This window comes from Bradyrhizobium sp. SZCCHNR1017, from assembly GCF_032381375.1.
In the GTDB taxonomy this organism is placed as follows: Bacteria; Pseudomonadota; Alphaproteobacteria; order Rhizobiales; family Xanthobacteraceae; genus Bradyrhizobium.
Map to the genome: position 1 here is coordinate 160,319 of NZ_JAUHIR010000008.1, position 57,671 is coordinate 217,989.

Consider the following 57,671-nt stretch of genomic DNA (forward strand, 5'->3'; position numbering starts at 1 on the left):
ACATGCACGAAATTGAGTTTCGGCGGATTCGCAGCATCTTTCAGGTGATAGATTTTCGTGTGCTCTTCGACCGCGTCGACGCCGGGCTTCGGATCGCCGTTGACCAAGAACGAGCGCCACGGAACCCAGACGCTGAACGTCGCCGGCTTCACGACAAAGTAGCCGGTCGGCACCTCGCCGTTGTAGCCGGGCGGCAAGATCAGGTACTTGCCGCCCTGACCCTTGTCCGGACCGACGAGTCCAACATCAGTGACAAAATTATACCACATGTCGTTGATGAGGCCGAGCACATTGGGTGGCACTTCGAGCACCAGAGGCCCGTCACGCAGGTCGAGCCAAAACCAAGTGTACGGCGTGTTGTTGTTCGGCGTGAGAAAAAGCGACTTCGAGTCCATCCTATCCTCGAAGATCGGCACCGTCAGATTGAATGGACCCAGCTCCGCCATTCCCTTTCGATTTGCCAATTGGTTCACTGGAGCTAAGGCCAACAGGTAAGCTTGGACGGCGTGTTGAAAGTCCAGATTGTCGTAGAGCCTTTCAACGGTCGCATCGTCGGGAAAGCCGTCGAAGAAGTTCAGCGTCCCAAGGCGGGTCTCCACCTTGTCCGGGATTGCAACGCCCGGCGGTATCGGCGTTTGCATCTTGTATTGCTGAGCGTTGAGCGGAATTGCCGAGAGCGCCACAAGAGACAACGCAGAAACTACTGATGCCGCTAGTTTCATGATACGGCCCTTCCTGTCAGATGTTGAATTCATAAAGCATCTCTTCGTAAGTCCCATGATTATCGGGACTTCGTGCAGGGCTACAAATCTCGCAGCTCGCAGAATGACCAATCAACGTCTGCCAGCGCGATTGACCGGGCCACCGCGATTTACCGTCCCAGCACCCACCACCGCCTGTCGTGCAACGGGTCGCGGCCTCAGAACTACGCCCGGCCGTACGACGCAATTGGCTGGATAGCCAACGTATGTGCAGTACACCACAGCGCTGGCTTTCTCAGTGCTCGCGGCTACGAACCCGGTTATCAGCAGCGTAGTCGCTATTGCGATTGAGAGCTTCATTTTCGCCTCCTCCGCCAAAGACGAATAGTTTCATTAGAATCGATCTTCGCGTTGATCCAGATCAACAGGCCAACTCAGAATAATTTGGATGAGAATGTTGCAGATGCCGTTTGCGAGAAGCCGAATCGTCCTTGGCAAACCGCCGTAATGCGGCCGGCTCAATTTTCGGCTGTCTCGCGGCATACGAAGGAGCGAAGCGCCATGGTCCTCGTGATGGTACTCTACATCGTCATGGTCTGGCTCCTGTTCTCGAAGCTGAAGCTTGTGAAATGGGGATGGGGGGCCGGCACCATCACCGTTGTCATCGGCGCTTTCATCTTGATGGTCTTCCTTGGCCTGTTCAACTCGCTCACGCCCGCCGGCCGCTTTGTCGTGATCTCTAGGGTGGTCGAGGTCACACCCAACGTCTCGGGCCAGGTCGTAAGCATCCCCGTCCAAGTCAACGCCCCGGTGAAGGCCGGCGCCATCTTGTTCCAGATCGATCCGGCACCTTACAAATACAAGGTCAACCAATTGGAGGCCTCGCTCGCTCAGGCGCAGCAGCAAGTCAAACAACTCAAGGCCAGCTATGATCAAGCCAAGGCGAACGCCGATGCCTTGAAGCAACAGCTCGTCTACCAGACCCAAAGGTTGGCCGACATTCGGAAGCTCGTCGCAACCGGCTCTCAGGCTGAGTTTCGTCTGCAGGACACGCAGGTGCAGTACGACACCGTGCAATACCAATTGCTCGCAGCGGAAGCCGCAGTAGAGAACGCCCGGCTCGCAATGGAATCCGAGATCGGAGGCGAGAATACCAACGTTGCACAACTCCAGGCTCAGCTCGAAAACGCCCGGTGGGAGCTGGATCAGACCACCATTCGGGCAACGGGCGACGGCTACGTCAGCAGCCTGGCACTGGCGGTTGGCGCTCGGGCATTGCAGACGCGTTCCGAGATGTCATTCATCCTCACCAACGACATCACCATTCTCGCGACGTTCAAGCCGAACGCCTTCCAAACAGTGAAGCCCGGAGCAACCGTAAAGCTGGTCTTCGACGATAATCCCGGCGAGATATTCGGGGCGCGAATACTCGAAATCCCTCGCGGCATCGGTCAGGGCCAGATCGCGGTTTCCGGCCAATTAGCACGCGTCGGTTCGATCGGTGGCGCTCAGGGCTACCCGGCGACGATCTCGTTGCCGGATAATTTTGACAAGACGCGGCTGCGCCTCGGGATGCCCGGCAGCGCATGGGCCATCGCCGCAAACGCCGGCCCAATCGGAATGATCACGTCGATTCTCGTCTGGATAAGTTCGTACCTCGCATACTTGTGAGACTCTGCGTAGCTCAAATACACCGACGGCTCCGGCGAGGAATCAAGTCTCCGGTCTAATGACCGCTTTGGAGCAGACATCTAGCTGTCTGAGCAGTCTTGGGTGCCACAGGAGTTGCGAATTTTCGCCAAGGGTCACACCTTGGCACGCATTTCAGCCAAGTGGGCGGTGTATGTTGATCCTGGTCAATATTGGAAACGCTGGGAGCGCGATCCTATTGTTACTCAAAAACAAGGGAGGCTTTCATGCGATGTTCGACAGCAGTTCTTTTAGCCCTCGTTGCCGCCGCGCCCATCTCGGCGTCGCTCTCGCCAGCGCGCGCAGCTTCGGAGTGTCCAGCTTCCGGAAGCTTATCGGACTGGGGTATCAATTCGACCGGCTACTTCAACGTCGCTTCTGGTGGAAGCTGCCTGTTTCCAATTCGGATAGCGGGCGTGATGAAAAGCTCGAGCATTTCACAGAAGCCGGCTCACGGCACCCTGAAGAAGCTAAATATTTCGACATTCCAGTACACGGCGAAAGCAGGCTACAAGGGCCCCGACAGCTTCGCCGTGACGGCAACTGGCAAGGGACCGACTGCCTCCGGAACGTCGGTGATCACCATGAACGCGACGGTTCAATAGGACTTCCTTTTTCGCCGATAGACAAAGGCCCACTTCCAACCGGAGTGGGCCGCTTTTGTTTAGCCGAGCACGCGCGAACGGAAACCGCCGAGCACGGCGGGCTGACTGAAATCATCGGTAGTCTGCTGGTAGGCGTAGCCGACGAAGCCGACAAAGACCTGCTTCGACAGGAATTGCGATACGCCCCAGTCGAAATGGAAGTCGATGCCGCTCTGGTACTGCGTAGCGGTAGCCTCGCAGACGTGCTGCCACACCTGCCGTCCATCAAATCCCCATAGAGCCTGCCGCACCAGTCCTGCCCACCAAGCGCGGTTTCCTCCCTTGGAGGCTTTCGGACGCCGGCCGCCCGAATATGCCGCGCCATCAATCATGCGGCCGGCATCCGAAACCCTTCACAAAAGCAGACATAGGCGGAGGGCGACGGCACCACGTTCGTCCGTCAGCCCCCGGGGCCGTCCTTCATGATATAGCCCATCAGGTCGTCGACGTTGTGCTCCAGATCCCGGATGATGTTCTTGACGACGTCTCCGATCGAGATCACGCCCACGACCTTGCCCGCGTCCAGCACCGGCAGATGGCGAAAACCACGCTGAGACATCATGGCCATGCAACTGTCCAGCCGGTGGTCCGGCTTGACCGTCACCGGGTTGCCCGTCATCACCTGGCCCACCGGCGTCTGCTTGGCGTCGAGCCCGGGCAGCAGCACTTTGATGGCGCAGTCCCCCTGCGTCACGATGCCGACCAGCGCGCCGTCGTCGATGACGAGCACCGACCGGACCCGGTTGTCGCGCATCTGGCGCAAGGCTTCGACGACCATGTCGTCGGAACGAACATGGATCACGGCGCCACTCTTCTGCGCCAGCGCGCTTCTTACTGTGCTCATCGATGTCCCCTCCTGGACCCCATCCTGCCCCGCCTTGATGGTCCACATGGCAGGATAGTCGAAATATCCGGCTGCGTCAGCGCCGCGCCGATGCCGTGCGCCTGGCCGTGAACCGAACGATGATCGGGGTCACAGGCGGCCCATCGATTCCTGGGATTGCAGACGTCAGGTCGTCCCCGAGAGCGGAACCATCGGGTGCCGGCAAGAATGTTGCTCGGCAAAACGCAAGTCGATCGACTGATCGCGGTCAGGTAGAGAGCTCTGGGTCAAGAGGCGGCGTACTGGAATTTCTCCCCCACGTCCGCGTCGTCCCTGGCAGCGGACATTCGCATTCATTTTGGCCGGCCGCGCGCCGCCTGCCTCCTGTCGTGACGCCCGCCCGCTCATCCAGGCTCCAAGGGCCGTCCGGGCGTCGCGACAGCAGACCGAGCACTGCCCAACGGCAGCCCTCGGCGGCCACGTCGGCTCGGAAACTCTTCACGAAGCAATTTGAAGGCTTTGACGTGAATGAACATGCGCCCTTAACGAAAACGGGCAAAAATAGGTCGCTGATCTTCACCTACCTGACCACAGTACCGTTTCGAGCTGACGTGAAATCTCGATAGCCGCGTCGCGAGTCGGTCACCGCCGAAGCGAAATCCGAAATGCCTTCACAGAAGAGCAGGCCGGGGTTTGCAACTGCCGCGTGAAGAATTGGCAAGGAAACGTTAAGGAAAATTCGGGGATTTCTGATGATTGCGCCGGAAGAAGAGAGATTGCTGAAGACGTACCTGGTCGAGATGTTCGGCCAGATCAGCAGCATGCGGCGCGAACTCGCCGCTCTTCAAGGCGACGGCAAGGGCAGTTTCGCGACGATGACCGACACCCTCGACGCGATCGTCGAGAATACGGAGACGGCCGGGAACGCGATCCTCGAAAGCATGGAGGCGATCGGCGCCAGCGTCGCGAAGTTGCAGAAAGTCAAAGACCCGACTGCCGCAGTGGTCTGCGACGAGATCGTCGACAGCACAAACAAGGTGTTCGAGGCGTGCGCGTTTCAGGACCTCACAGGGCAGCGGATCACGCGCGTGGTCAAGTCGCTGCAGTTCATGGAGGACCACATCAACAAGCTCGTCCGCATCTGGGGAAAAGAGGAGCTGGCGCGGCTGGCCACCGAGCTTGCTGCCCCAAGCGCCCCGGACTTGATGGAGGGCCCGAAGCGGCCGGGCGTGGCGATTTCCCAGGACGACATCGACAAACTGTTCGCGTGAACGACGGCCAGGTGTGATGCCCGCTCCGCGTCATTGCGAGGAGCAGAGCGACGAAGCAATCCAGGGACGCGCTAAGGACTCTGGATTGCGTCGCTGCGCTCGCAATGACGGAGCAAACTCACGCGCAGCGCCGTTACGGCCGCAGCGTCTCCATGAACCGCACCGGCTCGCCGGTCGCTGGCGTCAGCAGCTCGCCCTGCCACATCACGCGCTGGCCGCGGACGAACGTGCCGACCGGCCAGCCGGTGACGCGTAGGCCATCATAGGGCGTCCAGCCGGCTTTCGAAGCGACCCATTCGTTGGTGATGGTCTCGCTGCGCTTGAGGTCCACGATGGTGAGGTCGGCGTCGTAGCCGGCGGCGATGCGGCCCTTGCGGGCGATGTTGTAGATGCGGGCGGGACCGGCGCTGGTGAGGTCGACGAAACGTTGCAGCGACAGCCGGCCGGCATTGACGTGGTCGAGCATGATCGGCACCAGCGTCTGCACGCCGGTCATGCCGGAGGGCGAGGCCGGATAGGTCTTGGACTTCTCCTCCGCGGTGTGCGGCGCGTGGTCGGAGCCTAAGATGTCGACGATGCCCTGGTGGACGCCCCACCAGATGACGTCGCGATGATCGGCCGATCGCACCGGCGGATTCATCTGCGCGTAGGTGCCGAGCCGCTCGTAGCACTCCGGCGCCGCCAAGGTGAGATGATGCGGCGTGGCCTCGACGGTGGCGACGTCCTTGTGGTCGCGCAGATACACGATCTCCTCCTTGGTGGAGATGTGCAGCACGTGGATGCGCTTGCCGGTCTCGTGCGCGAGGGTCACGAGACGTTGCGTGGCGCGCAGCGCCGCCTCCTCGTCGCGCCACACCGGGTGTGAGCGCGGATCGTTCTCGACGCGCAGGTCCTTGCGCTCGTTGAGGCGGTACTCGTCCTCGGCGTGGAACGCGGCACGGCGGCGGATCACCTGGAAGATGCGGCGCAGGCTGTCGTCGTCCTCGACCAGCAGCGAGCCGGTGGACGAGCCGACGAACACCTTGACGCCGGCGCAGCCCTCGGCGCGCTCCAACACCGGGAGCTGCTCGACATTCTCGCGGGTGCCGCCGATGAAGAAGGCGAAATCGCAATGCATGCGATGGCGGCCGGCAGCGACCTTGGCTGTGAACGCCTCCTCGGTCACCGTCAGCGGATTGGTGTTGGGCATCTCGAACACGGCGGTGACGCCGCCCATCACGGCGCTGCGCGAGCCGGTTTCAAGGTCCTCCTTGTGAGTGAGACCAGGCTCGCGGAAATGCACCTGGGTGTCGATCACGCCGGGCAGCACGTGCAGTCCCTTGCAGTCGATGATCTCGGCGGCCGAGGCGGCGCCGAGATCGCCGATCTCGACAATGCGTCCGCCTGACATGCCGATGTCGCGGACGCCCTCGCCGTCCTGATTGACCACGGTGCCGGATTTCAGAATGACGTCGAAGCGCGCGCTCATGAAGCCCTCATAGGATTTCATTCTCCTGACCGCCCCAAGACAGATCGATCATGCTGCGCGCCTGCCCATTTGCTGGCCTCCGGTGGCACGCGAGTCTCGATCTTTAGAATGAAGCCACCGCGCGGCGGCGTTTCAGCCTTGTGGTTTATGCCAGGGCGGCTTACGTTTCAGTGCGGCCTGTCGCAAGAGGTTTTTCGGATGAAGGCGACGTTTCTCGACGACCGGGGCGTGGTCCAGGTCAGCGGCGACGATGCACGCAAGTTCCTCAACGGTCTCTTCACCACCGACGTCACCAAGCTCACGCCTGGCGAGGCCCGGTTCGGCGCGCTGCTGACGCCGCAAGGCAAGATCATCGTCGATTTCCTGGTGGCGCAGGTGCCGGCGACGGACGCCGGCGAGCGCTTCCTGCTCGACTGTCCGCGCGCGCTGGCGCAGGCGCTCACCGACAAGCTCAACCTCTACAAGCTCAGGGCCAAGGTCGCGGTCAGCAACCGCTCCGGAGAGCTCGGCGTGATCGCGGTCTGGGATGGTGCCATCGGCGCCACGCCGGAGCCGAGCTTCGTCGATCCGCGTCATGAGCGCCTCGGCGCGCGCGTCATTGCGCCGCAGGAGGCGCTCGCGGAGATCGCCGCACGGCTCGGCGCCGAGATCGTCGATTCCGACGCCTATGAGGCGCATCGTATCGACTGCGGCGTGCCGCGCGGCGGGCTCGACTTCATGTATGGCGACGCCTTCCCGCACGAGACCAACATGGACCGGCTGCACGGCGTCGACGTCGGCAAGGGCTGCTATGTCGGCCAGGAGGTCGTGAGCCGCATGCATCATCGCGGCACCACGCGCACGCGCGCGGCGAAGGTGCTACTCGACGGGCCGAGTCCCGAGCCGGGCACGCCGATTCTGGCCGGCGACAAGTCGGTCGGCACCATGGGCTCGGCCGCCGCGCAGAAGGGCATGGCGCTGCTGCGCATCGACCGCGCCGCCGAGGCGTTGGAGGCGGGAACGCCGCTCACCGCCGGCGGCCTCGTTCTGCGCATCGCTGATCCCGACGCGCTGCAGGGCGCGCCGAAGCAGACGGTCGCCTGAGCCGGTCTCATGGGTCGCACTGCTGTCGTCCATCCCGATGGCCTGACGCGCTGCCCCTGGCCGGGCAGCGATCCGCTCTATGTCGCCTATCACGACACCGAGTGGGGCGTGCCGGAATATGACGACCGCGCGCTGTTCGAGAAGCTGATCCTCGACGGCTTCCAGGCCGGGCTGTCGTGGATCACGATCCTGCGCAAGCGTGACAATTTCCGCCGCGCCTTCGATGATTTCCAGCCGGAGAAGATTGCGCGCTATTCCGACAAGAAGATCCACGCGCTGATGAACGATGCCGGCATCGTGCGCAACCGCGCCAAGATCGAAGGGACGATTCTCAGCGCGAAATCCTGGCTCGACATCCAGGACAAGGGTCCCGGCTTCTCCAAGCTGCTGTGGGACTTCATGGACGGCGCGCCCAAGGTCAACCAGTTCAAGACCACCGCGAGCGTGCCGGCCTCGACGCCGCTGTCGATCAAGATCTCGAAAGAGCTGGCCGCGCGCGGCTTCAAGTTCGTCGGTCCCACGATCGTCTATGCCTTCATGCAGGCGACCGGCATGGTCAACGACCATCTCGTCACCTGCTTCTGCCACGAGACCTGCAGCGGCAAGCGCCGCGCCCCGCGCCTCAAGCCTCCCAAATGACGACTGACAAGGCCCCGAGCGGGCACGACCGCGTCTGGCAGCGCATGCTGTCCGGCCGGCGGCTCAACCTCATCGATCCCTCGCCGCTCGATGTCGAGATCGCCGACATCGCCCACGGGCTCGCGCGTGTCGCGCGCTGGAATGGCCAGACCACCGGCGCGCACATCTTCTCGGTCGCGCAGCACACGCTGCTGGTCGAGACGGTGATGCGCGCGCGCAAGCCCAACATCGATGCGAAGCTGCGGCTCGCCGCGCTGCTGCACGATGCACCGGAATACGTCATCGGCGACATGATCTCGCCGTTCAAGGCGGTGCTCGGCGACGGCTACAAATCAGTCGAGAAGCGGCTGCTCGGGGCGATCCACATCCGCTTCGGGCTGCCGGCGGAGATTGCTCCGGAGATCGAGCGCCAGATCAAGGCGGCCGACCGCGGCGCCGCTTTTCTGGAGGCGACCCGGCTGGCCGGCTTCTCGGAAAGCGAGGCGAAGAAGCTGTTCGGTCGCGACCCCGGCCTGCCGGACGCCACCGTGACGGATTATCTGACGCCCTGGAGCGCGGCCAAGGCCGAGAAGCAGTTCCTGACCCGCTTCAACGCGGTGCTGGGGGCGTGCTGAGATGCCGCTGACGCCGGACGAGCGCCGCAACGAACGGCTGAAGCTGGCCGCCAACTGGGTCAACACGCTGGCGACGGCCATCGTCACTGCCGGGACGTTCGTGCCGCTTGCCCAGTTCGTCTATGGGGTGCTGCCGCCCAGCACCCCCGCGGGCCTGATCTACGGGTCGGGGGTCGTTTGCATTATCACCGGAGTGCTCATACATTTGCTCGGTCAGTGGATCCTGGGAGGTCTTCGATGACCACGCACCAGTTCGTTGCCCTGAGCTTTCCGCTCCTGACCGCCTTGGCCGTCGCCATCGTGGCCCTGTTCGTGCGCCGTCCCTGGTCCGAGAAACCGGTCGAGATCGCCCCCCAGAACCGTGAGCGGGTGCTCGATCATCTCGAGCGGCTCAACGCGGAGATCGAGGGCAAGGCCCATCTGGTCCGCCAGGAGTTGCGGCAGCTCAAGAACACGCGCTGAGGGCCGTCGGCGCACACATGCGCCAGCCCGACGGCAGACATCCAAAACGCGCTTTTGCCCTTGTGCCCCCATTCGTATAATCGGGCGTTCAAAGGCTCGCCATGATCCACGTCTGCTCACTCGCCGCCCTGCCCGAGACCGTGCGCCTGACCGGCGCCAGCCACGTGCTGACCATCATGGCCAATGTCGAGCAGGTGCGGCGACCGGAGACGATCCGCCCCGAGAACCATCTGCGGGTCTCGGTCGACGACATCACCGAGCAGCTTCCTGGCTTCATGGCGCCGAGCGAGGATCACGTCGCCCAGGTGCTGGAGTTCGTGCGCGGCTGGGATCGTGCGGCGCCGCTGGTGATCCACTGCTATGCCGGCATCAGCCGCTCCACCGCGAGCGCCTTCGCCGCGGCCTGCGCGCTCAACCCCAATCGGGACGAGCTCGATATCGCCTGGGCGATCCGCCAGGCCTCGCCGATCGCCTCGCCGAACCGGCTGATCGTCAGCCTGGCCGACAGGGCACTGGGCCGCCAGGGGCGCATGGTGCGCGCGCTGGACGCGATCGGGCCCGGCGCCATGATGGTCGACAGCGCGCCGTTCCGGATCGATCTGGACTGAGTTGCAACGCTGCGTAGCCGCGTACCGGTACGCTTTGAACTTATGTTCCACGGTTTGACACAGAGGGAACGACGGCCATCGTGCGGCCCGCCGGAGCGGCTGGCCGATTCGCTGGGGTCCGCAAGGGCTCGCAGCTTCCCTCCACCCGTGACGCCTCCCGGCGGCATCGATTTCAGGATTCCCGCGTGATGTTCGATTGGCCCCTGGATTGGATCGCCCTGCTGGTGGCGTTCGCGGCGCTCGCCTTCGCGCGCCGGACCTCCGACCGATTGGCCGAGGTGCAGGCACGGCTGGCCAAGCTCGAGGCGACACGCCCGATCGCGGTCGCGCCGGTGGTCGCGCCGCCGCTCAGCCCGCTTCAGGAGCCCGCTGAAGCCCCGCCAATGCCGCCCCCATTGCCGGAGGTGACCGAGGCTACCCTGCAGCCGGCGGCGATGGCGAGCGATGCAGCGGCCGAACAGCCGCCGCTCGCGTCGCCGCCACCCGTGCCGCAGCCCGCGGCCGGCTTCGAGGAGCGCATCGGCACCCGCTGGGTGGTGTGGATCGGCGGGCTGACCCTGGCGCTCGGCGGCTTCTTCATGGTGCGCTACTCGATCGAGGCCGGCCTCGTCGGCCCCGAGGTGCGCGTCGCGCTCGGCGCGCTGTTCGCCGCCGCGCTGCTCGCGGCCGGCGAATGGACACGGCGCAAGGAGAGCATCTCGCAAATCGCGGCGCTGCCGATCGCCAACATTCCGGCGATGCTCACCGCGGCCGGCACGGCGGTCGCCTTCGCCACCATCTACGCGGCCTACGCGCTGTACGACTTCCTGCCGCCCGCGATCGCCTTCGTGCTGCTCGGCATCGTCGCGCTGGGCACGCTGGCGGCGGCGCTGCTGCACGGCCCGGCGCTCGCCGGGCTCGGCATCGTCGCGGCGTTCACGACGCCGGTGCTGGTGTCGACCGGCGAGCCGAACTACTGGGCGCTGTACATCTACCTCGCCATCGTCACCGCCGCCGCGTTCGCGCTGGCACGCGTGCGGCTGTGGCGCTGGCTCGCGATGACCACGATCGGGCTGTCGTTCCTGTGGACCTTGCCCGGACTCGACGCGGGCGTCGAGACGGTGGCGCCGCATGTCTTCCACGTCGCGGTTGGTTTCGCGCTCGCCGCGCTGATCGTGGTCTGCGGCTTCATGTTCGGACCCGCCGCCGAGAACGACGAGGTCGAGCCGATCTCATCCGTCGGCCTGGCGGTTTATCTGCTCGGCGCCATGCTGGTCGTGCTGGCGAGCTTCCATGACGGCCTGGCGCTGATCGGTTTCACGGTGCTGGTCGCGGCGACGCTGGCGGTCGCCTGGCGCGCGCCGAGCGCCGTCGGCGCGGTGGCCGCCGCCGCTGCGACCGTGTTCCTCGTGTTCGCCGAATGGGCGCTGCGCGACAATCCGGACCTGCTGGTGCTGCCCGGCGGCGCGCTGCCCGGGATGGGGCCGAACCCGCTCGGCGCGTCGGTCACGTCGCATCTGGTGACGGCCGCGATCTTCGCGCTGGGCTTCGGCGGCGCCGGCTTCCTGGCGCAGGGCCGCGCGCACAACGCCGTCGTGCCGGTGGTGTGGTCGGCGGCCGGCGTGTTCACGCCGCTGGCGCTGCTGGTCGCGCTCTATGCGCGCATCGCCCATCTCGACCGCTCGATCCCGTTCGCGATCCTCGCCGTCGTGCTCGCCGCCGGCTTTGCCGTCGCCACCGAGGCGCTGACGCGGCGCGAGGAACGTCCCGGCCTCAGTGCCTCGATCGCGCTGTTCGCGACCGGCACGCTGGCCGCGCTGGCGCTGGCGCTGACCTTCGCGCTTGAGAAGGGCTGGCTGACGATCGCGCTGGCGCTGATGTCGCTCGGCACCGCCTGGATCTTCGAGAGCCGGCCGATCCCGTTCCTGCGCACGCTCGCGGCCGTCTTTGCCGGGCTCGTGGTGCTGCGCATCGGCCATGATCCGCGCATCGTCGGCGCCGATGTCGGCACCACGCCGATCGTCAACTGGCTGCTGTGGGGCTATGGCGTGCCGGCGGCGTCGTTCTGGGGCGCGAGCTATCTGATGCGCCGCCATGGCGACGACGCGCCGCTGCGCGCGGTGGAGGCCGCCGCGATCCTGTTCACGACCCAGCTCGCCTTCCTGGAGATCCGCCACGCCGTCAATGACGGCGACATGCTGGCGGTGCCGTCGCTCGCCGAAGTGGGACTCGACGTCTGCGTGGCCCTGGCGCTGGCGATCGGGCTGGAGCGGCTACGGGAGCGCAGCGGCAGCATCGTGCACAACATCAGCGCCGTGATCCTCACCGGATTCGCCGGCGGCGCCACCGTGCTCGGCCTGCTGCTGTTCGAAAACCCGATGATCTCGGACGCCGCGATCAAGGGCGGCCTGCTCAACATCCTGATCCTGGCCTATGCGTTCCCGGCGGTACTGATGCTGCTGTTGTCCTACGCGGTCGCAGGCCGCCGTCCGCCGGCCTACGGCAATATGCTGGCCGCGGGCGCACTGATCCTCGCGCTGTCCTATGTCAGCCTCGAGATCCGCCGTATCTATCACGGCCCCGATCTGACGGCAGGACCGACCAGCGCCGCCGAGCAGTACACCTATTCGATCGCCTGGCTCGCCTTCGGCGTGATGCTGCTCGGGATCGGAATCATCGTGCAGTCGCAGCGCGCGCGCCTGGCATCCGCCATCGTGATCGCGCTGACGATCCTGAAGGCCTTCCTGGTCGACATGTCGGCGCTGACCGGCGTGTGGCGCGCCCTGTCTTTCATCGGCCTCGGGCTGGTGTTGGTCGCGATCGGCTGGCTGTACCAGAAGGTGCTGTTCCGACGGCAGCAGCAGGCGCCGCCGGCTCAGCCGGCGGCGTAGCGCCATGTCGGATTAGGCTGCGCGCACCGACTCCAGGAACGACGCCACTTCACGCTTCAGCCGGTCGCTGTCCGAGGCCAGCGATTGCGCCGCGGCCAGCACGTGCGTGGAAGCCGTACCAGTCTCGGTCGCGCCGCGCTGCACGTCGACGACGTTCACGGAAACCTGCTGCGTGCCCTCCGATGCCTGCTGGACGTTGCGCGAGATCTCCTGCGTGGCGGCGCCCTGCTCCTCCACGGCCGCCGCGATCGCCGATGAGATTTCCGACAGCCGCTCGATGGTCGTGGAGATCGCCCGGATGGCGCCGACCGATTCCTGCGTCGCGGCCTGGATGCCGGACACCTGCTGGCCGATCTCGTCGGTCGCCTTGGCGGTCTGCTCGGCCAGCGCCTTCACCTCGGACGCGACGACCGCGAAGCCGCGGCCAGCCTCGCCGGCGCGCGCGGCCTCGATGGTCGCATTCAGCGCCAGCAGGTTGGTCTGGCCGGCGATCGTGTTGATCAGCTCGACCACGTCGCCGATCCGCGCCGCGGCCTTGCTCAGCTCGCTCACGCGATCATTGGTCATGCGCGCCTGGTCGACGGCCTCGGTGGCCATGCGGGCGGATTCCTGCACCTGGCGGCTGATCTCGGTGATCGACGACGATAGCTCCTCCGTCGCGGAAGCGACCGACTGTACGTTGGTCGAAGCCTCCTCCGAAGCAGCCGCAACCGCGGTCGAGATCTCCTGCGAGCGCGTCGCGGTGGATGACAGCGCGCCGGCGGAATGCTCGAGCTCGGTCGAGGCCGACGACACCGTCTGCACGATCTCGCCGATCGTCGCCTCGAACTGGCGGGTGATATTGTCGACGCGCCGGCCGCGTTCGATCTTGACCTCGGCATCGTGTGCCGCAAGCTCGTCGGCCTCCTTCTTGGCGATCAGCGCCTCCTTGAACACCTGCAGCGTATCGGCCATGGCGCCGATCTCGGTCGGCTCGCCGCGATGCGTCACCTCCGCGCCGAGATCGCCCTTGGCGAGCTCCTGCATCGGCTTGATGATCGACGCAATGCCGGACGAGACGTTCTGCACGAGATAGAAACCGACGGCGACGCCGGCAATGACGGCCGCGACAATGATCGACACCACCAGCCAGATCGCACGCGTGAAGCTCTCGGCTGCCTGCCGCGTCGCGTTGTCGGCACCCTTGTTGTTGAACTCGATGTCCTGGATGAAATACTTGTCGGCGTCGCGCGCGATCGCCGCGGCCGATTTTTCCAGCATTTCGGTGGCTTCGCGCGGGATCTTTCCGACGCTCTTGTTGGATTCGTCCATCACCTGCTTGACCGCGACGACGTACTTCTCCCAGGACTGCACCCAGTTGTTGTAGATCGCCCGTTCCTCGGCCGAGGTGATCATCGGCTCGTAGGTCTTGCGGTCCTTGTTGATCGTCTCAAGGATTCCGTTGACGCGCTTCTCCGCGCCCTGCTTGGCCTCGGCCGTCTCCGACATCACATGCGCGCGCAAGGCGATGCGCAGCAGATTGATGTCGGCGCGCAGCTCGCCGATCGCGCGCACGCTCGGCAGCCAATTGGTGGCGATGTCGACCGTGTTGGCATTGATCGACTGCATGCTGGTGACGGCGAGCACGCCGAGCCCGCACATGGTGACGAGCATGAAGGCGATGACCGATATGATCTTCGTACGGATGGACATCTTTGACACGGAGGACCCCAGCTGACTGCGTGGTTCGGCCGCGTCCTGCCAGCGCCAAAGACGGCCCGAACATCCAGGTCTGCGCTGCGCTGCGCGGTCGAGGTCAGAGGATCAGAGGGCTCCGAAAATTCCGAACCCGCCTATCGTCTCTGCCGACCTCATTGGGCGCGAAACAGGCTTATCAGAGGTTAATGCTGGAACCGTAAGATTACTGACAATGCCCATAAAATGATGGCGCGCAGGGATGACACGGTACCGTGAAACCGGCCACCGCCACACCTGGTCTCCCGATACCGCTGAAGGATCGCGTCGAAGCAAGACCTTTGGAGCGCGCACGGGGCAAAGGACGATTGCCGCCACAACCTGCGCCGGCAGGCGGCAGCACCGGAAGACGCTGATCACCGCGCGGATGAATCCGGAGATGAGGTGGGCCGGGCCAGGACCGACGTTCGGCAGCATCACAAGCGACTGAGCACGAGAAGCGTGACGGAGATCGGCGGCGCCGGGGCACGACGCGGAGCCTAGGCCGAACTCCATCAATCCCGACTGACGTGCCCGAGGCGGACGCAGACTTCATCAAAAGGCGCCTGCGCGCAGAAGATTGCCGCCACGGCAAACCGGACTCGAATCCGACGGCCAGCGGCGCAATCACCCCGGACAGCTCGACCTCAGCCGACCGCTTCGGACACCAGGCGAATCCGGAACACCGGCTGCTTGGCTTCGTCGAGCAGCTCCATCTGCCACTCGGCCCCCTGCTGCAACGACCTCGAGATCCCGCCGATCAGGTCGGAGCAGACAGCCGTCAGCTCGTTCCAGGCGGTTTCCCGGTTGGCGAATTCATACGGCTGATCAGCCGCGCCAGAATAGCGGCCCTGGCTGATCCGGAAGAAATAAAGCGACATAACGACCCTTTCTCGTGGGCCACCCCCCTGGTTGCAAACTGCACACGAGTCGCTACCGAGGCATGAATTTGAGATTCCGTACGATTACGGCGCAATGACCACTAACGTGCGGTCAGCTTAAAATATTACTCTATGATAATAGGGAACCGGTTTTTCAATGATCGGTGAACTAACAACTAATCGGTCGAGCGACGCAGCTCCGGCGCCGCATCCGACTTCGCGTTATCGGATTTGGTAATTTCAGTCTTCGCGTTTTCGGCCTTCATGTTCTCCGTCTTGGAACTTTCCGCCCTGGCGGCCTTCGCAGCATCTGCCTTCAAGGGGTCCACCTTGCTGCGTTCCACCCGCGGGGTCTCGACCCGTGCCGCTACTTCGGTGTGGGAGCCGTCAGCCGCGGGTCCAGCAGCGCGTGCGGCGCGCGGCCGCGCCACGGCGCGCGCCATCAGCATGGTGGCTCCGCCCTGGTGCTGGAAGTCGCAATAGGCGAAGGCGCCGAGCCCGGAGACCGAACCGCGGAAGCTGCGATCGTCCTTCTTGTCGAGGTTGAAGCACGGTTCGAACGGCATGCCCTTGATGGCAGCGCAGACATTCTGGCCGCGAATCTGCAGGGTATTGCCCGGCAGGCGGATGTGACGCACCGGCCCCGAGCCGGAGAACTGCACCGCACCGGCCGCGCCCATGTCGTCGAGAATGCGGCCCGCGCCACGGGTGCCGTCGACGCAGGTGAAGGCGAACACCTTTCCGGCGACGAATTTGCGGGCCTCGTCGGCTGTCATCGAACCCGCCATCGCAGGAGCAATCACGGCACCGGCAGTCACGGTCCCCAGCAATATACGCGCGAGCATGCATCAAACTCCCACTTAACCCCACGCAGCGGGTAAGGCGGTATCTTTACCCCATGCTTACCATACCAACCATGGCAACAATGGAGCAGCATGGTTTGAAAAGTCTGAACGTCCTCAGGATATTCTTACCACCGTACGGCCGCGGACCTGGCCGGCGAGGATCTGCGGCCCCAGCGACGCCACCTGGTCCAAGGCGATTTCGTGAGTGATTTCAGCTAGTTTTGCGCGATCCAGATCGGTCGCGAGGCGCTGCCAAGCCGCCTTGCGCGCCGGCAGCGGGCACATCACCGAATCGACTCCGAGGAGGCACACGCCGCGCAAAATGAACGGCGCCACCGACGTTGGCAAATCCATGCCCGCAGCGAGGCCGCAGGCGGCGATGGCGCCGCCATATTTGGTCATCGCCAGCAGGTTGGCGAGCGTATTGGAGCCGACGCTGTCGATGCCGCCCGCCCAGCGCTCCTTCGCCAGCGGCTTGGCCGGTCCGGACAGCTCGTTGCGGTCGATGATCTCGGCGGCACCGAGCGACTTGAGATAGTCAGCCTCGGCCAAGCGGCCGGTCGAGGCGATCACATGGTAGCCGAGCTTGGCGAGCACAGCCGTCGCCACCGAGCCGACGCCGCCGGCCGCGCCCGTCACCACCACCGGCCCGCTCGCCGGCGTCAGCCCGTGCTTCTCCAGGGCGAGCACCGCAAGCATCGCGGTGAAGCCGGCGGTGCCGATCGCCATCGCGTCCCGGGCCGACAGGCCCTGCGGCAGGCCGACCAGCCAGTCGCCCTTGACCCGCGCCCTCTCGGCATAGGCGCCGAGATGGGTCTCGCCCATGCCCCAGCCGGTGCAGATCACGGCATCTCCCGGCTTCCAGTCGGGATGGCTGGACTGCTCGACCGTGCCGGCGAAATCGATCCCGGCGATCATCGGGAAGCGGCGCACCACCGGCGCCTTGCCGGTCAGCGCCAGCCCATCCTTGTAATTCAGCGCCGACCACTCGACCTTCACGGTGACGTCGCCGTCCATCAGCTCGGCTTCATCGAACTGCGTCAGCGTCGCGGTCGTTCCCTTGTCCGCCTTGTCGATCCGGATCGCCTTGAACGTTCCCACAGCCGCACTCCCTGCGCTTTCTTCGTCTCGCGCCATGTTTAGCCGATCGGATCGGCCGCGCAACTCACGTCGCGGGAACGGCGCGCGCCACCGGCTTCTCGACGATCGGCAGGTTGATCAGCGCCGACAACACGCCGAACACGATCGACAGCCACCAGATCGGCGTGTACGAGCCGTAGCGCTCGAACACGAGGCCACCGAGCCAGACGCCGAGGAAGCCGCCCACCTGGTGGCTGACGAAGGCGAAGCCATAGAGCGTGGCGAGCCAGCGGGTGCCGAACATGATCGCGACCAGCGACGAGGTCGGCGGCACCGTGGAGAGCCAGGCGAGCCCGGAAACCGCGCCGAAGGCGATCGCGGAAGCCGCCGTGACCGGGAACGAGATGAAGGCGAGCGTCGCCAGCGCACGGGTGAAATAGATGAAGGACAGGATGTAGCGCTTCGGCAGCCGGCTCTGCAGCCAGCCGACACTAAGCGAGCCGATGATGTTGAACAGGCCGATCGCCGCGATCACCCAGCCGCCAACCTGCGCCGAAAGGCCGCGATCGACCAGGAACGCCGGCAGGTGCACGGTGATGAAAGCGAGCTGGAAGCCGCAGGTGAAGAATCCGAGCACCAGCAGCACGTAGGAGCGGTGGCCGAACGCCTCCATCAGCGCGGTCGTGAACGACTGCTGCTCGGCCTCCGACGGCTTGGCCTCGGCTGCCGGCGGCGTCGCCACGGCGAGCGACAACGGCACGATGAACAGCATCAGCGTTGCGAACACCATCAGCGCGCTCTGCCAGCCGAACTGGTCGATCAGCGCGACGCCGAACGGAGCGAACAGGAACTGGCCGAGCGAGCCGGCCGCGGTGCCGGCGCCGAGCGCGACGCCGCGGCGCTCCGGCGGCAGCAGCTTGCTGAAAGCCGACAGGATGAGATTGAACGAGCAGCCCGACAGGCCGAAGCCGACCAGCACGCCGGCGCCGATGTTCAGCGACAGCGGCGAGCTGGAATAGCGCATCATCAGCAGGCCGCCGGCATAGAGCAGCGCGCCGACACAGATGACGCGCATCACGCCGAAACGATCGGCGATCGCACCGGCGAGCGGCTGACCGAGTCCCCACAACAGGTTCTGCACCGCCACCGCGAGGGCGAACACGTCGCGTCCCCAGGCGAATTCACGGCTCATCGGCTGCACGAAGAAGCCGAGGCTGGAGCGCGGACCGAAGCTCAGCAGCGCAATGGCGCAGCCGCACACGATGATGACCACCGGCGTGCGCCAGCCCTGATTGCGGGACACCGTACCGAGATCGCCTGCCTGTACCGACATCAGTGTCCTCCCTGCCGCGGTCGCTGTCCGCCGCGCCTCTCCGGTTAATGCATTTGCATTGAACTCCCAAGCTCAAAAGCGGAACCCTGTCATGAAAAATTTCGATGCGGCGGCCAGCCATGAGCAGGTGTCATCCGAAGCGAGTTCCGGCAGCGGAACTCGCTCATGCGTCTTTGTCCCCGCGCGAAAACGTCCTGATGCGCGAGTCGCAAACGACGATTCATCCTGTGCGGGAGCGACCTTCAGAACGGCCGCTATTTGTCGCCAAACACCGATAAACAGCGAAGGAAGTCTCTGAAGAAGAACTAACAGGTACCGCGGTACACATGCGCACGGAATGTGGAATTTGGACAGCACATGGACCACGATCAGATCGAGACATCCGGCCACGTCGTGATCGTCGGTGCCGGAGTTGCCGGACTGTTCTGCGCGCTGAAGCTCGCCCCGCAGCCGGTCACGTTGATCTCCGCGACCTCATTGGGTGAGGCCTCGTTCGGTACGACGATGCAGGCCGACATCGCCGCAGCGGTGTCATCCGGCGACAGCCCCGATACCCATGCCGCCGACATGATCGCCGCGGGTGGCGGCCTGGTCGACGCGACGGCGGCGCTGGCGCTCGCGCGCGATGCCTCGGCTGCAATCGAGGACCTGGTCCGTCTCGGCGTGGCATTCGATCGTGATCACGGCGGCAGGCTGGCGACGTCTCGTGCGGCTGCGCACGCCGCGCGACGGATTCTCAGCGTTCGCGGGGACTTCACCGGACAGGCGATCATCACCGCGCTGTCGCAAGCCGTGCGCGCGACGCCCTCGATCCGCATCATCGAGGGCCATGTCGCCGACGCGCTGCTGACGGAAGACGGCGCGGTGCGTGGCCTGCAACTGCGGCCGACCGATGACGACGCAGCCGCGCCGATGCTGATCGCGGCGCCGGCAATCGTGCTGGCCACCGGCGGCATCGGCCGGCTGTTCGCGGCGACCACGAATCCGCCGCACGCCACCGGCATCGGCCTCGCCATCGCCGCCCGCGCTGGCGCGGTGATTGCCGATCCGGAGTTCGTGCAGTTTCATCCGACCGCGATGATGGCCGGTCACGATCCGGCGCCGGTTGTGAGCGAGAGTCTGCGCGGCGCCGGCGCGATCCTGATCAACCGGCGCGGCCAGCGTTTCATGCTGCCGCGCCATCCGCTGGTCGATCTTGCCCCGCGCGACACGGTGGCCCGCGGCGTCATGGCCGAGATCATCGCTGGACGCGGCGCCTTTCTCGATGCGCGCGACGTGCTCGATGACGACGTCGCCGAGCGCTATCCGATACTGCACCGGGCCTGCGTCGCCGCGGGGCTCGATCCGACCCGCCAGCCGATTCCAGTGGCGCCGGCGGCGCATTTCCACATGGGCGGGATCGCGGTCGACGCGCAGGGCCGCAGCTCGATCGAGGGGCTCTGGGCGGCAGGTGAAGTCGCCGCGACGGCAACGGATGGCGCCAACCACATCGCCGGCAACGCGCTGCTCGCGGCGCTGGTGTTCGCCCGGCGGATTGCCGACGACATCGCCGGCCGGACGTTGACCGCGCCCTCCACCCTGCAGCACGTTGCATTCGCCGATCCGGCCGGATCCTGCGCGGGCGCAGCGCAGGTGTCGCTGCGCGAGATGATGACGAGCCAGCTCGGTGTCATCCGCGACGAGGAGCGGCTCGCCGAGGCCATCGCCGCGATTGCCAGGATGGAGCGCGACGCCGGCAGCCCGAGGCTGCGCAACATGGCGAGCGCCGCGCTGCTGATCGCCACCGCGGCCTGGAGCCGGCGCGAGAGCCGCGGCGCGCATTGCCGCGCCGACTGCCCCGCGGAGAATCCGAGTTTCGCGCAGCGGACGATGACCACATTGGCCGCTGCCCGCGAGATCGCCGACGAGCTCGCGGCACGGCCGACGGCGCGGCAGTCGCGGCCGTTGAGCGCGTAGCAAGAGCTGATCCGACTGCGTCACGACGGAGCTCGGCAGTCGCGTTTTCACCGTCATTCGTGATCACCGTCATTCCGGGTTCAGGGCCTGCGGCCTTGTCCCGGAATGACGGTGCTCATGACGAAGCAGCCATCGTCGCCCAATACAGATATTACGACTCGTTGTTATTTGCTGCCTCGCCGGTATTTGGGGGCAGGCACGATGTAATTAGTGCGTGCTGTGTCGGCCGCGTGCATCCCTTGATCCGCGGGCGCTGGACGAACAAATCGGCCGTACCGTTGCGCTGGTGCTCGTAGTCATCACGCGCACGATCTGAGCGGCCCTCGCCAATGAGTTGGACGAGGCCTTTCGTCGAAGCAGATCACCGGCTGACGCTGATGCGACTCGCCGCACGGATCGAGCACATCCTCTACGCGCGCGACTAATTCGCATCGATCTGTGGGTATACGCCACATGCTCCTGCGCCATGGTTTCAGATCGTTCTCGGCCAGACGCCGCCGCACTATCTCGTGCGCCCCGGCGCCGACGGCATTTACCAGCACCAACTAAATGGCTGGACAGGTTCGCCATGATTTCGGCAAAAGAACCGCGGAACCTGTACAAATAAGAAAAAGAGATGGTCGAAATTTAGCGGTGCTCAAGTAGTAGCGCGCGTTTTGTCCGTCCTGCTGACGAGGAAATGGGGATTCACGGCTGCCAGATCGCCGATTCACCGCTTGGCATGGCCATAGATTCGGTCATCGGTCTCGCCTCCGGTTTGGAGCCGAGTCGCCGAGCAGAAAGGCGCCAAAGGGTCCAGGGAGTGTTGCGGGGCGACGCGATGGCGCGTGTCCGCAGGAGTAGTTGAGGATGAGTTCCTTATTGCGGAGTAGCGGATCGCGGATCACCGTGGGTGATGCGCAGAGCGAACGTTGGCGCCCGGCAAAGCCTGCCGCTTTGTCCATCAGCCTCGCGCATGCGACGTCTGCGCCTGATGAGGATGCGGCCACCGATCTCTCCCGGCCGTGGTGGCAAACCGCTTCAGCGGTTGACGATGCGCCGATGCCAATGGCGCCAGCAGAAGCGGACCGATCCTGGCAGATCCCTTCACTCGATCCCGTCGTGATGCCTCCACCTCCGCCCGAACGGCTCGAATTCGATTCTGTTTTCCGGCTCGGTGCCGCAGCGGCCGCGCTTGCGTGCCTCGCGTTCTTTGCGGTGCGCATCATGCAGGCTCCGAACATTGAAACAGTTACGAAGTCTGAAGCGACCGCTTCATCGTCTCCCCGAAACTTCGGGACAGCGGGGGAATCGAAATCCGATGACGGCCAAGCATCGCTGGACGCCGCGGCGCACACGATCGGACGGGCCGATTCGATCGTGGCGTCGGTCCCGATCGTCAAGCCGGCTCCGGGCGGAGGCGAGACCCCGCAGTCAATTCCGCCGAAAGCATCTCGGACCATCGCGACCAGGAGCCCTGCACCGGCGGCCGCGTCTGCGCTGACCAAGAACGAGATCAGCGAAATGCTGAAGCGCGGACGCGATCTCATCGGCGCGGGCGACGTTGCGAGTGCCCGCCTGATCCTGGCGCATGTCGCGGAAGCGGACGCCGAAGCATCACTGACGCTGGCCGGCACCTATGACCCCGCGATCTTGTCCAACCTGAAAGCCGTTGGCGTCGCGCCCGATCCGGCCAAGGCCCGCGCCTGGTACGCGAGAGCCGCCGAACTCGGGTCACTCGAGGCTCGACGGCGGCTCGAGTGACCCGAGCTTCGAAACCGGGTGATCCAGCGCGGTCTCACGCCGGTCGCTGCGCAGGAATTGCGGCGGCGCGCAGACCGCCGGATCCTGGTCGATGGTGTCGTGCGGGCGACGCGCGTCCCCGCAAAGTGTTGTGTTGCGTGATGAGGTCCATGATGGGAATGTTTGATCGTCTGTTGCAACCGGCCTTGTCGTCGGCGCCCCGTGGTCCTCGGCTGCTTGGCGCGCCGGGTTCTCCGACCGTAGCGTTGCTCCTCGTGCTTGCCGCCGTGCCAGGCCTGGCGCGTGCTGCCGAGGGCGAGATCCGGATCGGCAATACCACGCCCTACAGCGGGCCGGCGGCCGCCTACGGCAGCGTGAGCAAGGTCATCTCCGCCTATTTCCAGAAGGTGAATGACGAGGGCGGGATCAGGGGCCGCAAGATCACCTACATCTCCTATGACGACGGCTATAATCCGCAGAAGACGGTGGAGCTGACACGACGGCTGGTGGAGGAAGACAAGGTCGACGTCATCTTTGCGAGCGTTGGAACAGCGACCAGCGCGGCGGTGCGGCCTTATCTCAACGCGAACAGGATACCGCAATTGTTCGTCGGCTCCGGCGCCTCGATCTGGGATCAGCCTCGCGACTATCCTTGGACCATGGGAGCGCAACCCAGCTACCAGATTGAAGCTCATATTCACGCGCAATATCTGCTCGAGCAACATGCCGGTGGCGCGCGCATCGGTGTGCTTTATCAAGACGACGAGTTCGGCAAGGACTATCTGAAGGGTTTGAAGGACGGGCTCGGCGGCAAGCTGCCGATCGTCGCGGAAGCGGCTTACGCGGTCACCGATGCCGACATCAATCAGCAGATCGCGAAGCTGAAGACCGCCGGAGCCAACATCCTGGTCGACGTCAGCACCCCGAAATTCACGGTGCTCGCGATCCGCCGCCTCGCCGAGCTCGGCTGGAGACCCGAGCACATCATCCCCACGGTTTCGGATTCGGTTGCCACCGTGCTGCAGCCTGCAGGCCTGCAGAACGCGGAAGGACTGCTTTCCGCCACCATCCTGTACGAGGGCGGTGTGCAGGGCGGCGATCCCGGCTTCGCCGAGTGGTCCGCGTTCATGGATCGCTACGCGCCTGCAATCAGCAAGAACAACAGCTTGGGAATCGTGGGCTACGCGCTTGCCAACCTGATGGTTGCGGTCCTGCGCAATTGCGGCGACGACTTCTCCCGCGACAACATCATGAGGCAGGCGCGTTCCTTGAAGGGGACGCCAATTCCCATGTTGATTCCCGGGATCGTCGCCAATACCAGCGCCAGCGACCACGCGCCGATCGAGCAGATGCAGATGAAGCGTTTCGTCAATGGCCATTGGGAACGGTTCGGGCCTGTGCGCAGCGGAATCGACCCGGGTGCGGTCAGCGATTCCTTCAAGGCGATCTTCCGCTATGCCTCGGCCAAGCGCGATCTCGCGAGCCAGCTCAACGCCAATACGGTGAGCCTGATGACGGGCTCGTATGGCAGCACCTATTCCCAGATGGGCGCCGACGTCGCCTCGGTCCTCAATGACGGCATCAACCTGCGGGTCATGCCGGTCCTCGGCAGCGGCTCGGTTCAGGCGGTGGCCGACATCCTCATGCTCAAGGGCGTCGACGTGGGAATCGTGCGCAAGGACACGCTGTCCTATCTCGAACGCAAGGACTTCGCGAGCAACATCCGCAATCAGCTCGTCTACGTCACCAAGATGTTCAACGAGGAAATGCATGTTCTGGCGCCGCGATCGATCCGCACCATGCGGGAGCTCGACGGCAAGACCGTTGCGGTCGACCTGCCGGACGGCAGCACCTTCGTGACCGCGATCAACGTGTTCGAGCGGCTCGCGATCAAGCCGCATCTGCTCTATATCGAGCCGCGCATCGCGCTCGAAATGTTGCGCAAGGGGGAGATCGACGCGATGATTGCGGTCGACGGCAAGCCGGTGCCCTGGCTCAGCCAGATCACGGATGCCAATCTGCATCTCGTCCCGGTCGGCTACGACAAGACCTTGCGCGAGGATTACCTTCCATCCAAGCTCACCGCGGACGACTACCCCAACCTGATCTCCAATTCCGAGTCGGTGGAAACGATCGCAGCAGAGGCAATCCTGGCGTCGTATAATTGGCAGCCGGGAAGCGACCGCGATCGCCGGCTGTCGCTGCTGGTCGAGTCGCTGTTCTCACGCATGTCGCAGCTGCAGCGGCCTCCCTTCCATCCGAAATGGCAGGAGATGGCGCCGCGCGCGCCGGTCGCCGGCTGGACCAGGTTCCGGGCCGCGCAGGAATGGCTCGATGGGACGACACGGATTCCGGCGGCCACTACGGCCACCGTTAGACCGTCGAAGCCGGTCGCGGCCGCCGCACCGTCCCCGCGCATTCCTGTCACGGCAAAGCCGACGGCCGCAACGCCGCCGGACCAGGCGCGCCAGACCGAGTTGTATCGCCGCTTTCTCGAGTGGAATGCGACGCGTCGCTAGATGATTAGCGCCGCGTCCAGTTCGGATTGCTCTCGGCCTCGCTCTTGGCGGCCTCGGTGAGCTCGGCCGAAATGGCCGCGGTCTGCTGCGGCGTGCCCCAGCTCGGCGCGTCGCTGCCGTCGCCCCATTTCTTCGGCCGGTAGAAGGTGTGAACGCCGAACTTGTACATGCGCTTCATCTCGGCGACCCAGGACGGCCGCACCCAATAGGCATGATAGTGGGTCGACTTGCCCACCTCCGGCAGCCAGATCAGCCCGTCCAGCATGGCCTTCGCGATCTTCCTGGCGCGATCCCACATATCGGGCTCGCGGATCACATCCGGATTGTTGTCGCAGGCGAAGGTGAACTGGCAGGCGAAGTGGCGGTATTTGTTCTGGTAGACGACGCCGCACACCGTCGTCGGATAATAGCCGGAGAACGCCCGGTTCAGCACGACCTGCGCCACGGCCATCTGGCCGCGCACCGCCTCGCCGCGGGATTCGAAATAGACTGCTTCGGCAAGACACTTCTCGGACTTGAAGCGCGCCTTCTCGTCCGTGAGCCCCAACCGTTCGGCCGGAGTCCTGTCGCGCTGATTGTCGGCATTGACCTCGCCCTTCGGCGCGATGCTCTCGCCGCCATCGCCGGCCTTGGCAGCATCGTCGGCCGGATGTGACAGCACCGCCATCGGCTTGAGGTCCGGATCCGGCATCACGATCAGTGGCGCCTCGCCCGGCAGCCATGTCTCCATGGTGCCGGCAGCACCGCCCAGCGACGACGTGCCGAAATAGAGGTTGGACGTCTTGATGGTGAGGCCGTCATAGCTGACGGCGCCGTCCACCCGGATTTGATCGGCTGCAGGCTTCAGTTCGCCCGATGGCTGGATCTCGGACTTCGCCGCGTCGTACTGCACAAGCGGCGGCGCGCTCAGCGCCTCCTGCAATTCGGGATCGAGTGCAGAACGCTGCGGGAGCGGCTCCTGCGCCGGCGCTTCCGTCGTCTTGGCGCCGAACACCGAGGAATTCGAATCCGGTTGTGTCGATGGCGTGGGTGCGGGCTCGGAGGGCGCGGGCTCGACGGGCGCGGCCGATTCGGTCGGCTGCGCCGACGGCGTCGGGGGACGCACGACGAGACGATCGCCCTTCAGCGTGCGATCGACCTTGGGAAAATCGGAGGCCTGATAGCGCGGCGGAACCTGCAGCGCCGGATTGCGCGGCGTCGATCCGGTGATGTCGAGATCGCGCCCATCGAGGCTTGCGAGGCGGATGCTCACCGCCTGCGGCGCCGAGGTTCCGATCGGACGACCGAAACTATAGGTGGCGAGCTGAATGGAGGCCGCAGCCGAGAACACACGCTTCTGCCAGCGTTCGGCGACGCCCGGCTGGCGGGCGAGCAGAGAGGCGATGTCTTGATACCCGGTCTCTGTCGGCATCAGAGCGAAGACGCAGAGACCGAGTCCGAAGGACGCAAATCGCGCGCCCTTCGGATCGGGACGCAGAACTAACATCGATACGCTCAACGCAACGCTTACTGGATCGACCGAACGACAGTGCTTCCGTGCAATTCGATCTTCTCTCTTCGTATCGGGTTTAGGTTGCCGAGGAGTTAATCCGCGTTGCAATTGTGAAACAGGCAAGCGGGGAAGTTGCAGAGCGCCGAGTGATCGAGATGCTTGGTAAACAGCGCACCGACGAGAACGGGTGAACATTCAGTCAACAGATGCGGTGAATGAGAATCATCTGCACATCATGAGGCGGAGTGTTCCATCGGCCTGCGACGTTCGCTCTCTCCACTCGTCATTCCGGAGCGCCCCCGGAATGACGGCCGTGGTGGAGAAGAAGTGCACCTTGCGTCACGTGCGCGCCGCACCGCGACGAACCCTCACCAATGAAAAAGGCCGGCAACATGTGCCGGCCTTCATCAGGATCAGATCGGTCGCAGCAGGATCAGGCCTGGCTCGCGATCTCCTTGCCGAGCGCGGATTGCGCAGCGGCCAGGCGGGCGATCGGCACGCGGTAGGGCGAGCACGACACGTAGTTCATGCCGACCTTGTGGCAGAACGCGACCGAGGCCGGATCGCCGCCATGCTCGCCGCAGATGCCGACCTTGAGGTTGGGCCGCGTGGCGCGGCCGCGCTCGACGCCGATCTTGACCAGCTCGCCAACGCCCTCGCGGTCGATCGAGATGAACGGATCGATCTCGAGGATGCCCTTGGCGACGTAAGCGCCGAGGAAGCTGCCGGCGTCGTCGCGGCTGATACCGTAGGTCGTCTGCGTCAGATCGTTGGTGCCGAACGAGAAGAACTCGGCGGCCTCGGCGATCTGGCCGGCCATCAGGGCTGCGCGCGGCAGCTCGATCATGGTGCCGACCTGGTACTCCAGCTTGGCGCCGGTCTCGCGGATCACGGCCTGCGCCATCGCGTCGATGCGCGCCTTGACCAGGTCGAACTCGGCCTTGGTCGCGATCAGCGGCACCATCACCTCGAGGCCGACGGCCTCGCCGGTGCGCTTCTCGGCCTCGACCGCCGCCTCGAAGATCGCGCGCGCCTGCATCTCGGCGATCTCCGGATAGGCAATCGCCAGACGGCAGCCGCGGAAGCCGAGCATCGGGTTGAACTCGGAGAGCTCGCGGGCGCGATCGGCCAGGCGGCGCGGATCGGTGTTCATCGCGCGCGCGACTTCCTCGACCTCGGCCTGGGTGTGCGGCAGGAACTCGTGCAGCGGCGGATCGAGCAGACGGATCGTGACGGGAAGCCCCTTCATGATCTCGAACAGCTCGACGAAGTCGGCGCGCTGCATCGGCAGCAGCTTGGCGAGCGCGGCGCGACGCTCCTGCTCATCCTCGGAGAGAATCATCTCGCGCACAGTGCGGATGCGGGTCTCCTCGAAGAACATGTGCTCGGTGCGGCACAGGCCGATGCCCTCGGCGCCGAACTTGATCGCGGTGCGCGCATCCTCCGGCGTGTCAGCGTTGACCCGCACGCCGGTCTCGCGCACGGCGTCCGCCCAGCCCATCAGGGTGCCGAACTCGCCGGACAGCTCCGGCTCGATCATCGGCATGCGGCCGGCCAGCACCTGGCCGACGGAGCCGTCGATGGTGATCACGTCGCCGGTCTTGAAGGTGCGCCCGCCGATGCTCATCGTGCCACGGCCGTAGTCGACGCGGATGGTGCCACAGCCGGAGACGCAGGGCTTGCCCATGCCGCGCGCGACCACGGCGGCGTGCGAGGTCATGCCGCCGCGCGTGGTCAGGATGCCCTCGGCAGCATGCATGCCGTGGATGTCCTCCGGCGAAGTCTCGATGCGGACCAGGATCACCTTGCGACCGTCGGCCTGCAGCTTGGTGGCCTCGTCCGAGGAGAACACGATCTCGCCCGATGCCGCACCGGGCGAGGCCGGCAGGCCGGTCGCGACCACGTCGCGCTTGGCGGCGGGATCGATGGTCGGGTGCAGGAGCTGATCGAGCGAGGCCGGGTCGACGCGGAGCACGGCGTCGTTCTCCGAGATCAGGCCCTCATTGGCGAGTTCGACCGCGATGCGCAGCGCCGCCTTGGCGGTGCGCTTGCCGCTGCGGGTCTGCAGCATCCACAGCTTGCCGCGCTCGACCGTGAACTCCATGTCCTGCATGTCACGGTAGTGCTTCTCGAGCAGCGTGTAGATCCGCGTCAGCTCCTTGAACGCGTCGGGCATCGCGACTTCCATCGACGGCTTGTCGGAGCCGGACTCGACGCGGGCGTCCTCGGTGATGTCCTGCGGGGTGCGGATGCCGGCGACGACGTCCTCGCCCTGCGCGTTGATCAGGAACTCGCCGTAGAGCTTGCTCTCGCCGGTCGAGGGATTGCGGGTGAAGGCGACGCCGGTGGCCGAGGTGTCGCCCATGTTGCCGAACACCATGGCCTGGACGTTGACGGCGGTGCCCCAGGATTCCGGGATGTCGTGCAGCTTGCGATAGGTCACCGCGCGCGCGTTCATCCAGGATGAGAACACCGCGCCGATGGCACCCCACAGCTGGTCGTGCGGGTCCTGCGGGAAGTCCTTGCCGGTCTCGTGGGCGACGGCGTCCTTGTACTTGCCGACCAGCATCTCCCAATCCTCGGAGGAGAGGTCGGTGTCGAGCTGATAGCCCTGGGTGTCCTTGAAGCTGTCGAGGATGTCCTCGAAATGATGGTGCTCGAAGCCGAGCACGACATCCGAATACATCGTGATGAAACGGCGATAGCTGTCGAAGGCGAAGCGGCGGTCGCCGGACAGCTGTGCCAGCGCTTCCACCGTCTGGTCGTTGAGGCCGAGATTGAGCACGGTGTCCATCATGCCCGGCATCGAGGCGCGGGCGCCGGAGCGCACCGAGACCAGCAGCGGGTTCTCCGGATCGCCGAATTTCTTGCCGGTCAATTTGCCGATGTAGTCGAGCGCCTTGTCGACCTGCGACTGCAGCTCCTTCGGGTAGGTCTTGTCGTTGGCGTAGAAGTAGGTGCAGACCGAGGTCGGGATGGTGAAGCCCGGAGGCACCGGCAGGCCGAGATTGGCCATCTCGGCCAGATTGGCGCCCTTGCCGCCGAGCAGGTCGCGCAGGCCGGCCTTACCTTCGGCCTTGCCGTCACCGAAGGTGTAGACCCACTTGTTCGGCTTGATCGCGGTGACCGCGCTCTTGGCCGGGGCCCTGGCAGCCGACGCCTTCGCGGCCTTGGCGACCGGCTTGGCAGCCGTTTTGGCCGGCTTCTTCGGAGCGGTTTTCACTGGCGCTTTCGGTACAGACCTGGGCGCGACCTTGGCCGGGGCCTTGGCCACGGGCTTCGACGCCGTCTTGAGCGCCTTGCGCGGTGGAGCGAGTGCTGCGGTCTTGGCCTTGCCGGGCTTGGAAGGCTTTGATTTCGCTGTAACTTTCTTAGACTTCGCTACCGCTTTGGCCATGAGGTGCTTCGATCCGCAAATGGGAGGAGAAATCGCGCGCCTTACACCACTTTGGGCGCTGCGGCGCAAGCTCGGGGGTTCCCGACCTTGGGACTAGAACCTGGGACTAGAAGTGGAGCCACTTCAGCAGGCCCATGCCGATCAGGCCGTTCAGGATGAGGAAGATCGCGACGATCAGGTTCAAGAGGCGCGGCATGATCAGGATCAGGACGCCGGCGATCACGGACATGATCGGCGAGATATGGGCAACGGTCAGGGTCATCGACGAGCTCTGAATGATTGAAGGACGAGGCTGGGGCGATTCGATTTGGCCGGACTTTATCCTGGCCCATCGTGGCGGAATAGGAGACGCACGGCACGAGTTCCGGTTCCCCCACCGCTGGATCTGCCGCAAAAATGCCGCCGGTTCCACGTGGCGTTGCACGGAACGATGACCTGTTGCCGGCATTGGGAGCAGATGCCGGCGCGCGCCGGTCTCTCTCAGCGATCAACAGCTCAGGAGTCCCGTCCATGCGAACCCATCTCACCCTTGCTGCCCTCGTGGCCGCACTCGTGATTCCGGCGGCCGCACAGGCGCAATCCTACACCACGGGCGTCGGCCGCAGCGTCGTGGTCGAGGAGGACGCTCCAGTGATCACGGTCGAGCGACGGCCGGAGTTTCGCGAATATGTCGTCCGCGAGCGTGTTCCCAACTATGTGATCCCCGATCGCGTCGTTGTTGGCACCGTGCTGCCAGAGTCCGGTGTTACATATTACGACGTCCCGCAGCGCTTCGGTGCGACACCTTACCGTTACACCGTGGTCAACGGCGAAACTGTTCTGGTCGAACCGCGATCCCGGCGGATCATTCAGGTTGTTGAGTAGTTATAGAGCTGCATTTGGTCGCCAACGCCCCCGCAAGCGGCCAGATGTGAAAGGCCCTGCCCGGTTCCCCCCGCCGGGTGGGGCTTACTTTTTTCGCCGTCATCGCAAGCATAGCGACGCGATCCAGGGGCGACCGACGACGCCTGCTGTGAGCCAGGGCGCACTTTGCGCTCAGCCGTCTTCACCACCAGGCGATGAATGACCTTGCCCGAGGAGGCGCTGACCACATCCTCGTCGAGCAGGCTCGTATCAGCTTCAAAGAGTGCGCGGATGGTTGCGAGGTCGACCACCGCATAGAGCCGGCCGTGGGCATCGCGCTGATCGGCCTGCTCCGTCACCCGCCAGCTCAGATACAGGACGCCACCGGGCTTCGTGATCGCGCGCATCCGCCGCACCGACGGCACCACGTCGCTGCGATCGAGATGCATCAGCACGGTCTCGCACAGCACGTTGTCGAAGCTTGCATCCGCGATATTGGCGAGAGCGGGCAGTTCGGCATGCGTGAACGACGCGTTCGGATAGCGCGTGCGCGCTTCAGCCAGCAGTCCCTCCGACGCGTCGAAACCTTCCGCAGGATACCCGTTGGCATTGAGCCAGCCGACCTCGCGGCCGCTGCCGCAGCCGATGTCCGCGGTGCGGCCACCGGACACGAAGAAGCGCCTGACGATGTCGTGGAGATCGGCCGACGCCGGCTGCGCATGCCAGTCGGCCGCGAACGCCGCCGCCTCACGGTCATAGGCAGCGAGCGTCGGCCGGTCCACTCTCAGCCCTCGATCTTGGAGAAGTCCGCGACCGCGCGCGTGGCGCTGCGGATTTCGTTCAGCAGCCTGAGCCGGTTTTCGCGGATCTTTGGATCGTCGTCGTTGACCTTCACCTTGTCGAAGAAGGCATCCACCGCCGGGCGCAGCTTCGCCATCGCGCGCATCGCGGCGGCGAAGTCCTCCTTGGCGACGGCAGCGCCCGCTTCCGCCGCAACCTCGCCGATCGCCTTCGCCAGCGCCTTCTCCTCGTCGAGCCTGTACAGCGCAGCATCCGGCGCGCCGTCGAACTTGCGCTTGTCCTTCTTCTCCTCGATCGCGAGGATATTGGACGCGCGCTTGGTGCCGGCAAGCAGGTTCTTGCCGTCGTCGCTGTCGAGGAATTTTCCGAGCGCCTCGACGCGGCGCACGACCATCAAGAGATCGTCCTGGCCGCCGAGCGCGAACACGGCATCGACGAGATCGTGGCGGGCGCCCTGCTCGCGCAGCTGCACCTTGAGGCGGTCGGCGAAGAAGGAGAGGAGGTTAACGGCCCTTTCATCCAAGAAGCGCCCACCGAAAGAAACCTCACTGCGGTGTCCGCCGCTAGCAATCGCTCCAACGGTGATACCAAGTTTTTTTGAGGCCTCGTCTCGAGCCTGTATATCCCGCATGATATTGGCGAGATCTATCTTCTCAAAAAGCGGACTAACAAGAGTACCAATGGATATGCGAAGATCGCTTTCCAAGACTAGCCTGATCACGCCCAGCGCCGCACGGCGCAGCGCATACGGATCCTTCGAGCCCGTCGGCTTCTCATCGATCGCCCAGAAGCCCACCAGCGTGTCGAGCTTGTCGGCCAGCGCCACCGCGACCGCGACCTTATCCGTCGGCACGCGATCACCCGGCCCCTGCGGCTTGTAGTGCTCCTCGCAGGCAGCGGCGACAGAGGCGTCCTCGCCCTGGGCCAGCGCGTAGTACTTGCCCATCAGCCCCTGCACTTCCGGAAACTCGCCGACGACCTCGGTCAGCAGGTCGGCCTTGGCGAGCTTCGCGGCACGCGCGGTCTTCGCGACATCAGCGCCGACCAGCGGCGCGATCTCGGCGGCGAGCTTCTCGATGCGCGCGATGCGCGCGGCCTGGGTCCCGAGCTTCTCGTGGAACACGATCTGCTCGAACTTCGGCAGCCGGTCCTCGAGCTTCGTCTTCAGGTCCGTCTCGTAGAAGAACTTCGCGTCCGACAGCCGCGCGCGGATGACGCGCTCGTTGCCGGCAATGATCGTCTTGCCGCTGTCGGTGGCCTCGATGTTGGCGGTCAGGATGAATTTCGGCGCCAGACCTCCCGTCTTGGGGTCGCGCACCACGAAGCATTTCTGGTTGTTGCGGATGGTGGCGCGGATCACCTCGCCGGGCACCTTGAGGTAGTCCGGATCGAACGAGCCCATCAGCACGACAGGCCATTCGACCAGGCCCGCGACCTCGTCGAGCAGCACGGGGTCCTCGACCAGCTCGAACCCTTGCGCGAACGCAAGCTGCTTGGCGTCGGTGACGATGGTGTCCTTGCGGCGGTCAGGATCGAGCACGACCTTGGCGTCGAGCAGCTTGGCCTCATAGTCCTCGAAGCGGCGCACCGAAATCGGCGACGGCGACATGAAGCGGTGGCCGAATGTTGTCTGGCCCGCCTCGATACCGTCGACGGCGAAGCTGACGACGTCCGGCTCCTCGGTCTCCAGGCCGAACGTGGCAGTGATCGCGTGCAGCGGCCGCACCCAGTTGAGCGCGCCCGGTCGCTCCGAGCGCTTGCCCCAGCGCATCGATTTCGGCCAGGGGAAGGTCCTGACGATCACCGGCAGCATCTCGGCGAGCACGTCGAGCGTGGCGCGGCCGGGCTTCTCGATCAGCGCGACGTAGAAGTCGCCCTTCTTCGGATCGCGCTGGATCGTGGCCTCCTCGATCGAGGACAGGCCGGTGGCCTTGAGGAAGCCTTGGATCGCGGCATCGGCGCCGCCGACGCGCGGACCCTTGCGCTCCTCCTTCAGGTCGGCCTGCCGCGCCGGGATGCCGTGCACGGTCAGCGCCAGCCGCCGCGGCGTCGCGAACGCCTTGGCCCCCTCATAGACGAGGCCCTCGGCGACGAGCTTGTCGGTCACCATGCGGCGCAGATCATCGGCCGCCTTGGCCTGCATGCGCGCGGGAATTTCTTCGGAGAACAGTTCGAGGAGAAGATCAGGCATGTCTCAGGTCTCTCTGCACGAAGAACCACCCTCCCCTGGAGGGGGGAGGGTCGCCTGCCAAGGGCAGGCGGGGTGGGGTGACCGCGATCTCCGTGTGATTGGCTTCGAGCACCGCCTCAGTCCTGGTCATAACGTCGTTGTTCCAAAATCGCAAAACGCGAAAGCCTTCCGAGTTGAGCCAGCGCGTCCGGGCCTCGTCGCGCTGGATGTTCGCATCCTCTCCGTGCTGCGAGCCGTCCACCTCGATGATGAGGCGACGGGCCAGGCAGGCAAAATCAGCAATATAGGGACCAATGACGACCTGTCGTCTGAAGTGAGTCCCTTCGATCTCAAGGCGCCGCAGGTGACGCCACAGAATGTCTTCGGCCGCCGTCGTGTTTTCGCGCAGCCGTTTCGCGGTTCGGCGTTTGAAGTCGCTGATCGGCCGTTTGCCCATCTGGCACCTTCACCCCACCCCGCTCGCTTCGCGAGCGCCCCTCCCCCTCCAGAGGAGGATGATCATGTCATCCAGCCACGAGCACAGGGCCCACCCTCCCCTGGAGGGGGAGGGTCGATTGCTCATGCGCAAGCATGAGCAATCGGGGTGGGGTGACAGTCTATCCATCATCAACAGTGCCCGAGCCGAGAGATCACCCCACCCCGGCACGCATCTCGCTTCGCTCGATCGCGTGCCGACCCTCCCCCTCCAGGGGAGGGTGAAGGGTCGGCCTTCGCGCTCAACCGGCTGACGCCAGCCCCGCCCCGCCCGCTTCCGTATGCAGCCAGGCCTCGCCGCAGGCCTTGGCGAGTTCGCGGACGCGCAGGATGTAGCTCTGGCGCTCGGTGACCGAGATGACGCCGCGGGCGTCGAGCAGGTTGAAGACGTGGCTGGCCTTGATGCACTGGTCGTAGGCCGGCAACGCCATCTGATGCTCCCGGCGGTTACCCAGCTTTGCATTTTCTTGCCAGCCTGCGGCGAGATATTTGCGGCACGCGCCCTCGGCCATCTTGAACTGCTCGAACAGCATGTCGGTGTCGGCATGCTCGAAATTGTGCCGCGAATATTCCTGCTCGGCCTGCAGGAAGACGTCGCCATAGGTGACCTTGGCGTCGCCGTCGCGGCCGTTGAAGTTGAGGTCATAGACGCGGTCGACGCCCTGGACGTACATCGCCAGGCGCTCGAGGCCGTAGGTGAGCTCGCCCGCGACCGGCGCGCATTCGAAGCCCGCGACCTGCTGGAAATACGTGAACTGCGACACCTCCATGCCGTCGCACCAGCACTCCCAGCCGAGCCCCCACGCGCCCAGCGTCGGGCTCTCCCAATCGTCCTCGACGAAACGGATGTCGTGCACGGCGGCGTCGATGCCGATCGCGCCGAGCGACTTCAGGTACAGCTCCTGAAGGTTCGGCGGCGATGGCTTCATGATCACCTGGAACTGGTAGTAGTGCTGCATCCGGTTGGGGTTCTCGCCGTAGCGGCCGTCCTTCGGCCGCCGCGACGGCTGCACGTAGGCGGCATTCCACGGTTTCGGCCCGAGCGCGCGCAAGGTCGTCGCCGGGTGGAAGGTGCCGGCGCCCATCTCCATGTCGTAGGGCTGCAGGATCACGCAGCCCTGCTCGGCCCAGAACCGTTGCAGGGCCAGGATGAAGCCCTGGAACGAACGTTCGGGGCGCATGTGCGGAGGCAGCGAGTCCATCGTCGGTATCGGTCTTTCGCAGGCGTCAGAAAAGCGCGCGGACCGTATCGGCGGGGACATCAGGAATCAAGGCAATAGGGTCTCCGAACGGCGGCGACGTGCCGTCGTTCGAAGATCAGCGGCTCGCGTCAGCCCGGCCGGTAGGCGCCCGTGACGGGATCGCGGCGCAGAGTCTTGATCTCGGCGGCCTGTGCGGCCTCGGCGACGCGCGACAGCCGCGCCTCTTCGAGCTCGCGGTTGATCTTCTGCGCAGCCTTGTAGGCCCAGCGAACCACGGCAAGCCCGCCCAGCATACCCGCGAAAGCAACGAACGGCGGCATTGGTCGATCCTCGTTCATGAACAGAGCCACCCCGAATCCCATTGTCGCCGATCCCGGTTCCCCCCGCAATCCGGATTGCGAGGGGCGAAATGGCGCGCCCCCAGTCTAGAACCCAAAGCGGGCCCAGATCGCCCGGGTTTCGGCCGCGGAGATCACCTCCTCGGCCAGCCCCGTCCAGCCGAATCCCAGGCTGCCGGCGCCCGCGGCGCGGCGGCCGAGCAGACCTGACAACAGGCCGGACGCCGGCGCCACGACAGGCGTTGCGACCTTGTCGCCGAAGCGGGTGCGCAGCACCGCGCGCAGGTCGCCGATGGCGTCCGCCAGCCCCAGCGTGACGGCGCTGTCGCCGGCCCAGTACTCGCCGGTGAACAGCACATCGTCGGCGCCCTTCAGCCGGGTCGCGCGGCTCTCCTTGACCAGCGAGATGAACAGCGCGTGGATCTCGCGCTGGATCTTCTTCAGCCGCGCCACGTCGTCGGGATTCTCCGGCAGGAACGGATCGAGCATCGCCTTGTGCTCGCCGGCCGTATACAGCCGGCGCTCGATGCCGATCTTCTTGATCAGGTCCTGCAGCCCGAACGAGCCGCCGACCACGCCGATCGAACCGAGGATCGAGGACGGATCGCAGAAGATCTCGTCGCCGGCGCAGGCGATCATGTAGCCGCCGGAGGCCGCGACATCCTCGACGAACACGAGCACCGGCAGCTTCTTCTCCGCCGCGAGCTGACGGATGCGCAAGTAGATCTGGCGCGACTGCACCGGCGAGCCGCCGGGCGAATTGATCACCAGCGCCACCGCCTTGGCGTTGCGCATGGAGAAGGCGCGCTCCAGCACCTTGGCGACGCCCGCAAGCGTCAGGCCCGGCCGCAGCGGCGTCACCGCGCCGATCACGCCGGACAGGCGGACGACCGGTACCACCGGTACGCCGCGCAGCCGCGCCGGAAGCAGCGCCTTCAGCCGATCGAAGAGCCCGGCTGCATCGCTGGGTTGTGTCAAATTGTCCACCATCCTGTTACCTCGGATTAACCACTTTTTATCGCGCCGCTGCCATTCAAAGGGCTGGAACGAGCCTTGCAATCTCCTGGGCAATCGCACGGCGAGCCAAGGTGCAGAGTGCGGCGGAGGAATACATGAAGGTCTACCTGTTGATGCTGCTGATCGGTACTCTATTGACTGCGATCCGTTTCACGACGGTAACCGAACGCCAGTCCGAAGCTCAGACGCAATAACGCCCGACCACGATCAACCGTTCAGGGGGTGCTCAAGGCCAGCGCCCCCTGCCCCGACAGCACCCGCACGGCCTCGTCATTCGGCACGCCTGCCGCCTCATTCAGCACCACTCCGGCGAGAAGCTGGGTCGGCGCCCGCCCTCCCTTAACGGCCCTGACCAGGATACGGATCGCCGGCTTGCCCGCCTGGCCGTGAACCGGTTGAACGGCAAGACTGCCGAAGCCGCGCGCCAGCGCCGCGACAACCCCGCTCAAACCATCGGCCCGCCAGATCAAGGTCAGCACGCCACCGGATTTCAGCATCCGCCGCGCGGCATGCGTCCAGATCTCCAACGTCGTCGCCGTTGCCATGTGCGCGGTCGCGCGCGCGGCCTCGGGCGAGGCACGGTGACGCGCGGCATCGTGGAACGGCGGATTCATCAGCACGACGTCGACACTGTCGGGCCCGAGCCCTGCGGCCGCGAAAGCGGCCGCGTCCGCGGCGACGTCCAGCACCACGACCTCCGCGGGCAAGGCATTGGCGCGTGCGTTGTCGCGCGCGAGGCGCGCCAGATCCGGCTCGCGCTCGACCAGCGTCAAGCCGAGACCGCCCACGCGCCGGGCCAAGGCCAGCCCGGCCGTCCCCACGCCGGCACCGAGATCGACCACCCGCTCGCCCGAACGCGCGGCCGTCGCCGCCGCCAGCAGGATTGCGTCGTGGCCGGCGCGATGGCCCGTCGTGGGCTGCCGCAGCCGCAATTGGCCGCCGAGCACGGCGTCCTCGGAGATGTCGACAGCGTCACTCATCAGGGCGCAGCTCATGCGCCAGCCCGGCGTCGGTGAGAAGCCGCCGGGCCTGGAGATTGTCGTCCTCATGCACGAGGATCCGGCGCGGCAGGATGCCGAGCGAGCCCTCGATGATGCTCATGTTCTGATCGAGGACGAGGTGATGGATGTCGGCGCCATCGAGCAGCGCCCCGATCGCCGAAACCAGCACGATATCATTGGTCCGAACCAATTCCTTCAATCGTTATGTCTCCATGCGGGCTTGGGTCAAGAAGGGCTTCGGTCAACCAGGCTTGGGTCAAGGTTCCGTGTCTGCCCTTGCCGCCTGCGGCCGCAGTTTCTATTGTCGTTTCGAGCATAGCAAAATCGGAGACCAGAGTGGCGGTTATCGTACCTTTCGAGAGTCCATCGGGAGCCTCCATCGATGGGCTGGTCGCGCTGGTCGCAGCCGACATGGAACGGGTCAACGCTACGATTTTGTCGCGCACCGGCTCGGACGTCACGATGATCCCGGAGGTCGCAAACCACCTGATCTCCTCCGGCGGCAAGCGGTTGCGGCCGATGCTGACGCTGGCGATGGCGCATCTCACAGACTACACCGGCGACGGTCACGTCAAGCTGGCCGCGGCCGTCGAGTTCATGCACACGGCGACGCTGCTCCATGACGACGTGGTTGACGAGAGCGAAATGCGCCGCGGCAAATTGTCGGCGCGCATGCTGTGGGGCAACGAGGCCAGCGTGCTGGTCGGTGACTTCCTGCTCGGCCAGGCGTTCCGCATGATGGTCGAGGTCGGCTCGCTGCGTGCGCTCGACATTCTCTCGGCCGCCGCCGCCACGATTGCCGAGGGCGAGGTGATGCAGCTTGCCGCCGCCAAGAACACTGCAACCACCGAGGACGAATATCTCGCCGTGATCCGCGGCAAGACCGCCGAGCTGTTCGCCGCGGCCTGCGAGGTCGGGCCGGTGCTCGCCGATCGGCCCAAGGCCGAGCAGACCGCCTCGCGGTCCTTCGGCATGAATCTCGGCATCGCCTTCCAGCTCGTCGACGACGTGCTCGACTATGGCGGCAAGGCCGCCAAGCTCGGAAAGAATGTCGGCGACGATTTCCGCGAGGGCAAGATCACGCTGCCGGTGGTGCTGGCGTTCCGCCGCGGCAGCGACAGCGAGCGTGCCTTCTGGATCAAGGCGCTGGAGCGCGGCGAGATCAGCGATCACGATCTCGACCATGCGATCGGGCTGATGAACAAGCATCGCGCCTTGGAGGACACGATCAGCCGCGCGCATCACTACGGCGCCATGGCCGTCGACGCGCTGGCGCTGTTTCCGGCGTCACCGATGAAGACCGCGCTCGAGCAGGTGGTGGCGTTCTGTTTGGCCAGGTCGCATTAGTTGGTGAATCTGGGCCTGCCCTTCGTGATGTCATGCCCCGGCGCAGGCGGTGTGCGTTAATGCGCCCTCGCCCCTTGTGGGAGAGGGCATGCAGGACAGAGCAACAAGCTCGCTTGGGTGAGGGGTATGCCTCAGCAAGCGCGGCGTCCGCGGACAGATGCCCCTCACCCAACCCAGTACGTGGATGAGCCGGCGATGCCCTCTCCCACAAGGGAAGAGGGCGCTGTATCGGGAAGCCGCTCGCCGCTAGTAAGTAATTACGACTAACTCAACGTCCCCGCATGCACCCACCATTCGGGGTGCGCGACGGCGATCTCTGCGCCGGCGGCCTTCGCGTCGACCTCGCTGCCGTAGATCGCAAAGCATGTGGCGCCAGAGCCGGACATGCGTGCCAGCAGCACGCCGGCGCTCGCACGGAGAGCGTCGAGCACGGTGCCGATGATCGGCTGCACCTTTAAGGCTGGCGGCTCGAGATCGTTCTTCACCTGGTCGAGCGCGGCGCCCCAATGGGCGATGGTGGCACCGGCCTTCGGCCAGGACGGCGCCGTGAGAACATCCGTCACGCCGACCAGCAGATCGCCCGGCTTGAGGCCGAGCGCCTGGAACACGTCCTTGGTCGCCACCGGCACGCGCGGATTGATCATCACGCAGGGCAGGACGGGAAGCGCGAGCGGCTGCAGGTTCTCGCCGACGCCGGTCATGGTGCAGGCGTGCGAGGGCACGCAAACCGGCACGTCGGCGCCGGTCTTCAAGGCGACCGCAGTGAGGCGCGGGTCGTCCAGCGACAGGCCATTCAGCTTCGCCAGCAGCCGCAGCGCCGCTGCGGCATCGGCCGAGCCGCCGCCGATGCCGGCGGCGACCGGCAGCACCTTCTCCAGCGTGAAGGCGCCAAGCTTCAGGCCCGGAACGGCCTCCGCAAGCAGCCGCGCCGCCTTCAGCACCAGATTGTCCGTGGTCTCGCCGCAGGCCTCCGCGAGCGGCCCGGTTGTCGTCAGCCTCAGCTCCGGGCCCGGCACCAGCGTAAGCTGGTCCGCGCAGTCGGCGAAAGCAACGACGCTTTCGAGATCATGGTAGCCGTCGACCCTGCGGCCGACGACCCGCAGGGTCAGATTGACCTTGGCGCGCCCCTGCTCCTGCAGCGCGCCGGTGACCGTGGACGCCAACATCGGCGCAATGCCCCCAGCATGTTCGGTGGCGGATCCGGTATCGCGCTCGGCCAGCGGCCGAAACGAACGTGGCCGGCACCGCCACACGCTTCATCAAAATCATCCGGGCTCCCCGGCAAGCCGAGGAGCCCGTGATGGCTCTCACCTCGTGATCAGGGCGACCTAGCCGCCCTTGCCGTCGTCCTTCTTGGCGTCGGACGGCGTGTCCTTGCTGTCGTTGCTCGCCGCGGCCGGCGCCGGATCGTCGGTCAGGCCGTTCTGGATCTTGGCCTCGATCTTCGGCAGCTCCTCGGCCTCGGGCTTCAGGTCGCGGGCATGAGCCCACTGGAACTTGGCTTCCAGCTTGCGGCCGATCTTCCAATAGGCGTCGCCGAGATGGTCGTTGATGGTCGGATCCTCGGGCTTGAGGTCGATCGCGCGCTCGAGGTTCTTCACCGCCTCTTCGTAGTTGCCGATGCGGAAATAGGCCCAACCGAGCGAATCGACGATGTAGCCGTCGTCCGGGCGCTGCTCGACCGCGCGCTTGATCATCTTCATGCCTTCGTCGAGATTGACGCCCTGGTCGATCCACGAATAGCCGAGATAGTTCAGCACGTGCGGCTGGTCGGGCTGCAGCTCGAGCGCCTTGCGCATGTCGGCCTCGGCCTTCGGCCACTGCTTGGAGCGCTCCAGACAGATACCGCGATAATAGTAATAGACGCTGTTGGCCTTGTCGTTGTTGGCGGGCAGCGAATCGACGCCGAGCGAATAGGTCTTGGCGCAATCGGCGAACTTCTTGCGGCCGCGCTCGATGTTGCCGAGCGCCATGATCGCCTCCAGGTCCTTCGGATCCTGGGCAATCACGTCCTTGAGGATCTTGATCGCCTCGTCGCTGCGGTCGGCGCTGTCGAGATCGGTCGCCAGCTGGATCTGCGCATTGCGCTTCAGCGGCGAGCTCGCCGGCACCCGCTCATAGACCTTGATCGCCATCTGCGGCTTCTTCACCGTCTCGTAGAGATCGGCGAGTGACAGCAGCGCCAGCGGATGATTCGGCTGCAGGTGCAGCGCGAGCTGCAGATAGACCAGCGCCAGATCCTCGCCGCCGCGGCGACTCAACGTGGCGCCGATGCCGTACAGCGCCTCGGCGGCGCCGGCCTGGGCCGAATCGACCAGCGGCGGCAGCTTCCTGCCGGCCTTGGTCTCGCGCAGTCCCTCCTGCACCAGCGGATGGCGCGCGAGCTTCTTGTCGAAGGCTTCATAGATCGCGGTCGCCGCCGCCGCATCCTTGTTGCGCGACAGCCAATGCGCATAGGCCTCGGTGATGCGCAGCATCGAATCGTCGAGCTTGTAGGCGCGCTCGAACCGCGTGCCGGCGTCCTTCTCCTTGCCGGCCAGCTCCAGGATCATGCCGGCATGAAGATCCTTGAACAGCGGATACCATTCGGGACCGGTCAGCTTGTCGATATTGGCGACGGCGGCCTTCGAATCGCCCGCGCCCGCCGCGGCCCACGCCGACAGCAAGGTGGCGACGAGATCGGTGATCGGCCCGCGCACCGACTGGTTGATGTTGGTCTGGGCGGCAGCGTATTTCTTCTGCTTGATGTCCTGCACGCCGACCACGAGACGCGCGATGCGGTTGGACTTGTCGATCGTGAGCACGCGCTCGGCCAGCTTCACGGCCTCGTCGATATCGCCATCGGCGACCGAGGAGATGAAGGCGCGGTCGAGCAGCTCGTTGTTCTTCGGGTCGCTGCGTAGCGCCGAGCGGTAGAACGCCGCCGCCGAGGCCGCGTCGCGCTCGACGCTGGCGTGGCGGGCCGCCAGATAGCTGCCCGACGTGGTGAGCGACTTCAGATCGACGCCGGTCGGAAATTTTGCGGCGTTGTCCGCAGGATGATCCGGCGTCTGGGCCAGGACGGCACCGGGGATCAGCAAGGCAGAAACGGCAATTGCGGTCCAGCGATTGCGAATTGACAACATCACGGTGCGCTCTGGTTGTTGGAAATGACGGATCGGTACGGACACGAACCCGATCGGCAGCTCTTCAAGGCGCCGACAATGCCGCGTTTGGCGGCCAACCGCAAGGATCTGCAGGATATTCGGGTCAGCCGGGAGCCCCTTTGGCGAAGGTGACCTGCGTCAAACCGCGCCAGTATGGCCGTATCGTGGCCGGCTGCCCTCCCCGGAGCAGCCGACTCACGCAATCGTGCGTTATACGAGGCTACATCGCCTCGTAGTTCGGCCCACCGCCGCCTTCCGGAGGAACCCAGGTGATGTTGCCGTTGGGATCCTTGACGTCGCAGGTCTTGCAGTGGACGCAGTTCTGCGCGTTGATCACGAAGCGCGGGCTGGTGCCCTCCTCGACCCATTCGTAGACGCCCGCCGGGCAATAGCGGTTGGACGGCCCGGCATAGACGTCGTGCTCGGAGCTCTTCTGCAGCGCCATGTCGGCGACCTTCAGATGCACCGGCTGGTCTTCCTCGTGATTGGTGTTCGACAGGAATACCGAGGACAGCCGGTCGAAGGTCAACTTACCGTCCGGCTTCATCGCCGGCTTCGGCTTGTGCGCCTTGGCGGGATCGAGCGTGGCGCGATCGGGCTTGACGTGCGACTGGGTGCCAAACAACGAGAAACCGAGCGTGTTGCACCACATGTCGAAGCCGCCGAGCGCGACGCCGAGCACCGTGCCGAACTTCGACCATAGCGGCTTGACGTTGCGGACCTTGAACAGATCCTCGCCGACTGGCGAACCGCGCCAGGCGTTCTCGTAACTGACCAGTTCGTCATTGGCGCGGCCGGATGCGAGCGCGGCATTGACGTGCTCGGCCGCGAGCATCGCGCTGCCCATCGCGTTGTGCACGCCCTTGATGCGCGGCACGTTGACGAAGCCCGCGGCGCAGCCGATCAGCGCGCCGCCGGCGAACGACAGCCGCGGCACCGACTGGTAGCCGCCCTCGGTGATCGCGCGCGCGCCGTAGGCTAGCCGCTTGCCACCCTCGAACACGCCGCGGATCGAGGGATGGGTCTTGAAGCGCTGGAATTCCTCGAACGGCGACAGATAAGGATCGTCGTAGTTCAGGTGGACGACGAAGCCGACCGCGACGAGATTGTCGTCGTAGTGATACAGGAACGAGCCGCCGCCGGTCTTCATGTCGAGCGGCCAGCCGAACGAGTGCTGGATCAGGCCCTTCTGGTGCTTGGCCGGATCGATCTGCCAGACTTCCTTGAGGCCGATGCCGAACTTCGCCGGCTCGCTCTTGGCGTCCAATGCGAACTTCGAAATCAGCTGCTTGGACAGGCTGCCGCGCGCACCCTCGGCGAACAGCGTGTACTTGCCGAGCAGCTCCATGCCGCGCGTGAACGAGGCTTTCGGCTTGCCGTCCTTGCCGATGCCCATGTCGCCGGTGGCGATGCCGCGCACCGCGCCCTGCTCGTCATACAGCACCTCGGTGGCCGCGAAGCCCGGATAGATCTCGACGCCGAGCGCCTCGGCCTTGCGCGACAGCCAGCGGCAGACATTTCCGAGCGAGCCGATGTAGCAATGATGGTTGTCCATCAAGGGCGGCATCGCGAAGCCCGGCAGCGAGATCGCGCTGCTCTCGGTCATCCAGAAGAACTTGTCGACCTTGACCTGGGTCTTCAGCGGGCAATCCTCGTCCGACCGCCAGTCGGGGATGAGCTTGTCCAGCGCCGCCGGATCGATCACCGCACCAGACAAAATGTGCGCGCCGACCTCGGAGCCCTTCTCGACCACGACGATGTTGAGGTCGGCATTGAGCTGCTTCAGCCGGATCGCGGCAGTCAGGCCCGACGGGCCGGCGCCGACGATGACGACGTCGAACTCCATGGATTCGCGCGGAGGTAACTCTTCGGTGCTCATGTCTCTCAATCTCAGGCCCGGCCGGTGCAGTGGATTTGACCTTTGCATCCCCCTGGCGCGTGCAAAGGTCAAACCCGGAGCTGCAACAGCAACAATGACTTAACTAGGGTTCCTGGAGGCGCCGGCGGTTCGCTGATGGGCTGGTCCTGAGGGGGAGCGAACGCTGGCGCCGGAACACTAGGGCGTTCCGTCCCTTTTTTGGGTTATTCTAAGCTCTTGTTTCCGATTTTTCGGGGCAGGACAACCACCGAAATGCATTCCGCCATGCGCCGAGGCGGCGTACATTGTTGCCACGATCGATCATGATGACCCCCGAGCCCCTCCCCGACGTCCGCCAACTGCTCGCCTTCTATCTGGAGGCCGGGGTCGATTGCGCCTTGGCCGACGAGCCGATCAACCGGCTGGTGGAGCCTGAGGCCGCATCCCCTGCCGCTCCTGCCGCCCGTCCGGCGGCGGCGCCGCAAGCCGGCCGGCTATCCGCGCCGGCGATCATTGCGCCGCGCGGCGAACCGCCGCCTCCGCCGGAAGCGGCCGTCGCCTCGGCCCGCGAGGCGGCGCTGACAGCGCCGACCCTGGAGGCGCTGCGCGAGCTCCTGGAGACTTTCGACGGTTGCGCACTGAAGCAGACGGCATCGCGACTGGTATTCGCCGACGGCAATCCGCAGGCGCGCATCATGCTGGTCGGCGAGGCGCCCGGCCGCGACGAGGACATCGAGGGCCTGCCATTCGTCGGCCGCTCCGGCAAGCTGCTCGACCGCATGATCGCCGCGATCGGGCTCGACCGCAGCAAGGTCTACATCGCCAACGTCATTCCCTGGCGGCCGCCCGGCAACCGTACGCCGACGCCGCAGGAGACGCAGATCTGCCTGCCGTTCATCCGCCGCCAGATCGAGCTGGTCGATCCGGACGTGCTGGTGACGCTCGGCAACCCGTCGACGCAGGCGCTGCTCGGCACCACCGAGGGCATCATGCGCACGCGCGGCAAATGGCGCGACTACGACACCGGCAAGCGCACCATCCGCGCGATCGCCACCTTCCACCCGGCCTATCTGTTGCGCTCGCCGTCCTACAAGCGGCTGTCCTGGCAGGACCTGCGCGCGATCGCGAAGGTGATGGCGGTCTGAGCCGAACTCTCTCCGCGTCATTGCGAGCGAAGCGAAGCAATCCAGAATCCCGCCCAAGCCTCTGGATTGCTTCGTCGCTTCGCTCCTCGCAATGACGGCTTATGGAAAGCGCTACGGTCCCTTCGGCCGCACGATGGCCCAGCCGATGCGCAGCACCGGCTGGCGGCCATTGATCAGCCAGTCGAAGCTGCGCGGCACCTCCGGCACCAGCCCAGGAAAGCGCTGGGCGATCTCCGGCGGTGGGGTGCCGACCGTGTCGGAGGCGCGCCATACCACGACGCCGCCGCTCTCGGCGAATTTGGCCGGCGTGACCCAGGGGGTCCGCTGCGGGGTGGCATCGAGGAACAGATGCGCGCGGCGGCGGCCGAGCGCGACCAGGCTGGCGAGCTGCGGATCGCCGGCGACCGCCTGCAGCGGCTGGTTGGTACGGCGCTCAAAACTCTCGACGAAGAAACGGGAGATGTCGCGGGCCGGCATCGCCGTCGCGACCTCGCGGTCGCCGAGCAGCGGCAGCACCACGGCGCTGCCCGCCGCGAGGATGGCGGGCGCGGCGATCGCGACCGCCCAGACCAGGCGCAGCAGCCGCTGCCGACGCAGATAGATCAGATCACCCGACGCGACCACCAGGGCAAGGCCGACCATGGTCAGGGTCACGGCAGTGCCGCCGAACACGGTCGAGAGGCCGAACAGGCCGGCGATCAGACTGCCGGCCAGCGCCGGTGCAATCGCGAAGCAATAGACGAAGTCGCGCGCGAGCGGCGGCACCGAGCGGCGATAGATGATCGGCGCATCGGTCTCGCCGCGATTGATCCAGCCGGCGTCGAGCAGCACCAGCAGCAGCACGGCCGAGATCGCCAGCAGCAGCCCCCCCGCCAGCGCGAGCCAATGCCAGGCGCGCACCGAGAGTTCGGCGAGAACGGGCAGCGCTGGTAAGCCGACACTGTCGGAGCGCAGCACGAAAATGAGATAAGGCAGCGCCAGCGCCACCACCACGAGCAGCGCGAACAGCGGATCGAACGAGCGCAGCACGCGGCGGCCCTGCGCAGTCGAGACCACGAAGCCCGCGATCAGCAGCAGCAGGCCGGTGGCGGCCGGCGTGGTCAGCAGCAGCAGGCCGGCCTCGATCGACCAGGCAAACCAGGCGTTGCGCCGGCCCTCGCCGAGAATCCGCCAGCTATGGAGCAGCAGCAGCGCCCAGAGCGGACGCGCCAGCACCTCCGGACCGAATTCCAGCGTGGGCGCACCGAACGCGGTGATGGTCATGGTCAGCAGCACGGCAAGCACCGCCTGCTGGCCGCCGACGATCGCCGCCGCCAGGAGATACATCACCCACAGACTGAGCGCCGAGCACAGCACGGCCAGCACGTAGACGCCGAGCAGATGATTGCCGGCAAGGCGATAGGCGACGTCGGACAGCCAGAACGACAGCGGCGGCCCGAGATCGGTGCCGACCTGGTACTCGCGTCCGAACGCGATGGTGGTGGCAAGCTGGCCGGGCGGGCTGCGATAGAACAGCATGGCCACGCCGAGCCACATCAGGGCCTGGCACAGCACCACGATGACGACGACCAGCCGCGGCCTTGCGCGGATCAGTTCGACAACCAGGGACGTGAAACGCATGAACGGCTGGATCGCTTGGCTGAATCGCTGAGGACGTCGAGGAGGCCGGCAGGACCGTCGCTCATCCGCAGCAGCCTCGCTGTCCGACGCCCGCAATCGATACCGCACGATCGGGGCGCACAACACCGCCCCTGCTGCGAGGAGTGACACTTCGTGCTGGCTGGCTGACCAAAACTATTAAGACCGCGGCGACCGCGAGGCAACCTGCATCAGACCCCGAGCGAGATTTCGGTGGATGTCGCCACGGTCACCTCGGCAAACAAATCCGGCTCCGGGACGTCGGTCCACGGCTGATGCTTGCGCCGGGCGGCCACGACGGGTGCGAACAGGCTGCGGTGATGCACCGACGGTCCGAGCCGGTCCAGCGCAGCGAGGTGCTCCGGCACGGCATACCCCTTGTGCTGCTCGAAGCCGTAGCCGGGGCAATCCTGCGCCAGTGCGCACATCAGCCGGTCGCGCGTGACCTTGGCGACGATCGAGGCGGCGGCAATCGACATCACCAGGCCATCGCCGCCGATCACCGCCTCGCAGCCGCAATCGACGTCGATGCGGTCGCGGCCGTCGACGAAGACGTGCTTCGGCGCCTCGGGCAGCGCCCTCACGGCGCGCGACAGCGCCCACAGCGAGGCCCGCAGGATGTTGTCGCGATCGATTCGCGCCGGCGAGGCGACAGCCACTGCGAACGCCGACGTCTTGCAGATCTTGTCGAACAGCGCCTCGCGCTGCTCCGCGCTCAGCCGCTTGGAGTCATCGAGGCCTTTCGGGATGCGCGCGGGATCGAGAATCACGGCCGCGGCGACCACCGGACCGGCCAGCGGCCCCCGTCCCGCCTCGTCGCAACCGGCGACCGGCCAGATGCCCTGCTTGAGCAGCGCGCGCTCCCGCCGGAAGCTCGGCGGCGCCACCGCGATGACGCCCTTGCCGAGCTTGGCGGGAGTCTTGGTCGCCGCCCTTGCCGCAGCGACTTTCGTCGCAGCCGCGCTGGCCGCTTTCGTCCTGCCCGGCTTTTTCGATTGGTCGCGAATCATGGCGGGCATGGTGCGAAACGAGGCGCAACGGCGCAACCCGGAACCCTGCTCAATTCCCCGCTATTCAAAGCCGCCGACTGCACGTCTTGATCCGGCAGAGCTGGTAGAGGCAGGCGGCTCGACGGCTTGCCCCTCTTTCCAGCCACTGGGTAGTTCCTGCGTTTTCGACCGCAACCGCCAGATGCAGATAGTCTCCGGTGGCAGGCTCCGGATGATTATCGCCTCGACACTCGCGCTGCAAGCACCTAGCGAACGTCGAGCACCAATTCAACGTTCGCCTTGGCGCTCAAAACAAGCTCAACTGCTGCCCGCCGCCCTTCGGCCGGACGAAATGATCGGTCGTCAACTTGGTCCGGCGCTTGTTCAGGCCGAGCTTTTCGCAGGCGATCTCGAAGCGGCGGCCGATCATCCAGGCCATCGGGCCTGTCCCCTTCATTCGCGTGCCCCATTGCGAGTCGTAATCGCGGCCGCCGCGCATGTCGCGGATCAGGGTGAAGACGTGGCGGTAGCGGTCGGGATAATGCTCGAGCAGCCATTCGCGGAACAGGTCGCGCACCTCCAGCGGAAGGCGCAGCAGCACATAGGCCGCCTCCTTGACGCCGGCATGGGCGGCGGCATCGAGGATGCGCTCGATCTCGCTGTCGTTGAGCGCCGGGATGACCGGCGCCACCATCACCGTGGTCGGAATGCCGGCCCTGGACAGCGCCTGCAGCGCCTCCAGCCGTTTTGACGGCGTCGAGGCCCGCGGCTCCATGGTGCGCGCCAGCTTCGGATCCAGCGTGGTCACGGAGATCGCGACCTTCGCCAGGTTCCTCTTGGCCATCCGCGCCAGGATGTCGGCATCACGCATCACCAGCGCCGACTTGGTCACGATCCCGACGGGATGGCCAACCTTTTCCAGCACCTCGAGGATGCCGCGCATGATCTTCCGCTCGCGCTCGATCGGCTGATAGGGATCGGTGTTGGTTCCGATCGCGATCATCCGCGGCTCGTAACCGCTGGCCGCGAGCTCCTTTTCCAGGAGCGCGGGCGCATCCGGCTTCACGAACAGCTTGGATTCGAAATCGAGACCAGGCGACAGCCCGAGAAACGCATGGGTTGGCCGCGCGAAGCAGTAGACACAGCCGTGCTCGCAGCCGCGATACGGGTTGATCGAGCGATCGAAACCGATGTCCGGCGAGTCGTTGCGGGTGATGACCTTGCGCGAGGTATCGGTCGCGACCGTGGTCTTGAACGGCGGCAAGTCCTCGAGACTCTGCCAGCCATCGTCGAAGACGACGCGAGCCTCCGCTTCGTAGCGGCCGCTCGCATTGGATTGTGCACCCCGGCCGCGGCGCCGGCCCCGTTCGATGGCGACCGCGAGTTCGGGGAAGTCGTTTTCCGGGCCAGATGAAGGCGCGCCCACCGGCTCGGAGGGCACCGGGACCGGCGGGCGCTTGAGGGCATGTGAAGATGCTCGGCTCATGGCCAAGACATAGCACACAAAAAGAACAATACAAGAACAAAAGAGAACAACGTCTCGGAACGGTTCTGGAGCCACGGAAGGCCAACCATCACATTCCCGTTCTATCCTTCGCAGCGCACTGGAACGGAATGGTGCGGCGTTACTCTAATGCACTTCCCGCAGGCGCGAAGCGGACGGCAAGCGAGGTTCCATGAACATCACGTCTTCCCACCAGACCAACACGGCCGACGATCTCGACCTGCTCGATCGCTATTGGCGCGCGGCGAACTATCTCTCGGTCGGGCAGATCTATCTGCTGGACAACCCGCTGCTGCGCGAGCCGCTGAAAGCGGAGCACGTCAAGCCGCGCCTGCTCGGCCACTGGGGGACGACGCCCGGACTGAATTTCATCTACGCCCATCTCAATCGCGCCATCCAGGCGCAGGATCTCGACGTCATCTACGTGTGCGGTCCCGGCCATGGCGGCCCCGGCATGGTCGCCAACACCTATCTCGAAGGCAGCTACAGCGAGATCTATCCGGACATCACGCGCGATGCCGATGGCCTGCGCAAGCTGTTCCGGCAGTTCTCCTTCCCCGGCGGCATTCCGAGCCATGCCGCGCCCGAGACGCCGGGCTCGATCCATGAAGGCGGCGAGCTCGGCTACGCGCTGGTCCACGCCTATGGTGCGGCGTTCGACAACCCCGATCTGATCGTGGCTTGCGTGGTCGGCGACGGCGAAGCCGAGACCGGGCCGCTCGCCGCATCCTGGCATTCGAACAAATTCCTGAACCCGGCCCATGACGGCGCGGTGCTGCCGATTTTGCATCTCAACGGCTACAAGATCGCCAATCCCACCGTGCTCGGCCGCATGGGCGATGCCGAGATCAAATGCCTGTTCGAGGGCTACGGTTACGAGCCGCTGTTCGTCGAAGGCGCGGAGCCGAAGGCGATGCATCGCCAGATGGCGGACGCGCTCGATGTCGCGCTCGCGAGCATCCGCTCGATCCAGCAGAATGCGCGTCAGCCGGATGCAACGATCCAACGGCCGCGCTGGCCTATGATCGTGCTGCGCAGCCCGAAGGGCTGGACCGGGCCGAAGGAGGTCGACGGCCTCAAGGTCGAAGGCTTCTGGCGCGCCCATCAGGTGCCGATCGCCAATCCCCGCGGCAAGCCGGAGCATCTCGCGCTGCTCGAAGCCTGGCTGAAGAGCTACGAGCCGGAGGCGCTGTTCGACGCCCAGGGCCGTCTCGTGCCGGAGTTGCAGGCGCTGGCGCCGAAGGGCACGCGGCGCATGGGCGCCAACCCGCATGCCAATGGCGGCCTGCTCAAGCGCGAGCTCAGGCTCCCAGACTACCAGCATTTTGCGGTCGAGGTGTCCTCTCCGGGCCAGACCATGGCTGAAGCCACGCGCGAGCTCGGCAAGTTCCTGCGCGACGTGATCACGCTGAATGCAGAGACACGCAACTTCCGCATCATGGGCCCGGACGAGACCGCCTCGAACCGGCTCGATGCCGTATTCGAGGTCACCGAGCGGGTGTGGATGGAAGGCATCGAGCCCTACGATGTCCACCTCGCCCATGACGGCCGCGTCATGGAGGTGCTGAGCGAGCATCTCTGCCAGGGCTGGCTGGAGGGCTATCTGCTCACCGGCCGCCACGGCCTGTTCTCCTGCTACGAGGCATTCATCCACATCGTCGATTCGATGTTCAACCAGCACGCCAAATGGCTGAAGGTGTCACGCGAGCTGCCGTGGCGGCGCCCGATCGCGTCGCTGAACTATCTCCTGACCTCGCATGTCTGGCGGCAGGACCATAACGGCTTCAGCCATCAGGACCCCGGCTTCGTCGACCTCGTCGCCAACAAGAAGGCGGACATCGTCCGCATCTACTTCCCGCCGGATGCCAACACGCTGTTGTGGATCGCGGACCACTGCCTGCGCACCTACGACCGCATCAACATCATCGTTGCCGGCAAGCAGCCGGCGCCGCAATGGCTGTCGATGCAGGAGGCGGCGACGCATTGCGACGCCGGCATCGGCATCTGGTCTTGGGCCGGCACCGAGCCCGCCGACGAGGAGCCCGACGTGGTGATGGCCTGCGCCGGAGATGTCCCGACCCTGGAGACGCTCGCAGCCGTCGACCTGCTGCGCAAGGAATTGCCCGACCTGAAGATCCGCGTGGTCAACGTCGTCGACCTCATGACCCTGCAGCCGAAGCAGGACCATCCGCATGGCCTCAGCGACCGCGACTTCGACAGCCTGTTCACCACCAACAAGCCGGTGATCTTCGCCTATCACGGCTATCCGTATCTGATCCATCGCCTCACCTACAGCCGCACCAACCATGCCGGCATGCATGTGCGCGGCTTCATCGAGGAAGGCACCACGACGACTCCGTTCGACATGGTCGTGCTCAACGAGCTCGACCGTTTCCACCTCGCCATCGAGGCGATCGAACGCGTGCCCGGCCTCAGCGTGTCGGCGGCCCATGTGAAGCAGAAATTCCGCGATGCGCTGATCGAGCATGCCCGCTACATCCGCGCGCATGGCGAGGACATGCCGGCGATCCGCGACTGGGTGTGGCCGAACAGCGCCGGCGGCACCACGCCGACGCAGGCAGGCGACTGAGCCAGTCAAGCGCGAGCTTCAGCAACACGGCACCTTGAAATAGCACCGTTCGGGCGCAGCCCCGAACGGCGCGGCCAGGTGCGTGCTGCAAAATTCCGCAGCGCAGCGGGCTGATTTGGCTATGACAAGATGATAACAGTCATGCCGGAGGCGCGACAGATAGCGATGCCAGTTTCATGCTGAGCGTGATCATTCCGACCGAAGGTGTCGAGCAGACCGCCGTGGCCACCCTGTCCGCGCTGGTGCCGGGCGCCGCGGCCGGTGTCGTCACCGAGGTGCTGCTGGTCGATCGCTCGCCCGATTCCAGCGTGATCGAGCGGGTCGCGGACGTCGCCGGCTGCCACTTCATGAAGTTCGAGGGCTCCCAGGCCGCGGCCCTGGCTGCAGGGGCCGCCAGCGCGCGTGCGCCCTGGCTGATGTTTCTGCCCGCCGGCGCGATGCTCGATCCCGGCTGGATCGATGAAACCATGCAGTTCGTCCAGAGCGTCGCCACCACCGGCCGGCCGCGCGCTGGCGTCTTCCGCTATGCCCGATCTCCCTATGCCGCAATCAGCCTGCGCGACCGGCTGCGCGCGGTTGCGCGGGTCCTGGTCGGGCCGCTCGGCGACCAGGGTCTCCTGATCGCCAGGGATCACTACCGACAGCTCGGCGGATACAAGCCCGACCACAAGCGCGCCGAAACGCGGCTGCTGCGTCAGCTCGGCCGTTCCTCGCGGACGATGCTGCGCAGCCGGATCGTGATGGTGTAGCGGCACGACAATACTTGCCAAAGTCAATCAATTGGTTGACAATGGCAAATATTGGAGGTGCCCCATGAATTCCGCCCCAGCCGACGGCCAGGTCGCCGCCATCCGCGCGTTCAACCGTTTCTACACGAGGAAGCTCGGCGCGCTGGACCAGCATCTGCTCGACAGTCCGTTTTCTCTGGCCGAGGCGCGTGTGCTCTATGAACTCGCACAGTACGACGCCATCTCGGCCAAGGAGATCGGTCTCTCGCTCGGCCTCGATGCCGGCTATCTCAGCCGCATCGTCCAGAGCTTCGACGAGCAGGGGCTGATCACCCGCACGCCTTTGCCAACCGATCGCAGGCAGCAGCAGCTCGGCCTGACCGCAAGAGGCCGGCAGGCCTATGCCAAGCTCGACCGCAGCTCGCAGAAGGAGATCGCGGCCATGCTGGCGCCGCTGGCGCCATCCGTGCGCGACCGGCTGGTCGGTGCAATGACGACGATCGAGACCGCCCTGGAGCCGCAGCAGCCGGGCCGCTCCCCAGTGCTGCTGCGCAGCCATCGCCCGGGCGACATCGGCTGGGTGGTTTCACGGCACGGCGCCGTCTACGCCGAGGAATATGGTTGGGACGTCTCGTTCGAGGCGTTGGTCGCCGAGATCGGCGCACAGTTCATCAGGAGCTACGACCCGGCGCGCGAGCACTGCTGGATCGCCGAGCTTGCGGGCGAGCCGGTCGGCTCGATCTTCCTGGTCAAGGGCAGCGATGAGGTCGCCAAGCTGCGGCTGCTGCTGGTCGAGAAGAAGGCCCGCGGTCTCGGCGTCGGCCGGGCCCTGACCGAACAATGCATCCGCTTCGCCCGCGAGAAGAACTACAGGACGATCGAGCTGTGGACGCAAAGCATTCTCACCGCCGCGCGCGACATCTATGCCCGCGCCGGGTTTCGCAAGATCGCCGAGGAGCCGCACGCCATGTTCGGCGTCCCGCTGACCGGCGAGACATGGCGGCTCGAGTTGTAGCCGGGCGGCTCGTGCAGCAACCGCCGGTAGGCCGAGATCACCGCCACAACAGGCTGCGCATGCCGATTGCGAAGTTCCCGCGCGCCGGTACTATCCCGCCAAACAGGGCGGGAGCAGTGATGGAATCGATGGTGCGATCGAAGCTTGCGGCGCTTGTCGCGCTCGCGGGCCTGTTTGGGGTCGAGGCTGGGACGGCGGCTCGCGCCGCGCCCAAAGGGCGCGCAACGGTCGCGATTACGCGCACGACGGACTTCCTCTATCTGGCGGCACCAGCGGCGATCGAGATCAATGGCGCCAAGGTGGCGAGCCTTGGCCGCGGCGAGAGCTACAGCGGCTCGATTGCGCCCGGCGCCACCACGATCACCGTGTCGACATGGTCCTCGCCGGGCTCGTCGAACATTCGTTTCGCCGCCGTGCCTGGCAAGACCTACCGGATGGTCGTGGGACCGCGCGGCCAGAATTTCGCGGCCAGCATGATGGGCGGCCTCATTGGCGCGGCGATCGAAGGCGGCGGCGCTTTCGAGATCGTACCAACGAAGTGAGACGCGCGATCGACGCGCGGTGCCGCATCGCGCCGTGGCCCTATGCCGTCGCGCCCTGCGCCTTGGGCCGGCGCAGATGCTCGCCGAGCCGCGGCATGATCTCGACGAAGTTGCAGGGTCGCGTGCGGTAGTCGAGCTGGGGGGCGAGGATGCCGTCCCAGCCGTCGCGGCAGGCCCCCGGTGATCCCGGCAGGCAGAAGATATAGGTCGCACCGGCGACGCCGGCCGTGGCCCGGCTCTGGATCGTCGACGTCCCGATCTTGGCGTGGCTCAGCATGTGGAAGGCGATCGAGAAGCCGTCCATGCGCTTCTCGAACAGCGGCTCGATCGCTTCCGGCGTGACGTCACGGCCGGTGAAGCCGGTGCCGCCGGTGGTGATGACGACATCGACGCCGGGATCGGCGATCCACGACTTCACCACCGCGCGAATCTTCTCGACGTCGTCGGTGACGATCTCGCGCGCCGCGAGCCTATGGCCGGCAGCGGTCAGGCGGTCACTCAGGGTGGTACCGGACTTGTCGTCGGCAAGCGAACGCGTGTCGGACACCGTCAGCACGGCGATGTTGAGGGGAATGAAGCTCTTGCTCTCGTCGATCGCCATCATCGCGTCTCCCTACAGCGAACTGGCGCTGAACGTATTGCAGGCCTGCACCGTGCCCTGCTGGTAGCCGATCATGAACCAGCGTTTGCGCTGCGCGGCGGAGCCATGGGTGAACGAATCCGGCACCACGCGTCCGGTCGCCTTCCGCTGCAAGGTGTCGTCGCCGATCGCCGAGGCCGTCGTCAGCGCGGCGTCGATGTCGCCCTCCTCGAGGAAGCCCGGACGCTTCTTGGCCTCGCGATTGACCCAGACCCCCGACAGGCAGTCGGCCTGCAGTTCGACCTTGACCTGCAGCGCGTTGGCTTCGGCCTTGTTGTCCGACTGCTGCTGCATCCGCGTCACGCGCGGCAGGATGCCGAGCAGGTTCTGGATGTGGTGCCCGGCCTCGTGCGCAATGATGTAGGCCGCGGTGAACTTGCAGGCGCTGCCCGAGCAGCCCCGGAAGCGCGTCTCGACCTCGCGGAAGAAGTTGGTGTCGAGGAAGATCTGCCGGTCCGGCGGACAGTAGAACGGCCCCATCGCCGACTGCGCCATGCCGCAGCGGCCGCCATTGGTGCTGTTGCGAAACAGCACGATCTTGGGCCCGGTGTAATTCTGGCCGCTGGCCTGGAAGATCTCGCTCCAGCGGTCGTCGATCTCGCCGAGCACGCCGGCGATCATGTCGCCCATCTCGTCCTTCGGCGCGCCGGTCTTGCCGGGCGAGCGCCGATCGGCCTGCTGGGTCGGTGCGCCGCCGTGGCTGAGCATCTCAGCGCCGCCGATCAGGATGCGCGGATCGATGCCGAAGGCGTAGCCGATCAGGCCGAGAACGATGATGGTGCCGATGCCCAGCCCGCCGCCGCCGATCGGCAGACCCATACCACCGCCCATCCCGCCGCCTTCGTCGCGACGGTCATCGATGTCGTCGCTGCGACGGAAATCATCGTAACGCATGGGCGGCCTTTCCTCACGATTCTTGCGCGGCTCTGCGCGAAATGCCTAACGCGGCAAACAGGTAAAATTTCCACTGTGTTAATCAATAACCCGGCCGGCAAATTTTGCCTAGCGCCGCCGAAAAAACTGGCCCGCGCCGAACCTCGATCGGCTGCGCTCGCGCGCGGCCGGCGCGAAAAACCCATCGCAATCGGCGTCTTGCGCAGAGACCATCGTGTATCGACGAACGGAATTCGTCGCCGGTGCGCGTGATGAATGCGTGCGCATCGATGCGAATAATTTTCCGGGTTAAGTCCATTTTTACTTTGCCGGGTCAATGTGTGGGCAGTCGGTTGTTAGGTCCCGCGTCGCCGACAGCGTCGCCTGAGTCAGAGTTCTTGAGTCATGGTAGAGTCGCGTCGCGGGGCGTCTGCAAGGGCGCCCCGCACTAAATTTCAGACCCTCGAAGAGCAACGAATCATCGTCGGCGACTGCGTCGCCGAGATGTCGAAACTGCCAGGCGCATCGGTCGACCTGGTGTTTGCAGATCCTCCCTACAATCTGCAGCTCAAGGGCGAGCTCAAGCGTCCCGACGAATCGCAGGTCGATGCGGTCGACGACGATTGGGACAAGTTCTCCTCGTTCTCCGCCTATGACGACTTCACGCGCGCCTGGCTGCTTGCCGCGCGCCGCCTGATGAAGCCGAGCGCGACGATCTGGGTGATCGGCTCCTATCACAACATCTTCCGCGTCGGCGCGATCATGCAGGATCTCGGCTTCTGGATCCTCAACGACATCGTCTGGCGCAAGTCCAACCCGATGCCGAACTTCCGCGGCCGCCGCTTCACCAACGCGCACGAGACCATGATCTGGGCCGCGCGGGACGAGAAGGCGAAGGGCTACACGTTCAACTACGAAGTGCTGAAGGCCGCCAACGAGGACGTCCAGGCGCGCTCGGACTGGCTGATTCCGCTGTGCACGGGCGAGGAACGGCTGAAGGACGGCGACGGCAAGAAGATCCATCCGACGCAGAAGCCGGAAGGCCTGCTGGCGCGGGTGCTGCTGTCATCCTCGAAACCCGGCGATCTGGTGATCGATCCGTTCAACGGCACCGGCACGACCGGAGCCGTGGCAAAACGCCTCGGCCGCCGCTACATCGGCTTCGAGCGCGACAAGGTCTATGCGAAGGCGGCAGAGCGGCGCATCGCCGCGGTCGAGCCGCTGCCGGAGGCAACGCTCGCACCGTTCATGACGGCGCGCGAAGCGCCGCGCGTCGCCTTCTCGGAGCTGATCGAACGCGGCATGATCGCGCCCGGCACCAAGCTCGTCGACTCCAAGCGCCGCCACGGCGCGCTGGTGCGCGCCGATGGGGCCATCATGCTGGGTGACAAGGTCGGCTCGATCCACCGCATCGGCGCGGTGGCGCAAGGCTTGCCGGCCTGTAACGGCTGGACCTTCTGGCATGTCGAGACCAAGGGCGGGCTCAGGCTGATCGACGAATTGCGCGCCGAGATCCGCTCCGAGATGTCCGCCGCCTGACGCTCAGGAATTCCGGCGTTCCTGTCCGGAATAGCGCGCCAGCAGGTCTTCGACCTCGTACTGCTCATCGTAGCGAGCGTCGTCGCGCGGCACGACCGAGACCTGCGCTGTCGACTGCGACGATTTACCCCGGCGTCCCGCCAGCGCCGGATAGTAGCTGTCCACCGGCGGCAGGTGCATGCGATCGAGCTCGGGCTCCGCCGGCCAACGCGTGACGCGCCGGGCGGCCACCGGCTCGATGCGAAGCTGCCGCCTGCTCCGGGCGCGCGCAAACAGCACGCTGATCGAGAAGCCCGCGATCGCGACTGCGCCCAGGAAAGCAAACATCCGCGTCTTGGACGCATCATCCCCGGACATGCCGATCGTCACGGCCGGCGACGCATCCGCAGCGGCCAGCGCCGGCGTCGCGGGAGCAGCCGCTTCCGCGGCGTTGGTGTCGC

The 57,671-nt window shown here is 65.5% G+C and carries 49 protein-coding genes and 1 pseudogene (2 of these 50 running past the window's edge); 21 read left to right on the forward strand and 29 right to left on the reverse strand.

Annotated features, from left to right (window positions below):
• On the reverse strand, positions 1-722 hold the beginning of the coding sequence (locus tag QW863_RS20850) for a DUF1254 domain-containing protein (RefSeq protein ID WP_315717210.1). Its footprint begins 775 nt before the window's first position; 722 of the gene's 1,497 nt are visible here — the first part of the coding sequence; its start codon is at positions 720-722; its stop codon lies beyond the left edge, outside the window.
• A 390-nt stretch (positions 723-1,112) separates the two neighbouring features.
• Here QW863_RS20850 and QW863_RS20860 point away from each other — a divergent pair, with 390 nt between their 5' ends.
• On the forward strand, positions 1,113-2,372 hold the full coding sequence (locus QW863_RS20860; protein WP_315717212.1) for an HlyD family secretion protein: 1,260 nt from the start codon (positions 1,113-1,115) through the stop codon (positions 2,370-2,372).
• A 245-nt stretch (positions 2,373-2,617) separates the two neighbouring features.
• On the forward strand, positions 2,618-2,995 hold the full coding sequence (locus QW863_RS20865; RefSeq protein ID WP_315717213.1) for an Ig-like domain-containing protein: 378 nt from the start codon (positions 2,618-2,620) through the stop codon (positions 2,993-2,995).
• Between the two features lie 62 nt (positions 2,996-3,057).
• Here QW863_RS20865 and QW863_RS20870 read toward each other — a convergent pair.
• Both QW863_RS20870 and QW863_RS20875 read right to left on the reverse strand, forming a co-directional pair.
• A pseudogene (locus tag QW863_RS20870) lies at positions 3,058-3,219 on the reverse strand (transporter); the annotation flags it as partial.
• Positions 3,220-3,434: 215 nt separating this feature from the next.
• Positions 3,435-3,926: a CBS domain-containing protein gene (locus tag QW863_RS20875; protein ID WP_315717214.1), complete on the reverse strand. Its 492-nt coding sequence runs from the start codon at positions 3,924-3,926 to the stop codon at positions 3,435-3,437.
• Positions 3,927-4,609: 683 nt separating this feature from the next.
• Here QW863_RS20875 and QW863_RS20880 point away from each other — a divergent pair.
• Complete coding sequence (locus tag QW863_RS20880; protein WP_315717215.1) at positions 4,610-5,128, forward strand: protein phosphatase CheZ; 519 nt, start codon at positions 4,610-4,612, stop codon at positions 5,126-5,128.
• A 133-nt stretch (positions 5,129-5,261) separates the two neighbouring features.
• On the opposite strand, the gene QW863_RS20885 is transcribed toward QW863_RS20880, so the two are convergent.
• Complete coding sequence (locus QW863_RS20885) at positions 5,262-6,596, reverse strand: dihydroorotase (RefSeq protein WP_315717367.1); 1,335 nt, start codon at positions 6,594-6,596, stop codon at positions 5,262-5,264.
• A 198-nt stretch (positions 6,597-6,794) separates the two neighbouring features.
• Here QW863_RS20885 and QW863_RS20890 point away from each other — a divergent pair, with 198 nt between their 5' ends.
• From QW863_RS20890 to QW863_RS20920, 7 genes are all read left to right on the forward strand, one after another.
• A complete protein-coding gene (locus QW863_RS20890; protein ID WP_315717216.1) occupies positions 6,795-7,679 on the forward strand; it encodes a folate-binding protein in 885 nt (294 codons plus the stop codon).
• Between the two features lie 9 nt (positions 7,680-7,688).
• Complete coding sequence (locus QW863_RS20895; RefSeq protein ID WP_315717217.1) at positions 7,689-8,318, forward strand: DNA-3-methyladenine glycosylase I; 630 nt, start codon at positions 7,689-7,691, stop codon at positions 8,316-8,318.
• Positions 8,315-8,932, forward strand: coding sequence for an HD family hydrolase (locus QW863_RS20900; protein ID WP_315717218.1), 618 nt, complete (start codon positions 8,315-8,317; stop codon positions 8,930-8,932). Before QW863_RS20895 ends, QW863_RS20900 begins: the two co-directional genes overlap by 4 nt.
• A 1-nt stretch (position 8,933) precedes the next feature.
• A complete protein-coding gene (locus QW863_RS20905; protein WP_315717219.1) occupies positions 8,934-9,173 on the forward strand; it encodes a hypothetical protein in 240 nt (79 codons plus the stop codon).
• The gene (locus tag QW863_RS20910; RefSeq protein WP_315717220.1) at positions 9,170-9,394 is read left to right on the forward strand and encodes a hypothetical protein; all 225 of its coding nucleotides are present in this window, start codon (positions 9,170-9,172) and stop codon (positions 9,392-9,394) included. The genes QW863_RS20905 and QW863_RS20910 overlap by 4 nt, the downstream gene beginning before the upstream one ends.
• A 101-nt stretch (positions 9,395-9,495) precedes the next feature.
• Positions 9,496-10,002, forward strand: a complete 507-nt coding sequence (locus QW863_RS20915; RefSeq protein WP_315717221.1) for a protein tyrosine phosphatase — start codon at positions 9,496-9,498, stop codon at positions 10,000-10,002.
• 188 nt (positions 10,003-10,190) lie between these two features.
• A complete protein-coding gene (locus QW863_RS20920) occupies positions 10,191-12,872 on the forward strand; it encodes a DUF2339 domain-containing protein (protein WP_315717222.1) in 2,682 nt (893 codons plus the stop codon).
• A gap of 12 nt (positions 12,873-12,884) precedes the next feature.
• Here QW863_RS20920 and QW863_RS20925 read toward each other — a convergent pair whose 3' ends face one another.
• From QW863_RS20925 to QW863_RS20945, 5 genes are all read right to left on the reverse strand, one after another.
• Positions 12,885-14,573: a methyl-accepting chemotaxis protein gene (locus QW863_RS20925; protein ID WP_315717223.1), complete on the reverse strand. Its 1,689-nt coding sequence runs from the start codon at positions 14,571-14,573 to the stop codon at positions 12,885-12,887.
• 659 nt (positions 14,574-15,232) lie between these two features.
• A complete protein-coding gene (locus QW863_RS20930) occupies positions 15,233-15,466 on the reverse strand; it encodes a DUF6894 family protein (protein ID WP_315717224.1) in 234 nt (77 codons plus the stop codon).
• Between the two features lie 176 nt (positions 15,467-15,642).
• Positions 15,643-16,311 (reverse strand): hypothetical protein, encoded by a 669-nt coding sequence (locus tag QW863_RS20935; RefSeq protein WP_315717225.1) that lies wholly within the window; start codon positions 16,309-16,311, stop codon positions 15,643-15,645.
• Positions 16,312-16,425: 114 nt separating this feature from the next.
• Positions 16,426-17,412 carry an MDR family oxidoreductase gene (locus tag QW863_RS20940; protein ID WP_315717226.1) on the reverse strand — a complete coding sequence of 329 codons (987 nt, stop codon included), beginning with the start codon at positions 17,410-17,412 and terminating at the stop codon, positions 16,426-16,428.
• A 64-nt stretch (positions 17,413-17,476) separates the two neighbouring features.
• Positions 17,477-18,724 carry an MFS transporter gene (locus QW863_RS20945; protein ID WP_315717227.1) on the reverse strand — a complete coding sequence of 416 codons (1,248 nt, stop codon included), beginning with the start codon at positions 18,722-18,724 and terminating at the stop codon, positions 17,477-17,479.
• Positions 18,725-19,081: 357 nt separating this feature from the next.
• Here QW863_RS20945 and QW863_RS20950 point away from each other — a divergent pair, with 357 nt between their 5' ends.
• The 3 genes from QW863_RS20950 (at position 19,082) to QW863_RS20965 (ending at position 24,921) form a co-directional block, all read left to right on the forward strand.
• The gene (locus QW863_RS20950) at positions 19,082-20,680 is read left to right on the forward strand and encodes an L-aspartate oxidase (RefSeq protein ID WP_315717228.1); all 1,599 of its coding nucleotides are present in this window, start codon (positions 19,082-19,084) and stop codon (positions 20,678-20,680) included.
• 849 nt (positions 20,681-21,529) lie between these two features.
• Positions 21,530-22,423 carry a hypothetical protein gene (locus QW863_RS20960; protein WP_315717229.1) on the forward strand — a complete coding sequence of 298 codons (894 nt, stop codon included), beginning with the start codon at positions 21,530-21,532 and terminating at the stop codon, positions 22,421-22,423.
• Positions 22,424-22,575: 152 nt separating this feature from the next.
• Entirely contained in the window at positions 22,576-24,921 is a 2,346-nt protein-coding gene (locus QW863_RS20965) for an ABC transporter substrate-binding protein (RefSeq protein WP_315717368.1), read from the forward strand.
• A gap of 4 nt (positions 24,922-24,925) precedes the next feature.
• On the opposite strand, the gene QW863_RS20970 is transcribed toward QW863_RS20965, so the two are convergent.
• The 3 genes from QW863_RS20970 to QW863_RS20980 all read right to left on the reverse strand — a co-directional run bounded on the left by QW863_RS20970 (position 24,926) and on the right by QW863_RS20980 (position 30,072).
• Complete coding sequence (locus QW863_RS20970; RefSeq protein ID WP_315717230.1) at positions 24,926-26,407, reverse strand: cell wall hydrolase; 1,482 nt, start codon at positions 26,405-26,407, stop codon at positions 24,926-24,928.
• Between the two features lie 439 nt (positions 26,408-26,846).
• Positions 26,847-29,810 (reverse strand): pyruvate, phosphate dikinase, encoded by a 2,964-nt coding sequence (gene ppdK, locus QW863_RS20975; RefSeq protein ID WP_315717231.1) that lies wholly within the window; start codon positions 29,808-29,810, stop codon positions 26,847-26,849.
• 106 nt (positions 29,811-29,916) lie between these two features.
• Complete coding sequence (locus QW863_RS20980) at positions 29,917-30,072, reverse strand: DUF3096 domain-containing protein (RefSeq protein WP_012042558.1); 156 nt, start codon at positions 30,070-30,072, stop codon at positions 29,917-29,919.
• 248 nt (positions 30,073-30,320) lie between these two features.
• Here QW863_RS20980 and QW863_RS20985 point away from each other — a divergent pair, with 248 nt between their 5' ends.
• Positions 30,321-30,674 (forward strand): DUF1236 domain-containing protein, encoded by a 354-nt coding sequence (locus QW863_RS20985; RefSeq protein WP_315717233.1) that lies wholly within the window; start codon positions 30,321-30,323, stop codon positions 30,672-30,674.
• Here QW863_RS20985 and QW863_RS20990 read toward each other — a convergent pair.
• From QW863_RS20990 to QW863_RS21025, 8 genes are all read right to left on the reverse strand, one after another.
• Positions 30,659-31,435 (reverse strand): class I SAM-dependent methyltransferase, encoded by a 777-nt coding sequence (locus tag QW863_RS20990; protein WP_315717234.1) that lies wholly within the window; start codon positions 31,433-31,435, stop codon positions 30,659-30,661. The genes QW863_RS20985 and QW863_RS20990 overlap by 16 nt on opposite strands.
• A 2-nt stretch (positions 31,436-31,437) precedes the next feature.
• Positions 31,438-33,645 (reverse strand): glycine--tRNA ligase subunit beta, encoded by a 2,208-nt coding sequence (glyS, locus tag QW863_RS20995; protein ID WP_315717235.1) that lies wholly within the window; start codon positions 33,643-33,645, stop codon positions 31,438-31,440.
• Positions 33,638-34,081: an endonuclease domain-containing protein gene (locus tag QW863_RS21000; protein ID WP_315717236.1), complete on the reverse strand. Its 444-nt coding sequence runs from the start codon at positions 34,079-34,081 to the stop codon at positions 33,638-33,640. Before QW863_RS21000 ends, glyS begins: the two co-directional genes overlap by 8 nt.
• Before the next feature lie 280 nt (positions 34,082-34,361).
• A complete protein-coding gene (locus QW863_RS21005) occupies positions 34,362-35,321 on the reverse strand; it encodes a glycine--tRNA ligase subunit alpha (protein WP_315717237.1) in 960 nt (319 codons plus the stop codon).
• Between the two features lie 128 nt (positions 35,322-35,449).
• Positions 35,450-35,641 (reverse strand): hypothetical protein, encoded by a 192-nt coding sequence (locus QW863_RS21010; RefSeq protein ID WP_315717238.1) that lies wholly within the window; start codon positions 35,639-35,641, stop codon positions 35,450-35,452.
• 105 nt (positions 35,642-35,746) lie between these two features.
• The gene (locus tag QW863_RS21015; protein WP_315717239.1) at positions 35,747-36,649 is read right to left on the reverse strand and encodes a S49 family peptidase; all 903 of its coding nucleotides are present in this window, start codon (positions 36,647-36,649) and stop codon (positions 35,747-35,749) included.
• A 242-nt stretch (positions 36,650-36,891) separates the two neighbouring features.
• Positions 36,892-37,656, reverse strand: a complete 765-nt coding sequence (locus QW863_RS21020; RefSeq protein ID WP_315717240.1) for a tRNA1(Val) (adenine(37)-N6)-methyltransferase — start codon at positions 37,654-37,656, stop codon at positions 36,892-36,894.
• Entirely contained in the window at positions 37,649-37,876 is a 228-nt protein-coding gene (locus QW863_RS21025) for a DUF2007 domain-containing protein (protein WP_006613556.1), read from the reverse strand. The genes QW863_RS21020 and QW863_RS21025 overlap by 8 nt, the downstream gene beginning before the upstream one ends.
• Positions 37,877-38,013: 137 nt before the next feature.
• Here QW863_RS21025 and QW863_RS21030 point away from each other — a divergent pair, with 137 nt between their 5' ends.
• Positions 38,014-39,024: a polyprenyl synthetase family protein gene (locus QW863_RS21030; protein WP_315717243.1), complete on the forward strand. Its 1,011-nt coding sequence runs from the start codon at positions 38,014-38,016 to the stop codon at positions 39,022-39,024.
• A gap of 263 nt (positions 39,025-39,287) precedes the next feature.
• Here QW863_RS21030 and QW863_RS21035 read toward each other — a convergent pair whose 3' ends face one another.
• From QW863_RS21035 to QW863_RS21045, 3 genes are all read right to left on the reverse strand, one after another.
• Positions 39,288-40,190, reverse strand: coding sequence for a 4-(cytidine 5'-diphospho)-2-C-methyl-D-erythritol kinase (locus QW863_RS21035; RefSeq protein WP_315717244.1), 903 nt, complete (start codon positions 40,188-40,190; stop codon positions 39,288-39,290).
• 162 nt (positions 40,191-40,352) lie between these two features.
• Entirely contained in the window at positions 40,353-42,149 is a 1,797-nt protein-coding gene (locus tag QW863_RS21040) for a tetratricopeptide repeat protein (RefSeq protein WP_315717245.1), read from the reverse strand.
• A 241-nt stretch (positions 42,150-42,390) separates the two neighbouring features.
• A complete protein-coding gene (locus QW863_RS21045) occupies positions 42,391-44,049 on the reverse strand; it encodes an electron transfer flavoprotein-ubiquinone oxidoreductase (protein WP_315717246.1) in 1,659 nt (552 codons plus the stop codon).
• Positions 44,050-44,354: 305 nt separating this feature from the next.
• Here QW863_RS21045 and QW863_RS21050 point away from each other — a divergent pair, with 305 nt between their 5' ends.
• Entirely contained in the window at positions 44,355-45,173 is an 819-nt protein-coding gene (locus QW863_RS21050; RefSeq protein WP_315717247.1) for a uracil-DNA glycosylase, read from the forward strand.
• 111 nt (positions 45,174-45,284) lie between these two features.
• On the opposite strand, the gene QW863_RS21055 is transcribed toward QW863_RS21050, so the two are convergent.
• The 3 genes from QW863_RS21055 to QW863_RS21065 form a co-directional block, all read right to left on the reverse strand.
• Positions 45,285-46,793 (reverse strand): glycosyltransferase family 39 protein, encoded by a 1,509-nt coding sequence (locus QW863_RS21055; protein ID WP_315717248.1) that lies wholly within the window; start codon positions 46,791-46,793, stop codon positions 45,285-45,287.
• Positions 46,794-47,002: 209 nt separating this feature from the next.
• Positions 47,003-47,830, reverse strand: coding sequence for a ribonuclease HII (locus tag QW863_RS21060; RefSeq protein ID WP_315717249.1), 828 nt, complete (start codon positions 47,828-47,830; stop codon positions 47,003-47,005).
• Positions 47,831-48,107: 277 nt separating this feature from the next.
• Entirely contained in the window at positions 48,108-49,286 is a 1,179-nt protein-coding gene (locus tag QW863_RS21065; protein WP_315717250.1) for a PA0069 family radical SAM protein, read from the reverse strand.
• Positions 49,287-49,476: 190 nt separating this feature from the next.
• Here QW863_RS21065 and QW863_RS21070 point away from each other — a divergent pair, with 190 nt between their 5' ends.
• The 4 genes from QW863_RS21070 (at position 49,477) to QW863_RS21085 (ending at position 54,179) form a co-directional block, all read left to right on the forward strand.
• A complete protein-coding gene (locus tag QW863_RS21070) occupies positions 49,477-51,894 on the forward strand; it encodes a phosphoketolase family protein (protein ID WP_315717251.1) in 2,418 nt (805 codons plus the stop codon).
• Between the two features lie 176 nt (positions 51,895-52,070).
• Positions 52,071-52,643 (forward strand): glycosyl transferase, encoded by a 573-nt coding sequence (locus QW863_RS21075; RefSeq protein WP_315717252.1) that lies wholly within the window; start codon positions 52,071-52,073, stop codon positions 52,641-52,643.
• A gap of 64 nt (positions 52,644-52,707) precedes the next feature.
• A complete protein-coding gene (locus QW863_RS21080; RefSeq protein ID WP_315717253.1) occupies positions 52,708-53,637 on the forward strand; it encodes a helix-turn-helix domain-containing GNAT family N-acetyltransferase in 930 nt (309 codons plus the stop codon).
• Positions 53,638-53,756: 119 nt separating this feature from the next.
• Positions 53,757-54,179 carry a hypothetical protein gene (locus tag QW863_RS21085; RefSeq protein WP_315717254.1) on the forward strand — a complete coding sequence of 141 codons (423 nt, stop codon included), beginning with the start codon at positions 53,757-53,759 and terminating at the stop codon, positions 54,177-54,179.
• A 40-nt stretch (positions 54,180-54,219) separates the two neighbouring features.
• Here QW863_RS21085 and moaB read toward each other — a convergent pair whose 3' ends face one another.
• A complete protein-coding gene (moaB, locus tag QW863_RS21090) occupies positions 54,220-54,783 on the reverse strand; it encodes a molybdenum cofactor biosynthesis protein B (protein ID WP_315717255.1) in 564 nt (187 codons plus the stop codon).
• A gap of 9 nt (positions 54,784-54,792) precedes the next feature.
• Positions 54,793-55,713 carry a neutral zinc metallopeptidase gene (locus tag QW863_RS21095; protein ID WP_315717256.1) on the reverse strand — a complete coding sequence of 307 codons (921 nt, stop codon included), beginning with the start codon at positions 55,711-55,713 and terminating at the stop codon, positions 54,793-54,795.
• A 384-nt stretch (positions 55,714-56,097) separates the two neighbouring features.
• On the opposite strand from QW863_RS21095, the gene QW863_RS21100 reads away from it, so the two are divergent.
• Complete coding sequence (locus QW863_RS21100; protein WP_315717257.1) at positions 56,098-57,231, forward strand: site-specific DNA-methyltransferase; 1,134 nt, start codon at positions 56,098-56,100, stop codon at positions 57,229-57,231.
• A gap of 3 nt (positions 57,232-57,234) precedes the next feature.
• On the opposite strand, the gene QW863_RS21105 is transcribed toward QW863_RS21100, so the two are convergent.
• A protein-coding gene (locus QW863_RS21105) for a hypothetical protein (protein WP_315717258.1) crosses the window boundary here: on the reverse strand, positions 57,235-57,671 show its end. 592 nt of this gene lie beyond the right edge of the window; the window shows 437 of its 1,029 coding nt (coding positions 593-1,029); its start codon lies off the right edge, out of view — the gene reads right to left on this strand; its stop codon occupies positions 57,235-57,237.

Excerpts from the sequence above, each read along its gene's own strand:
- QW863_RS21035 (WP_315717244.1), bottom strand. The coding sequence starts at position 40,190 with ATGTTGGCGTCCACGGTCACCGGCGCGCTGCAGGAGCAGGGGCGCGCC.
- QW863_RS21045 (WP_315717246.1), bottom strand. The coding sequence starts at position 44,049 with ATGAGCACCGAAGAGTTACCTCCGCGCGAATCCATGGAGTTCGACGTC.
- glyS (WP_315717235.1), bottom strand. The coding sequence starts at position 33,645 with ATGCCTGATCTTCTCCTCGAACTGTTCTCCGAAGAAATTCCCGCGCGC.
- QW863_RS21000 (WP_315717236.1), bottom strand. The coding sequence starts at position 34,081 with ATGGGCAAACGGCCGATCAGCGACTTCAAACGCCGAACCGCGAAACGG.
- QW863_RS21050 (WP_315717247.1), top strand. The coding sequence starts at position 44,355 with ATGACCCCCGAGCCCCTCCCCGACGTCCGCCAACTGCTCGCCTTCTAT.
- QW863_RS21100 (WP_315717257.1), top strand. The coding sequence starts at position 56,098 with ATGGTAGAGTCGCGTCGCGGGGCGTCTGCAAGGGCGCCCCGCACTAAA.
- ppdK (WP_315717231.1), bottom strand. The coding sequence starts at position 29,810 with ATGGCCAAAGCGGTAGCGAAGTCTAAGAAAGTTACAGCGAAATCAAAG.
- QW863_RS21055 (WP_315717248.1), bottom strand. The coding sequence starts at position 46,793 with ATGCGTTTCACGTCCCTGGTTGTCGAACTGATCCGCGCAAGGCCGCGG.
- QW863_RS20965 (WP_315717368.1), top strand. The coding sequence starts at position 22,576 with ATGGGAATGTTTGATCGTCTGTTGCAACCGGCCTTGTCGTCGGCGCCC.
- QW863_RS21005 (WP_315717237.1), bottom strand. The coding sequence starts at position 35,321 with ATGGACTCGCTGCCTCCGCACATGCGCCCCGAACGTTCGTTCCAGGGC.
- QW863_RS20910 (WP_315717220.1), top strand. The coding sequence starts at position 9,170 with ATGACCACGCACCAGTTCGTTGCCCTGAGCTTTCCGCTCCTGACCGCC.
- QW863_RS20920 (WP_315717222.1), top strand. The coding sequence starts at position 10,191 with ATGTTCGATTGGCCCCTGGATTGGATCGCCCTGCTGGTGGCGTTCGCG.
- QW863_RS20970 (WP_315717230.1), bottom strand. The coding sequence starts at position 26,407 with ATGTTAGTTCTGCGTCCCGATCCGAAGGGCGCGCGATTTGCGTCCTTC.
- QW863_RS20915 (WP_315717221.1), top strand. The coding sequence starts at position 9,496 with ATGATCCACGTCTGCTCACTCGCCGCCCTGCCCGAGACCGTGCGCCTG.
- QW863_RS21095 (WP_315717256.1), bottom strand. The coding sequence starts at position 55,713 with ATGCGTTACGATGATTTCCGTCGCAGCGACGACATCGATGACCGTCGC.
- QW863_RS21070 (WP_315717251.1), top strand. The coding sequence starts at position 49,477 with ATGAACATCACGTCTTCCCACCAGACCAACACGGCCGACGATCTCGAC.
- QW863_RS20885 (WP_315717367.1), bottom strand. The coding sequence starts at position 6,596 with ATGAGCGCGCGCTTCGACGTCATTCTGAAATCCGGCACCGTGGTCAAT.
- QW863_RS21060 (WP_315717249.1), bottom strand. The coding sequence starts at position 47,830 with ATGCCCGCCATGATTCGCGACCAATCGAAAAAGCCGGGCAGGACGAAA.
- moaB (WP_315717255.1), bottom strand. The coding sequence starts at position 54,783 with ATGATGGCGATCGACGAGAGCAAGAGCTTCATTCCCCTCAACATCGCC.
- QW863_RS21080 (WP_315717253.1), top strand. The coding sequence starts at position 52,708 with ATGAATTCCGCCCCAGCCGACGGCCAGGTCGCCGCCATCCGCGCGTTC.
- QW863_RS20960 (WP_315717229.1), top strand. The coding sequence starts at position 21,530 with ATGAGTTCCTTATTGCGGAGTAGCGGATCGCGGATCACCGTGGGTGAT.
- QW863_RS20935 (WP_315717225.1), bottom strand. The coding sequence starts at position 16,311 with ATGCTCGCGCGTATATTGCTGGGGACCGTGACTGCCGGTGCCGTGATT.
- QW863_RS20895 (WP_315717217.1), top strand. The coding sequence starts at position 7,689 with ATGGGTCGCACTGCTGTCGTCCATCCCGATGGCCTGACGCGCTGCCCC.
- QW863_RS21085 (WP_315717254.1), top strand. The coding sequence starts at position 53,757 with ATGGAATCGATGGTGCGATCGAAGCTTGCGGCGCTTGTCGCGCTCGCG.
- QW863_RS20985 (WP_315717233.1), top strand. The coding sequence starts at position 30,321 with ATGCGAACCCATCTCACCCTTGCTGCCCTCGTGGCCGCACTCGTGATT.
- QW863_RS20900 (WP_315717218.1), top strand. The coding sequence starts at position 8,315 with ATGACGACTGACAAGGCCCCGAGCGGGCACGACCGCGTCTGGCAGCGC.
- QW863_RS21065 (WP_315717250.1), bottom strand. The coding sequence starts at position 49,286 with ATGAGCCGAGCATCTTCACATGCCCTCAAGCGCCCGCCGGTCCCGGTG.
- QW863_RS20905 (WP_315717219.1), top strand. The coding sequence starts at position 8,934 with ATGCCGCTGACGCCGGACGAGCGCCGCAACGAACGGCTGAAGCTGGCC.
- QW863_RS21020 (WP_315717240.1), bottom strand. The coding sequence starts at position 37,656 with ATGAGTGACGCTGTCGACATCTCCGAGGACGCCGTGCTCGGCGGCCAA.
- QW863_RS21010 (WP_315717238.1), bottom strand. The coding sequence starts at position 35,641 with ATGCCGCCGTTCGTTGCTTTCGCGGGTATGCTGGGCGGGCTTGCCGTG.
- QW863_RS20930 (WP_315717224.1), bottom strand. The coding sequence starts at position 15,466 with ATGTCGCTTTATTTCTTCCGGATCAGCCAGGGCCGCTATTCTGGCGCG.
- QW863_RS20875 (WP_315717214.1), bottom strand. The coding sequence starts at position 3,926 with ATGTGGACCATCAAGGCGGGGCAGGATGGGGTCCAGGAGGGGACATCG.
- QW863_RS20950 (WP_315717228.1), top strand. The coding sequence starts at position 19,082 with ATGGACCACGATCAGATCGAGACATCCGGCCACGTCGTGATCGTCGGT.
- QW863_RS20980 (WP_012042558.1), bottom strand. The coding sequence starts at position 30,072 with ATGACCCTGACCGTTGCCCATATCTCGCCGATCATGTCCGTGATCGCC.
- QW863_RS20945 (WP_315717227.1), bottom strand. The coding sequence starts at position 18,724 with ATGTCGGTACAGGCAGGCGATCTCGGTACGGTGTCCCGCAATCAGGGC.
- QW863_RS20865 (WP_315717213.1), top strand. The coding sequence starts at position 2,618 with ATGCGATGTTCGACAGCAGTTCTTTTAGCCCTCGTTGCCGCCGCGCCC.
- QW863_RS21015 (WP_315717239.1), bottom strand. The coding sequence starts at position 36,649 with ATGGTGGACAATTTGACACAACCCAGCGATGCAGCCGGGCTCTTCGAT.
- QW863_RS21075 (WP_315717252.1), top strand. The coding sequence starts at position 52,071 with ATGCTGAGCGTGATCATTCCGACCGAAGGTGTCGAGCAGACCGCCGTG.
- QW863_RS20880 (WP_315717215.1), top strand. The coding sequence starts at position 4,610 with ATGATTGCGCCGGAAGAAGAGAGATTGCTGAAGACGTACCTGGTCGAG.
- QW863_RS21040 (WP_315717245.1), bottom strand. The coding sequence starts at position 42,149 with ATGTTGTCAATTCGCAATCGCTGGACCGCAATTGCCGTTTCTGCCTTG.
- QW863_RS20890 (WP_315717216.1), top strand. The coding sequence starts at position 6,795 with ATGAAGGCGACGTTTCTCGACGACCGGGGCGTGGTCCAGGTCAGCGGC.